This window comes from Paraburkholderia aspalathi (genome assembly GCF_905220735.1).
In the GTDB taxonomy this organism is placed as follows: Bacteria; Pseudomonadota; Gammaproteobacteria; order Burkholderiales; family Burkholderiaceae; genus Paraburkholderia; species Paraburkholderia aspalathi.
Window position 1 is genome coordinate 115,344 of record NZ_CAJNBA010000008.1, and the last position, 57,671, is coordinate 173,014.

The window sequence follows — 57,671 nt, forward strand, 5'->3', positions numbered from 1 at the left end:
AAGCAGCAATCATCGGCCCGACGGTGTGCGAGCTTGAGGGACCGATGCCGATCTTGAACAGATCGAAGACGCTGACGTTCATGACGTGCCTTATACGTTGCGATACCTTGGGTGCCGGGTTTGGCTTGAACTAGCCCCTATTGCACCGCACGTCAAATTGGACCGATAGAATAAAAACGGCATGACAGTGGGATAGTGGCGTCAAGCGGGCCGCCGGCCAAGCGCTGCGGCGGATTTGCGATGACTTCTGACGCATTTGCGACATGAGCCGCTTAAGCGTCCCTGTCCCCGGTGCTATGCTTGTTTCAACCCCTTTCCCTTGCTGGCTGCATGCATGAATTCCGCTGAACCGCTTCCCCTTCAATCGATCGACGGCACCTCGAAGCAACGCATCCGCTTCGGTATCATCCTGCTGCCGAACTTCACGCTGACGGCGTTCTCGGGTTTCGTCGACCTGTTGCGCCTGTCCGCGGACGAAGGCGACTTCAGCAAGCCCGTGCGCTGCTCGTGGAGCGTGATAGGGGAAACCCTCGCTCCGGTGCGTGCCAGTTGCGGGATCCAGATCACGCCGTGGGAAACATTCGACAACGCCGAGCCCTTCGATTACGTCGTTGTGGTGGGCGGCCTGCTGCATTCAGGGCCGGCTGCGAACGATGCGACGCTAGCCTTCATCCGCCGCGCCGCCGCCACCGATGCGACGCTCGTCGGCATGTGCACCGGCGTGTTCTCGCTGATGCGCGCGGGCGTTCTGGAAGGCCACCGTATCTGCGTGAGCTGGTTTCACTACTGGGATTTCATCGAGCGCTTTCCGGCGGTCAACGAGGAGGCGTTGGTGGCGGATCGGCTATTTGTGATCGACCGCCGGCGCATCACGTGTTCCGGTGGGCGGGCGTCGATCGACGTGGCGGCCGCGATTCTGCTGCGTCACTTTGAAACGGCCACGGTGCAGAAGGCGTTGCGGATTCTGCTGGTGGACGATATGCAGAAGGGCAACGCACCGCAGCCGCATCCACCTGGGTTGGCACCTGCCGCGCATCCAAAGGTGAAGCGCGCGATTCTGCTGATGGAACAGCATGTGGGGCGATCGCTATCGCTCGATGAACTGGCGCGCAAACTCGATCTGTCGCCGCGGCAGCTCGAAAGGCTCTTCAAGGCGCAAACCGGTAAGGCGCCTCAGGCCTACGCGAAGCAGGTGCGTTTGCGCACTGCCGCCTGGCTGTTGACGAGTTCGGATAAAACGGTAGCGGATATCGCGTCGAGTTGCGGCTTTTCCGATGCCTCGCATCTGGGCCGCGAATTCCGCAAGCAGTTCGGTTTGCCGCCGATGATGTACCGCGAGCAACGCGGTACGGCGGCTGAAGTCGATGACGGTTCAGGCTATGACGAAACCTTTCCGGGGCGGGCTCAGGCGATCTGAGCACGCTGTTTGTCGTCAGGGTTTAGCGGTCCCGCTTTCGCGCCGCCGGAATGGCGCGAAAGCTAAACCCAAACTCTCAACCTTCATTTCCCAGCAACATAAGCCTTCACCGCCGGCAACCCATCCTTCCCATCAAAGGTCTTCACACCGGCAAGCCACTTGTCGAGTACAGCCGGATTCGCCTTCAGCCAGTCCTTCGCCGCTTTGTTCGGATCCGTCTTGTTCATGATCGGCAGCATCACGTGGTTTTCGATATCCGTCGTGAACTGCAGGTTCGACACGAGCTTCGCGACGTTCGGGCAACGCGTCGAGTAATCGCTCGGCGTGACCGTCAGCACTCTGGCTTCGCCGTAGTTCGGGCCGAACACGTCGTCACCGCCGGACAGATAATCGATCTTCATCTGCACGTTCATCGGATGCGGTTCCCAACCGAGGAACACGATCGGCTTCTTGGCGCGAACTGCGCGATTCACTTCGACCAGCATGCCTGCCTCGCTCGACTCCACCAGCTTGAACTTGCCAAGACCGTACTGGTTGCTGTCGATCATCTTCTTGATCAGCGCATTGCCGTCGTTACCCGGCTCGATGCCATAGATTTTGCCGTCGAGCTTGTCGTAGTTCTTCGCAATGTCGGTGAAGGTTTTGATGCCCGCCTGATACGCGTAATCCGGCACGGCCAGCGTGTATTTCGCTCCAGTCAGGTTCGGCGTCGGCAGCACGGTAAGCTGGCCGGCCTTCTTGAACGGATCGATCATCGGGTCCATGGTCGGCGACCAGTAGCCGAGGAACACGTCGATCTGCTTGCTCTTCACACCCGCAAAGGTGATCGGCACCGAAGCGATCGTTTTGGTCGGCTTATAGCCGAGCCCTTCAAGCACGGTCGAAGCGAGACCGGTCGTCGCCGCGATATCGGTCCAGCCAACGTCGGCGAACCGGACGTCCCGGCAGGTGGCAGGTTCCGCGGCAAGGACATATGACACCGACAGCGCGCACAACGACGCAGCCCACAAACGTTTCATGGCGTTCCCTTTGGGTGATTGATGCTTTACTGGTTTTAATAATCGGATTTTCAAAGTGCGACTTCTTGCGTCGACTTCATTGACGTCAACTTACTTATGCAGACTTGTCTACGCCGACAAGCGTCGCTCCACACTCGGCGCGTGACCGAACTGCGCGCGATAGGCCTTGCTGAAATGACACGGCGAATGAAAGCCGCATACTGCCGTTACCCGCGCAATCGACGCATCAGTATTGCGCAGCAGTTCACGCGCACGACGCAAACGCAAGGTCAGGTAATAATGCGTCGGCGATACGCTCAGAAACATCTTGAACATGCGCTGCAGATGACGTTGAGACAGATGTACGAGCCGCGCGAGCTCGTCGAGCGACAACGGCTCTTCGATATTCGCTTCCATCAAGCGCACGACTTCGATTAATTCCGCTCGCGAGAAACCGACCCGTGCATCGACGGGAATATGCTGATAATCCGTCGAGCCACGAATCCGCTCGACGATGAACTGTTCGGACACTTGCGCCGCGACTGCATGGCCGAGGCGCATGCCGACCAGGTTCAGCATCAGATCGAGTGGCGCGGTGCCGCCGGTGCAGGTCATCCGGTCACGGTCGATCACGAACAGTTCGTCGGCAAAACGTACGTGCGGGTAACTCTTGTGCAACGGCGACATGTCTTCCCAATGCACGGTACAGCGATAACCGTCGAGCAGATTCGCGGCCAGCAGTGCGTACGGTCCCGTGCAAATGCCGCCAAGCGGAATGCCCTTCGACGCAACATCTTGCAGCAACGCGATGATCGTCTCGTCCACGTAGTCGCGCACATGCCAGCCGGCGCAGACGATCAGCACATCCGGCATGCCCGCTTCGGCCAGCGTCGTGGTCGGCTTCACGGTGATGCCGTTACTCGCTCGCGCCGGCTCGCCGTCCGGTGTAATCACCGACCATGTGTAGTGCTGCGCGCGGCCCACGTAGTTGGCCATGCGCAGAACCTCGACCGCGCTCGTGAACGCGATCATCGAAAAGTTCGGCAGCGTCAGAAAGCCGAAGTGCGCGAGCCCGGACAGCGGCGAATCGGATGGGGCCTCAACAACTGGAGAGATCGCGTCGCGCTTCATAGGCGGCTCAGCCGTGCTGGGCCGCCGGCGCCCGGCGCACCTTCATGACGCTGCGCAAGCCCGACAACAGAGGCGCCCGCGCCGTACCCGGCGAGCGGCCGAAACTTTCCGTGATGCGGTCGAGAATGATCGCCAGCATCACCACTGAGAGGCCGCTTTCAAAACCCAAGCCGATATCGAGCCGTTGAATACTCGCCAGCACGTCGTTGCCGAGACCGCCCGCGCCGACCATCGAGGCGATGATCACCATCGAAAGCGCCATCATGATGGTCTGGTTCACGCCGGTCATGATCGACGGCAGCGCGTTCGGAAACTGCACCTTATAGAGCAATTGCAAGGGCGTGCAGCCGAACGCCTGCCCTGCTTCGACGATCTCGCGATTCACATGCTTGATGCCGAGCGACGTGAGACGCACCGCAGGCGGCATCGCAAAGATCACCGTGGAAAGAATCCCCGGCACGCGGCCGAGACCGAACAGCATCGCCGCCGGAATCAGGTAGACGAACGCGGGCATGGTCTGCATCAGATCGAGCACAGGACGCACCATCATTTCGACGGTGCGGCTCTTCGCGGTCCAGATGCCGAGCGGCACGCCGAGCAGCAGGCTGATCAAGGTCGACGAGAGCGTGAGACCGAGCGTGATCACCATCTGATCCCAGAAGCCGGTGCCGTAGATCAGCAGCATCGCCAGCAAGGTGAACAGCGCGAAACGCCAGCCCACCCGCCACAAACCGACACCGACGAAAAACGCCATCAGCGCCCACATCGGTACCGCTTGCAGGCCGTGCTCGATCAGCGCGGCAAAACTCTCGATGACCTTGCCGATCGAGTCGAAGGTTTTAGCGTCGTGGTCGAGCAGGTAGTGAACGCCGTGATCGACCCAGGCGCCAAGTGGAATGACTTCAGACATGGGAACCTCGATGGCGCGTGAGAACGTTCAGCACGTTCGTCTTGTTGACCGAACCGCAGTAGGAGCCGTCCGCTTCGACGACCGGCAGCGGCGCACGGCTCGCCACCACGCGCTCGACGACGTCGTCCAGCGGCGTAGTGCGGCGGATGCACTCGATGTGATTGAGCTGCGGCGATGCGCTGCCCATCGCGTCGCGGCAGACGAAGCCGCGGAACTTGCGCTCGCTGTCGAGCACGAACGCGTATTCGGCGCTGCCGTTAAGCGTGGCGGCCACGCTCGAGGCGTCGATCTGCGGCGAATGCTGCATGAGCGGCACGGCGTCCGTCTGCATCAGGTCGCCGGCCGTCAGATAGCGGCTGGTGTCGATGCCTTCGAAGAACGCGCGCACGTAGTCGTCGGCGGGATTGGTGATGATTTGCTGGGGCGTGCCGACCTGGACGACCTTGCCGCCTTCCATGATCGCGATCCGGGTGCCGATGCGCATCGCCTCTTCCAGATCGTGCGACACGAACAGGATGGTGCGCTGCTGCTCGCGTTGCAGATCGAGCAGCACGTTCTGCATTTCCTTGCGTTTGAGCGGATCGAGCGCGGAGAACGCCTCGTCCATGATCATCAACGACGGGTTGACCGCCAGCGCCCGTGCCAGACCCACACGTTGCTGCATACCGCCGGACAACTGGGCCGGCAGCTTTTGCGCGAACGGCGCGAGGCCGACCTGCTCGAGCACGGTCATGGCGCGCTTCTCGCGCTCCTTCTTGCCGATGCCCGCCACTTCCAGCCCGAACGCGGCGTTGGACAGCACCGTGCGTTGCGGCATCAGCGCGAAGGACTGGAACACCATGCTCATGTCCTTGCGGCGCAGCGCCGTCAATTCCGCGCGCGGCACGCTGGCCACATCGCGGCCGTCGATCAGCACCTTGCCGGCCGTCGGCTCGACGAGACGGTTGATCAGGCGAATCAGCGTCGACTTGCCGGAGCCCGAGAGGCCCATCAGCACGAAGATCTCGCCTTCCTTGACTTCGAACGAAACGTTGTGGACACCGACTATCTGGCCGGTGCGCGCAAACACTTCCTCTTTGGTTGCGCCGCCTGCCAGCATGCCGATCGCCTGTTTCGGGTTGGTGCCGAACACCTTGCACAACCCTTCGACCACGACCTTGGGGGAATTCATTGAATGCTCTCCTCGCGTGGCGGACGTCCGTCCGCGCTGTGCATACATAGTTGCCAGAAAAAAGTACGCCTAGCCGACTATTTGCGACAAGCACATGTGGAAATGCGACACCGCCAGTGCGCGGGCGCTGGCTGGTGGCGGGCGAAGCCCTTCTGGTAAAGGGTTTGCGGGGTGTTGGAGTGGGTGGCCGTCCGTGTCGCGCCAGAGCAAGTGAGGGCCGCCTGGAGGGAAAAAAGTCTGTGCGGATGACGTGGCAGGCGCATTTTGCCGCAACGCAGCAAGCGCACCGCTCCTCAGCGGGCGTTGTTGCGCGTCCGCGAGCTGGACCCCATGATCAATGATCGAGGCCCCATGACGGGCGCGAACCACCTGCAGCAGACGGTCTCTCCGCGAAAAATACCAGATCGCAAGATTAGGGCAACCTTAAGGCTGCGCGCCGTTACTCCGTGTTACCAATCTCGCATCCCTCTTGCACCTGCAAACCGCGGCCCTGCCTAAACTGCGCACCATCTTCACTGTCATCGCCCGCCACCATCGGGCGAAAAGAAAAACATGCGCAAGAACCTATTATCAGTGATTCTCGGCGGCGCGATATTAATGGCTTCCACAGCCGCTTCCGCGCACGTCGATGTGGGCATCGGCATCGGCATTCCCGGGCCGGTTTTCGTGCCTGCCCAGCCGGCCTACATTGCGCCTCCGCCGGTCGTTTATGCGCCCCCGCCCGTGGTGGAATATGGCTACGGCTACGGCGACGACTGGCGTGCCCGTGAATGGCATGAGCGGCAGGAGTGGCGCGAACGGCGGTGGCGCCACCATGAGCATGAGGAGCACGAACGTGAATGGCGTGAACGCCATGGTTGGGATGGGGATTGAAAATGCGGAAGAAAGTTGTTTGAGCGCCCCTAAGGAGAAGTTAAGGAAAGCTTCTTATTCTGTGGGTACGCGTCGGCCGGAATGGTCGACGTGGCACCATCACACTATTGGAGAGCCTTCATGAAAGCACTCAAACACGTCATGCTCATTGCTTCGATCGTCGCCATCCCTACCCTGTCGTTTGCGCAGCAGATGAACGCACCGATGAACGATACGACACCCGCACCGACCGTCTCGATGCACGACACACAGAACAATCAGGCAGGTACGCAATATCAGCAGCCCTCGCACAAGATGTCGGGCTACGGTGACAGCTCAGGTTACGGCGCACCCCCAACAAGCTTTTCGCAATCTTCGACGATGCATTTCGCGGGTAAGGACTCGCGACTGTTCAAGCATTGAATACGCGCGATGATGCCTTGCCCTTCCGCGCTAATCATTATTCGCACCAGGTCATTGGACAACAACTGGCGCGGGAGCGAGGCACATCGTCAATCAGGAAGCCAATCAGAAACCTGGCGAGATCATTGCGGCGCAGGCGCCGCCCGATATCCTCGCCGGCCGACAGCCAACGCGAGCATGGCTGATACCGCAAGACTTGCCGCTACGACATAAAGTCCGGCCGCATATCCCCCCGTCACACTCTTCAGCCAGCCGATCGCAAACGGACCGACGAAGCCGCCGAGGTTGCCGATCGAGTTGATCATGGCGATACCGGCCGCCGCACCGGCGCCAGAGAGAAAGGTACTCGGCATGGCCCACAGCGGCGCCTTGGCCGCGCTGATGCCCACGTTCACGAGGATCAGTGCGAGCACCACCCCAAGGACGGTATCCGCAAAGCCTGCCCATGCGAGCCCGATGCTGGCAGCGACGCACGGAATCACCACATGCCACGTGCGCTCGCCAGTGCGATCCGAATGGCGCGCCCACATCACCATGCCGATCACAGCCAGCACGCTGGGAATCGCGTTCAACGCACCGGTACCTAGTGCGCTAAAGCCGAATTGACGAATGATCAACGGCGCCCACAGCCCGAGCGTATAAAGTCCCGCGGAGGTGCCGAAGTAGATCATCGACATGATCCACACCCGCGGGTCGCGCAGCGCTGCGAGTGCACCCGCAGCATGGCCTGCCTGCGATTCTCGTCCCGCGCGTTCTTCGCGCAGCGTTGCGATGAGCCACGCTTTCTCATCGGCGGCAAGCCACTTCGCCTTTTCCGGCGAATCGGTGAGCGCTTTCAGAACCACGAACCCGAGTACGACGGCTGGAATTGCTTCGATGAGGAAGAGCCATTGCCAGTCTTTCAAGCCGAACAGGGCCGGCATCTGCATGATGGCGCCTGAAATGGGCGATCCGATTGCGGTCGACAAAGGCGCGGCCGCCATGAACGCGGCCGCCGCGACTGCGCGCTGCCGTGCAGGAAACCACTGGCTGAGATAAAGAATGATGCCGGGGAAGAAACCGGCTTCGGCCACACCGAGCAAAAAGCGCAGCGTATAGAACGAATTCGGCCCGACGACAAACGCGGAGGCCGCCGACACCAGCCCCCACGTCACCATAACGCGTGCAATCCAGATGCGTGCACCGACCTTGTTCAGAATGAGGTTCGAGGGCACTTCGAACAGAAAATACCCCAGAAAGAAGATGCCGCCGCCGAGCCCGAACATGGTCGGCGAGAGGCCGAGGTCCTTGTTCATCGTGAGCGCGGCAAAGCCGACGTTCACGCGATCGAGAAAGCTCACAAAATAAAGCAGCATGACGAAGGGCAAAATGCGCCACGTCAGCTTGCGAACCACACGGGCTTGCAATTCATTGGCCATGCCAGTCTCCAGTCTTTGAATCGCCCGTGACGTAGTCGTCCGGGCGTTTTGTTTTTGTCTAATGCGGGCGTTGTGTATCGCGTACTACGTCTTGCGTGCTCAGGCGGCCTTGAACTCCGTCGCTGGTTTCGCGGCGAGGATCGCGCAAACGGCATCGGTCACCTGCACGGTCGTGGCCGTTCCGCCGAGGTCGCCCGTGTGCAACGCCGGGTCGGCCGTGATGCGTTCGATCGCGCTCATCAATTGCTGGGCAGCGGCCATCTCGCCAAGATGCTCAAGCATCATCACAACCGACCAGAACGTGCCGACCGGATTGGCGAGACCCTTACCCATGATGTCGAAAGCGGAACCGTGAATCGGCTCGAACATGGAGGGATAGCGGCGCTCGGGGTCGAGATTCGCGGTCGGTGCGATGCCGAGGCTGCCGGCCAGTGCCGCTGCCAGATCGCTGAGAATGTCCGCGTGAAGATTCGTGGCGACTATCGTGTCGAGCGTGGCGGGACGGTTGACCATGCGCGCGGTGGCAGCGTCGACGAGTTCCTTGTCCCATTTGACGTCAGGAAATTCCTTTGAGACTTCCAGGGCAATCTCGTCCCACATCACCATCGCGTGGCGTTGCGCATTGCTCTTGGTGATCACCGTCAGCAGCTTGCGCGGCCGCGACTGGGCGAGGCGGAACGCGAATCGAAGAATGCGTTCGACGCCCGCGCGGGTCATCATCGAAACATCGGTGGCGACTTCGATCGGATGGCCCTGGTGTGCACGTCCGCCTACGCCGGAATACTCACCCTCCGAGTTCTCGCGAACGATGACCCAGTCGAGATCCTTCGGCCCACAACGCTTCAACGGCGCGTCGATGCCTGGCAGGATGCGGGTGGGACGCACGTTCGCATACTGATCGAAGCCCTGACAGATCTTCAGGCGCAAACCCCAAAGCGTCACGTGATCGGGAATATGCGGGTCGCCTGCCGAGCCGAACAGAATCGCATCCTTGTTGCGGATGGCATCCAGCCCATCGGCCGGCATCATCACGCCGTGCTGGCGGTAGAAATCGCCGCCCCAGTCGAAATTCTCGAACTCGAACTGGAAGGCGTCGCTTCGCGCAGCGATGGCTTCGAGAACCTGTTGGCCCGCGGGCACGACTTCCTTGCCGATGCCGTCGCCGGGAATGGTTGCGATGCGATAGGTTTTCACGGGCGTCTCCTTGGTGTTGAACGTATGGCTGCATCCTAGAACGACAACCGCACGCGAAAACGCTGCTAGACTCAAAGCATCCTTAACCTGAAGTTAATAATGGGCTGCTCGACGGCCCGCTCGTTGGCCCACTCAACATGACTTCGTCGATACAACCGGAAGATCTCGCCTTCTTCTCCACGCTCGCTGCAAGCGGCAGCCTGACCGCGACTGCACGCGAACTCGGCTTGAGCACGGCGGCCGTGAGTAAGCATCTGGCGCAGATGGAATCGCGCGCGGGCGTGTCGCTCGTGAATCGCACAACCCGGCGGATGAGCCTTACGCCGGAGGGCGAGCTTTATCTCACCCGCGCACGGCGCATCCTGAGCGAAATGGACGACCTGGCCCAGTTGCTCGGCGGCTCGCAAGCAGCCCCGAAAGGCCTGTTGCGCGTGAACGCGACGCTCGGTTTCGGCCGCAGTCACGTGGCGCCGCTCATTTCCCGATTCGTGCGGCGTTTTCCCGAGGTGGACGTGCAGCTGCAACTCTCCGTTGACCCGCCACCGATTAGCGACGACGCCTTCGACGTGTGCGTGCGTTTCGGCGAACCATCGGATGCGCGCGTGATTGCGCGCCGGGTCGCGTCCAACCGTCGGCTGCTGTGCGCATCACCAACGTATTTCACCAAACGACGCGCACCGCGCAGTCCGGCGGAGTTATCGCAACACAATTGCATCGGCATTCGTCAAGGCGACGATGGCTACGGGTTATGGCGTTTAACCAGCGGACGCGGCGCGGCCGAAAAGACCGAGACCGTGCGAGTGCGCGGCAACCTCACCACCAATGACGGCGAGATCGCGGTGAAGTGGGCGCTCGACGGTCACGGCATCCTGATGCGGGCGGAATGGGACATCGCGGAGTACCTCGCCGATGGCCGTCTGATCCACGTATTGCCGGAATACCGCACGCCCGATGCCGATATTTACGCCGTGTACCCGCAACAATTGCAGATGACGGCACGGGTCAAGGCATTCGTCGACATGCTGATAGAAACGTTCGGTGCGCGCTGAGTCTGTTGTTTGATAGTTCTGCAATGCAGAACTACCGCATCAACCATCTCTATCGCAATTCAAACCGGATAATTCCGGCAATCCCCTTGTATTACATAGTCTTACGGCACACTTCAAGCGCACCTTCAGCGCCAGGTGTTTTCCCTATTTTGGCCTGCATTGCAGTCCAAACGAGCGATTTCCCCCGTTGACACAGAACGAACGGTCGTGCCAAATTGCGCCTGCATCCTGTGCGCAAGCATGCGATCAATGAGCTCTTAGCAGCGCCGGGCCGCCCCGCATCCCAGGAGACAAGCCAGCCGGCAACCGGACTCGAGACGCCTACTAGCAGATCCAAAATTTCGCATCCCTTATCAGATCGCGAGGGCTCTTTATCGCCTGTTGAAATCGTATCGCGCAACAGATCGCCAGAATCTTGCAGCACAAGCATTACTTCGCCAGTTCAATTGATTCCAATAAACAAGGAGACACGAAGCATGCCGGCAAGTCATCGCAATCGAATTGGAGCCATTCTTGGATTAGTGGGCGCATGCGCCCTGGGCACGGCCCAGAGCGCCCATGCGCAAAGCAGTGTCACGCTGTACGGTATCGTCGACGGCTCGATCCTCTACACCAACAAAACGCTTAACGCGACCACCGGTCAGAACGCCGGCCGTCAATACTCGTTCACCGACAGCGGCCTCTCCGGTTCGCGCTTCGGCTTGCGTGGCGCGGAAGATCTCGGAGGCAGCATGCGTGCGATCTTCGAACTCGAAAGCGGTATCAGCATCGCCAGCGGCGCGTTCAGCAATTCGAACGGCAACGCGTTCGGGCGGCAGGCGTGGGTCGGCGTGGACAGCCGCTACGGCACGGTCAAGGCCGGTTTGCAGTTCTCGCCCTTCTTCCTAGCGGTGTACGACTTCGATCCGCGTGAGATGTCGTACTTCGGCAGCGGTCTCATCACCTATCTCAACAACGTCTATGTGACCGGCCTGTTCAATCCGAACGGCATTTCGTACACGTCGCCGGAAATCGCCGGCTTGCAAGGCAGCGCGATGATGGCGCTAGGCGGCACAGCGGGAGACTTTCAGGCGGGACGGCAGTACTCGGCAAGCCTGCGCTACCACCTGGGCACGCTGACCATCGATGCCGCGCTCTATAGCGGCAACGCCGGCGGCAGCGCTGCATCGATCGCGATTCCGAGCGTGGTCGAATTCGACGGCCGTGCAATCGGCGCAAGCTACGTGTTCAACAACCTGACCGTGAAGGCGTCCTACGTGCAGTACAAGGTGGCCGGCTCGTTCAACGATCGCGTCTATTCGGGCGGCGCCAGCTATCGCATCACACCGGCGTTGAACGTCGACGCGGGCGTGTGGGTCACGCGCGACGGGAACAACTCGTCGAACAACTCGATACTGGCGTCCACCGGGATCGACTATTCCCTCTCGAAGGCCACCGTGGTGTATGGGCAAGCCGGCTTCGTGACTAACCACGGTGCCATGCACACCGGACTGTCCGTCAACAATGCACTGAACGAAGTAACCGGCACAACGGCCGGCGTGAACATCGGCATGCGGCACATGTTCTAACCGCCTCAGAACGCGAGATACCGGCGTACCGTGCAAGCGGCGCGCCGGATCATGCGAATGGGCGACTTGATGCGCGCTATCTAAGTGACTTCCCTAATAATCTGCAATGCAGAACAATCAAATGGAAAAACTTATTGACGCAAAGCGAACGCCCGTGCCAAATTTCTCTAACGCCGCCACACATCACCATTTCCAGTTTGCGCCGATGCGAGCGTGTTTTAAGCGTCGACAACCGTCGATAACGGTCGCCGGATTCGAGAAGGCGGCTGTTGTCCCGTCCGTAGTCAGGCGTGCGGCGATGCGTTCCCTGCGGCAAGGGTAACGATTGCACAGCGCGCCTCCGTTGGAGGGTGTCAAAGCGTGGACATGTTTTTGCAGCAGCTTCTCAACGGCTTGACGCTGGGCGGCATCTACAGCCTCGTCGCACTCGGACTCACGCTGGTCTACGGCATTCTCGCCGTGCCGAATTTCGCTCACGGCGCGTTCTACATGGTCGGCGCGTTCGTCTCGTTCTACCTGATGAGCCGGCTCGGCTGGAACTACTGGCTCGCAATGATCGGCTCCGGCCTCGCGGTCGCCCTACTCGCGATCCTCGCTGAACGGCTGGTGTTCCATCCGTTGCGCAAATCTTCCGAATTGCATCCCATGATCGCCGCGATCGGCCTCCTGCTATTTCTCGAAGCCGGTGCGCAGGCGATCTGGGGCGCGGACTTTCATCGTATGGCCACGCCCTACACCGGGATCGTCGACCTGGGCGGCGTGACCGCGCCGGTGCAGCGCCTTTTGATCATCGGCGCCGCGTTCGCGTTGGTGGTGCTGCTGCAACTCTTCCTCAAATACACGGTGATCGGCTCGAGCATCATCGCGATGGCGCAGGACCGCGAAGGCGCGTCGCTGATGGGCATCGACGCCAACAAGGTGACGATGCTGACTTTCGGCATCTCCGGCCTTCTCGCCGCCGTGGCCGCGACGCTGTACGCGCCGATCAACCTCGTCTATCCGGCGATGGGCCAACTGGTGATCCTGAAGGCCTTCGTGATCATCATTCTCGGCGGCATGGGCAGCGTGCCGGGTGCGATCGTCGGCGGGCTGATCATCGGCATGGCGGAGAGCTTCGGCGCCTTCTACATTTCGACCGACTACAAGGACATCATCGCCTTCGTGCTGCTGGTGGTGATTCTGTCGGTTCGTCCTCAAGGACTGTTCACCAGGGAACTGCGCGCATCGTGAAACCGGTCATGAAATTATTCGAGGGCAAGCTGGGCTGGACACTGCTGTTCGTGCTCGGTCTCGTGTTTCCGTTTCTGGCCACCAACGACTACATGCTTACCGTGATGTCCACCGCGTACGTCTTCGCGCTGGCCACCGTCGGGTTGAATCTGATCACCGGCTATACGGGGCAATTCAATCTCGCGCACGGCAGCTTCATGGCGGTGGGCGCGTACACAGTGGGCATTCTCACGGTCGATCATCAGGTGCCGTTCTGGATCGCGTTCATTGCGTCGGGCGTCGTCGTCGCGATACTGGGTGCGCTGGTCGGCCTTGTTTCGCTGCGTCTGCGCGGCCACTACTTTTCTATTTTTACGCTGTGCGTGGGCTACATCATGTTTCTCGTCATCGAGAAATGGGACAGCCTTACGCATGGTGTCTCGGACATCGTCGGTATCCCGGCGCCTTCGGGCTTCGGCATCGTCTCGTTTGAAAATCCGCGGCCGCTCTATTACCTGGTGTTCGCCTTTCTGGTGCTCGGCGTGTGGCTGATGCATCGCATCGTCGACTCGCTGCTCGGCCGAACCTTCATGGCGATCCGCAATAGCGATGGCCTCGCGCAGTCGCTCGGTATCAACCTGATGCGCAACAAGGTGCTGGCCTTCGTGCTGTCGGTCGTCTATGCCGGGCTTGCGGGTGGACTCTATGCGGGTTCTGTGCGCTTTCTCGGACCGGATCTGGCCGGCGTCGAGCATACCTTCGACATGACCATGTACATGCTGGTGGGCGGCATCGGCACCCTCGCCGGCCCGCTGCTCGGCGCGCTCGCCATACCCTGGCTCACACAGTATCTGCAGTTTTTGCAGGCGTACCGCTTCGTGGTGTTCGGCCCGATCCTCATTTTGCTGGTGATCTTTTTGCCGAATGGGATCGTCGGTTTGTATAGGGCGAGAAAGAGCCAGCGCGCGAAACTGGCAACGCCGAAGAGCGATGTTGTCTCGCATCAATCGCAGCCCACACGCGGAGACCGTCATGCTTGAAATCGACTCGCTCAGCAAACGCTTCGGCGGTCTCGTCGCGGTCGACGACGTCAGCACGCATATCGAAGCCGGCAAGATCAATGCAATCATCGGGCCGAACGGCGCGGGTAAGACCACCTTCTTCAATCTGATCAGCGGCACCCATCTGCCGAGTTCGGGACGCATCCGCTTCAAAGGCCAGGACGTGACAAAGCTGGCCGCCGATCAGATGGCGCGCCTCGGCATTGCGCGCACATTTCAATCCACTGCGCTGTTCGACCGGGCCAGCGTGCTCGACAACCTGATCGTTGGCCACCGGCTGCGTACGCGCTCGGGGCTGTGGGACGTGCTGACGCATTCAGCCCGGCTCAAGCAGGAAGAACGCATCTGCCGCGAGAAAGCGCGCGAGGCCCTGGATTTCGTCGGACTGTCGGCGATTGCGGAACGGATGGCCGGCGACATCTCGCAGGAAGAGCGCAAGCGTGCCGCCGTGGCGCTCGCGCTCGCCACCGAACCGAGCCTGATGCTGCTCGACGAACCCGCCGGCGGCGTCAATCCCGAAGAGACCGAAGGCCTCTCCGAACTGATCCGCAAGCTGGTGAAACACGGTGTGACGGTGTGCCTGGTGGAACACAAGATGAACATGATCATGAAGCTCGCCGATCGCATCATGGTGCTGAACTACGGCAAGAAAATCGCCGAGGGCACGCCTGCCGAGATTCGCGCCAACCCGGCCGTGATCGATGCCTATCTGGGGAGCGAACATGCTGAGGTTTGAGAACGTCACGCTCGATTACGGCAGTTTCCGCGCGCTGGACGGCATCACGCTGCACGCGGACGACGGCGAACTGGTCGTGCTGCTCGGCGCCAACGGCGCGGGCAAGAGCTCGATCTTTCTCGCGACGAGCGGCCTGCGCCGCGCCACGAGCGGCAGCCTGCGCCTCGGAACGCGCGAGCTGCTCGGCATGACGCCCGCACAGATCGTGCGCAACGGCGTGATTCAGTGCCCTGAGGGCCGCAAGCTGTTCCCAGGCATGTCGGTGCTGAAGAACCTCACGCTCGGCGCCTATGTGCATCGCGGCGACAAGGCCGGCAATCAACGCAATCTCGATCAGGTATTCGCGCTCTTTCCGCTTCTCGCGGAACGCAAGGATCATGCGGCCGGCTCGTTGTCCGGCGGGCAGCAGCAGATGGTGGCGATCGGCCGCGCGATGATGGCCCGCCCCAAGGTGTTGCTGCTCGACGAACCGTCGCTCGGTCTCGCGCCGCTGGTGGTCAAGCAGGTGTTCGAGGTGATCCAGCAGATCAATCGCGCGGGGACGACGGTGCTGCTCGCCGAACAGAACGCGTTTGCGGCGTTGAAGATCGCGCACCGTGCCTATGTGATCGAGAACGGCCGCATCGTGCTCGAAGGCGATCACGCGAGTCTGATGAACAACGAAGCGATCCGGCGCGCTTACGTCGGCGGCTGAACGGATTTGATGCACCGCCTGACGCATGGCCATAAATGTGACCATGAGCGTCGGGCCATATTCGAACAATCCCAAAGGAGACACGTATGACGATCAAACGCTTGTGCGGACGCGCTGGAGTAGTTGCGGCGGTCGCCACGACTGCGCTGCTGGGCACGGGCGCCGCGATGGCGCAGCAGGTGGTGCATATCGGCTACTCCGGTCCGTTGAGCGGGGGCGCGGCGAAGTACGGCCAGGAAGTGCTCGAAGGCATGCAGATGGCCGCGGCCGACGTCAATCAGGCCGGCATCGAAGTGGCCGGCAAGAAGATCAAGCTCGAAATCGTGCCGCTCGACGACAAGTACAACCCCGCCGAAACCGCCATCAACGCCCGGCGTCTTGCGCAGGAACAGCAGGCAGCTGTGGTGCTCGTGCCGCATTCGGGCGGTGGCTTCGCCGTGCAAACCAGCAATGAGCAACAGAAACTACTGCTGCTCTCATACACCAGCGTGCCGCAGATCAGCGAGCGCGGCAACAAGCTCACGGTGCGCATTCCGCCCGCGTTCACGTCGTATCTGAACGCGTTCATCAAGTACGAAATGGCGACGTACGGCAAGAAGGTCGCACTCGCCGCCACCGATACCGACTACGGCAAGGTCTGGGTCGCCGCATTCAAGCCCGCATGGGAAGCAGCCGGCGGCACGATCGTCGCGGACAATTCGATGTCGTATAACCGCGCCACCGATTTCTACAGCGGTGTGAGCCGTGTGCTGGCCGCCAAACCGGATGTGATGTTTATCGGCGGCCCGTCCGAGCCGACCGGCTTGATTGCGCAGCAGGCACGCGAACTGGGTTTCAAGGGCGGCTTCATTGTGATGGATCAGGCCAAGCTCGACGAAGTGGCCAAGGTGACCGGCGGCTATGCACCCTTGAACGGCGCGATCGGGGTGTTGCCGCTGGCCAACGACGATACGCCGAACGCTAAAGCGTTTGTGGAGCGCTTCCGCAAGACCCACGCTGGGCGTGATCCGAGCCAGGAAGTATCGCTGAACTACACCGCGGTCTACGCAACGGCACTCGCGATGAAGCTGGCCGGCAGCGTCAGTGATGCGACCGCGATCCGCAATCAGTTCGATAAAGCCGTAAAGGCGCTGCCGCCACAGGCCAATCCGCAGAGTGTGACGGGTGTCGACGACCACGGTGGCTTTGTGATCGGTAATCCGGTTGCGGCAGTGGTTCAGGGTGGACAGTTGAAGTCGGCGGTGTTGAGTTCGCTGACAGCGGCGAAGTGACGACGTGACGGTCTGATATGGGCGTAAAAAAAGCGCCGTGGTTTCCACGGCGCTTTGCGCATTTCCAGTTCGGATTACCCCTTCAACGCCTCGATAATCTGAACACGCACATCGGGCCGCTCGGCAAACGGATCGGTCGGATTGCGCGGCGTCACGATATCCTCGGCGCGCGTTTTCACTGCGGCTAGCGCATGCGGATGCGAGAAGATATAGAACTGCTCGTCGCGGATCGCATCGAACACCATGCCCGCGACGGTTTCGGCACTCACCTTCCCCGAACTCACCGCCTTCTCGCTCATTGCGCGCGATACGCGTTGCGATAAGGTCGGAGGCGTGTCGTTGTCCAGTTCGGACGGGCGGTTGCGATGCGCCTTCGCAATACCCGTCGGCACGAAGTACGGGCACAGCACCGAGCACGCCACCTGCTGCGTGACCAGCGAAAGATCCTGATACAGCGACTCGGTCAACGACACCACCGCATGTTTCGACACGTTGTATGGACCCATCATGGGCGGATTAAGCATGCCCGCCATCGACGCCGTGTTGACGATATGCCCGCGATAGCCCGGATCGCGTCTAGCGGCCTCGAGCATCAGCGGTGTGAACGCCCGCACGCCGTGAATGACGCCCCACAGGTTGACACCGAGCAGCCATTGCCAGTCGCGTTCGGTGTTCTCCCATACGAGACCGCCGCTGCCGCCTACGCCCGCATTGTTGAACACCAGATGGACGCCACCGAAGGCGTCGAGCGTAGCGCGGGCCAGCGCGTCGATTTCCTCGCCCTTCGCGACATCGACGCGACGCGCGATGGCTTGCGCGCCGGCCGCGCTCACCTCGGCGAAGGTTTCGTCGAGTGCATCCTGTTGTACGTCGGCGAGTACGAGGCGCATGCCCAGCTTCGTGCCGAGCCGTGCGAACTCACGGCCGAATCCGGAGCCCGCACCGGTGATTACCGCTACCTTGCCTTCAAAATTGTTCATGCCTTGTCCCATTGCCAGTTGGTGAGAGTGGGTCTATCCAGCCAGGTGTATTCAGATGTCTCTATACGCTGTGCTAACGCGCGGCGGGATAGTACTGCTCGCGCAATTCCCGTTTCAGCACCTTGCCGATCGGACTGCGCGGCAACGCGTCGACAAAGGTCAACGCGGAGAGCCGCTGCATCTTGCCGAGCCGCGCGTTGACCCAGGCCAGCAGCGTGTCGGCGTCGCTCGGCGCACCCGGGCGAAGCACCACGAACGCAACCGGCGTCTCGCCCCATTGCTCCGACTGCGCACCCACCACGGCCACATCCGCGACATCCGGGTGCGAGCACAGTTCAGCCTCGAGGTCACTCGGATAAACGTTGAAGCCGCCCGAAATGATCATGTCCTTCTTGCGATCGAGCAGCGTCAAGAATCCGTCTGCGTCGAAGCGGCCCATGTCACCAGTTCGGATGAAGCGCTTGCCGCTCGGGTCATACCACTCCGCCTCGGCAGTCTTCTCCGGTTGACGGTAGTAGCCGGTCATCATCGCGGGCGAATGGCCGACGATCTCGCCCACCTCGCCCGCTGCGACCTCGTTGCCGAGCTCGTCGATCAGACGGATGTCGTGACCTTCGATCGGTTTGCCGACCGTATGCAGCTTGGTGGGACATTCGTTGGCCTCCAGCTGACACGAGCCACCGCCTTCGGTCATGCCGTAGTACTCAGTGAGCTTGCCCGGCCAGCGGCGCACCACGTCCGCCTTCACGCTCGCCGCGAACGGCGCGCTGGTGCAGAACTTGGCCCGGAAGCTGGAAAGGTCGTAACGGTCGAAATCCGGATGCGCCATCAAACGTTGATACTGGACCGGCACCAGCATGGTGTGTGTGACGCGGTACTGTTGCGCCAACTCGAGATAGCGTGTGGCGTCGAATTTCGGCATCAACACGACTGTGCCGCCGAATGTCAGCGTCGGCATGAAACTTACGAGCGTCGTGTTCGAATACAACGGCGTGGAGATGAGCGTCGTGGCATCTGGGCCATAGCCGCGTTCGATGCTGCGCACCGCATAAGCCCAGCGCATGCCGTGCGACTGCACGATGCCTTTCGGCGTACCCGTGGTGCCAGACGAATAGATGATGTTGAATGGCCACGCCGGATTGATCGTGACCGCTTCAGGCGTTGCGCCCTTGGGCGCGAGCCACGCTTCAAGCGGGGTGCTGCCTGCGTGCGCATCTAGCGCGATGGGGATTGCGCTGATCTCTGCAGCCACCGGTTCGAGCAAACGCTTGACGTCGGCATCGAGAAACAACAGCCGCGCACCCGAGTTGCCGATCATGCTGACGAGACTCGCCGCGCTCGACGACGGCGCGAGCGGCGCGACCGCCGCCCCTGCCCGCAGGCCGCCGAGAAACACCACAGCGTATTCCACCGAGGCGGCCGCGCATAACGCAATCGCGTCGCAAGGCTTGATACCGTCGCGCTGCAATGCGGCGGCAAAACGATCGACTCGTGCGTCAAGCGCGGCATAAGTCACGACCTCGCCGTCGCAGATCAATGCCGCGTGCTCACCGCGTTCTTTGGCGAAGCGGCGCAGCATGTCGGTGATGCAGACGAACGGTTCGTCCACTAACGCTTCGAGCCATGTCATGACGAGGCGCCTCCTTTGCCACCGTTGTTTTCACTCGCCGCGGCCGTGCGTGCCGCGTCCTCTTCCTGCAACTTGCGCCACAGAATTTTGCCGCTGCCCGACTTGGGCAGCGACGTCACGAACTCGACAATGCGCGGCGCCTTGTAAGAGGCCATCTGATCGTGCGCCCAGTCGATAATCGCCTGCTCGGTGATCGTGCCGGCTTCCGCCGCGGCGGGCACCACCAGCGCCTTGACCGTTTCGCCGCGCTTCGCGTCCTTCACGCCGATCACGCACACCTCCTGGATCGCGGGATGCCGGTACATAAGCGCCTCGACTTCCGCTGGCCACACCTTATAGCCCGAAGCATTGATCATGCGCTTGAGGCGATCGGTCATAAAGAAATAGCCGTCCTCGTCGATATGACCGAGGTCGCCAGTACGCAGAAAGCGCTTGCCGTCGAGTTCGATAAACGCTTCTTCAGTCGCCTTGGGATTGCGCCAGTAGCCTTGCATCACCTGCGGCGCGTTCACGATGATCTCGCCGGTTTCGCCTTGCGGTAGTTCCTGCAGCGTGACCGGATCAATCACGCGCGAGTCCACGTCGAATACGGGAATGCCCAGGCACTGCGGCTTCGGCCGATGCGGGGGGTTGATGTGCGTGCCGGCAATCGTCTCCGACATGCCATAGCCTTCGACATAATCGAGCCCTGTCAGCGACTTGAGCTTTCTGGCAATCGCGTCCGGCATTGCCGCGCCGCCGCCGCGTGCGCCCGTCAGGCTCGACAGATCGTATTCGCCAAGCTTCGGGTTCGACAGAAAATCGACCATCATCGCCGTGATCGACTGCCATGCGGTCACGCGATATTTCTGCATGCATAGCGCCGCAGCTTCGCGATCCCAGCGCGGCAACACGATAATTGTTGCCCCGGAGAAGACCGCGCTGTTCATGCCGCCTTGCATGCCGGTCACGTGAAAGAACGGCAATATCGATAGATACACACCGTCCGGCGGCGCAGAGAACCAGACGCAGCCGCCGAGCAGCGTGCTCATCACGCTGCGGTGCGTATGCATGCAGCCCTTCGGCTTGCCGGTGGTGCCGGACGTGTATGGCATCACGCACAGATCGTCCGGACCGGTGGTAAGCGGACCCGGCGCGATATGCCGTTCGAGCGCCTCGCGCCAGGACGTGACGCCGGGAATATTGAAGGTCTTGCGCGGCGCGGCCACGAACTCCGGCACGGGAATCGGCGATGGCCGCTTCAGATAATCGCTATACGTCGCGACGATCACGTGCTCGATGCCCTTCCCCGGCCCCTTGCCGATCAGCGGCTCGACGTTCGCGAACAGGCATTGCGGCGCAATGATCGTGGTCGCCTCGCTGTCCTCGACGTAATGCGCCAGCTCACCGCTCATGTTCATCGGATTGACCGGCACCACGACGGCGTTCGCACGCAGGATCCCATAGTAAGCGATGATCCATTGCGGGCTGTTCTGCATGTAAAGCAGCACGCGGTCGCCCGCCTTGACGTGGCATTCCTGCTGAAGGAATCCCGCGATACGCTCGGTTTCGTCCTTGAACTCGCCGAACGTAACCGCCGTGTCGTAGAAGACGATGAACGGTTTGTTGGGAAAACGCGCCGCCGACACCTCGGCGTTATAGAAAATATTGGTCTCGGGCAGCGTCAGATGCAATGGCACTTGCGGCGGCCAATTCGGGTGATGGCGTTCGTTCATAGGCGTCTCCTGCCTTTACTGTCTGTGCGCGTTTCACACGGATGGTGCGCGCTTCGTTCACATCCGCCGCGTGAAGGACGCGGCGGGTTAATGCGTCATGGCAATCAAGGGACTCAGTTGCTTGATGAATGCCCGAGATGACGTCCAAGCTCCATCTTCGCAATGGCGTTACGGTGCACTTCGTCAGGGCCGTCCGCGAAACGCAGCGTGCGCGAACTCGCATACGCGCGAGCGAGGCCGAAGTCGTCGCTGACCGCGCCGCCACCATGCACCTGCATCGCCCAGTCGATCACCTGGCATGCCATGCTGGGCGCAGCCACCTTGATCATGGCGATCTCCTGACGCGCGTCCTTGTTGCCGACCGTGTCCATCTTGTGCGCGGCGTTCAGCACCAGAAACCGCGTCTGGTCGATCATGATGCGTGCGTTCGCGATCCGCTCGCGGGTGACGCCCTGGTCCGCGATCGGTTTGCCAAACGCTACGCGTTCCAGCGAGCGGCGGCACATCGCTTCGAGCGCGCGCTCGGCGCGTCCGATCAAACGCATGCAGTGGTGAATACGGCCGGGTCCGAGCCGCCCTTGCGCGATCTCGAAGCCGCGGCCCTCGCCGAGCAGCATGTTGCTGGCCGGCACACGTACATTTTCAAAGGAGATTTCGGCGTGACCATGCGGGGCGTCGTCATAGCCGAATACCGGCAGATGACGCAGTACTTTCACGCCCGGCGTGTCCATCGGCACCAGAATCATCGACTGCTGCTGATGCCGGTTGGTGTGGTCCGGGCTGGACTTGCCCATAAAGATGAGGACCTTGCAGCGCGGATCGTTCGCGCCCGAGGTCCACCATTTGCGGCCGTTCAGAATGTAATCGTTCCCGTCGCGTTCAATGCGCGCCTCGATATTGGTTGCGTCTGACGACGCCACTTCCGGCTCCGTCATCGCAAAGGCCGAGCGGATCGAGCCGTCGAGCAGTGGCAGCAGCCATTGTTGTTGCTGCTCCGGTGTTGCGTAACGCACCAGCGTTTCCATGTTGCCAGTGTCCGGCGCCGAGCAGTTGAACGGCTCCGCGCCGATATGCGAGCGCCCCATGATTTCGCACAGCGGTGCGTATTCGAGGTTGGTGAGCCCCGCGCCGTATTTCGACTCGGGCAGGAACAGGTTCCACAAACCCACGGCTTTCGCTTTCTGTTTCAATTCCTCGATCACCGGCGCGGGCTGCCAGCGGTTGCCGGATTCACGTGCGGCGTCCATCTGCGCTTCGAAAACCGCCTCCGCTGGACACACGTGCTCGTCCATGAAAGCGTTCAGGCGCTGCTGCAAACTCTTGACCTTGTCCGAGTGCTGAAAATTCATGCGGCGTCTCCTGTCGACCGGAGTTGGCGCTTTAGCGCTTACTCCGGTCCCATGCAAAGCTGTTTCTATACGTAGACGCAGCGCGCCCTTGCCAGCGCGCTGCGTCTGAAGACCACTCGATCAAACAATGATCGAGCCGCCATCCACCGCGAAATACTGTCCCGTGATATGACGCGACGCTTCACTCGCGAGGAACACGACCGGGCCTTTGAGATCCTCATCACCGCCGAGGCGCTGCAACGGCGTGCGCGAAATGACGGTGTCTTCGAGCTTGTCGAGCAAGCCCGCCGACATCTTCGAAGGGAAAAATCCCGGGCAGATCGCGTTGACGTTGATGTTGTACTTGCCCCATTCCGCCGCAAGCGCCCGCGTGAAATTGATCGCCGCGGCCTTGGAGGTGTTGTACGCAATCGTGTTCATGCCCGGCGGCGAACCCTTCAACCCCGCCACCGACGCGATGTTGATGATCTTGCCCGCACGACGCGGAATCATGCTGCGCTTGCCGACTTCACGAGCGACGAAAAACGGCGCATGAACATTCAGGTTCATCACCTTGTGCCACGCTTCATCGGGGTAATCTTCGGCCGGTGCGCCCCACGTCGCGCCTGCGTTGTTCACTAGAATGTCGATGCTGCCATGCAAGCCGAGCACTTCATCCACGAGACCGGGGATACCCTCGAAGCGCTGCAGATCGTTGACGATGGTCTGCACCTCGATACCCCGGCTTTGCAGATGCGTTTTCGCTTCGGCGAGCTCATTGGCCTTACGCGCGGTGATCGCCACGCGGCAGCCCATTTCTCCTAATGCCTCGGCCATTTGCAAGCCCAGCCCGCGCGAGCCCCCGGTGATCAGTGCAACCTTGCCGTCCAGTTGAAACAGGTCTTTCACAGACATTACGACGCTCCTCCAAGTTGTTCTGCAATGCAGACTTCTATTCCAGATTTGCTGACCATCATACGTGCCGAAATTCAGCCTGTAAATAAAAGCACGCTCATTCACTTTTGATTTAAACTGACACGCATCGTCGATGGGCCGGTCATCGGGACTTACCCGAATACCGCACTTTTCAATCGAGCCGCGTCTATGCGATTTCGTGGGTTTCCGCGCTTGTCGCGTAGTTGTTCTGCATAGCGGCTCACCTTTGGACGGGTCTTCTCCCATGCAAGATGCGCTGATCATCAACTCGCGTGATCTGGAATTCCAGTTGTTCGAAGTGCTCGAGGCCGAGACGCTCACGCAGCGCGCACGCCACGCCGACCACACTCGCGAGACCTTCAATGCGGCGCTCGAAACCGCTCATGCGGTCGCCGCCGACAAGTTCGCGCCGCACAACCGTCTTTCGGACGAGCAAGAACCGCAATTCGACGGTCAACGCGTCACGATCCTCACCGAGGTCAAAGACGCACTCGACGCGTTCCGCTCTGCCGGTTTTCTTGCTGCAGGCAAAGATTACGAATGGGGCGGCATGCAGTTGCCCTCGGTGATTTCCTTTGCATGCCTGTCGCTCTTCAAGAGCGCCAACATCGCCACCTCGTCTTACGCGATGCTGACCACGGCGAATGCGAACGTGATCGAGCGCTTCGGCAGCGCCGCGCAGAAGCGCAAGTATCTGCAGGCTCTATTCGAAGGCCGCGCGTTCGGCACGATGGCGCTGACCGAGCCGCAAGCGGGCTCGAGCCTCTCGGATCTCGTCACCAGTGCAACGCCTAACGAAGACGGCACCTATTCGATCCGCGGCAACAAGATTTTCATTTCGGGCGGCGATCACGAGCTGAGCGAGAACATCGTTCACCTGGTGCTGGCGCGAATTCCCGGCGGGCCCCCAGGCGTCAAAGGCATCTCGCTCTTCACGGTGCCGAAATTCCACGTGAATGACGACGGCAGCCGCGGTGCGCGCAACGACGTTGCGCTCGCGGGCTTGATTCACAAGATGGGCTGGCGTGGCACCACGTCGACGATGCTGTCGTTCGGCGAACGCGGCGAATGCATTGGTGAACTGGTGGGCGAACCGCATCACGGCCTCGCGTATATGTTCCACATGATGAACGAGGCACGCATCGGCGTCGGTCTCGGCGCGGTCATGCTCGGCTATCGCGGCTATCTGGCGTCGCTCGATTACGCACGCGAACGGCCGCAAGGACGTCGCCCGGATAACAAGAATCCGCTCGATCCGCAATTGCCGTTGATCGAACACGCCGATGTGCGCCGCATGCTGCTCGCCCAAAAGGCGTATGTGGAAGGTGCGTACGCGCTGTGCCTGTACGCGGCGCGCCTCGTCGACGAACAGAACACCGGTGAAGGCGACACTGCACGCGCCGAAGCGGGCCTGCTGCTCGATCTGCTGACGCCGGTGGTGAAGTCGTGGCCTTCACAGTGGTGCCTCGAAGCGAACAGTCTGGCGATCCAGATTCACGGCGGTTACGGCTATACGCGCGAATATCCGGTCGAGCAGTTCTACCGTGACAATCGCCTGAATATGATTCACGAAGGCACGCACGGTATCCAGGCGATCGATCTACTCGGCCGCAAAGTCGTGATGAAACAGGGTGCGGCGCTTAAGCTGTTAGGGCGTGAAATACAGCGCAGCGTCGAATCGGCTCGCGCTCATCCGGCACTGCAAGCGTATGCCGATTCACTCGTCCAGGCATGGAGCGAATTGACCGGCACGGTTGAAGCGTTATTGCCTACGCTCGCCAGCGAAAGCGAACGTGCGCTCGCCAACGCGAATGCTTTTCTCGAAGCGTTCGGGCATATCGTGATTGCATGGACGTGGTTGCGGCAGGCGATCGTTGCGAGCGCCGCGTTACCTGAAGCGAAGAGTGAAGCCGACCGTGACTTCTATCGCGGCAAGCTGCATGCGTGCCAGTGGTTCTTCCATTGGGAATTGCCGCGCGTCTCGCTGATGCTTGCCACGCTGCGCAGTCTCGACGATACGACGCTCAGCATGGCGCCTCAGTGGTTCTAAACGCTGCCGCTCAGTGCGGCTTCAACGCGGCGTTCGATGCGGCTATCGACGCCGCTTGATACCGCCTGACTCCGCTCAATGCGACAACGCGACTTCCAGCTGCGTCACCACGTCGATCAGACGCGGCCGCACTTCTTCGAGCAGGAACTCTTTGGAGAGTTTGAACGAAGGTCCGCCGACATTGATCGCCATGATCGGCAGCTCGCCACCCGGCTGGAAAGCACGCGCGATGCCGTTCACCTCTTTCTGCCAGTCCCCGAACGAAGTCGTCACGCCGAGCGTGCGGTAATCTTCGAGCGCATTCTCGATGCCGCGGCGTGTTTTCGGCCACTGGACGTGATCGAGCTCACGCACCTGCTCCATAAAGCTGAGACGGTCGTGTTCAGGGATCGCCGCGAGCCACGCGCGGCCAATCGCCGACGTGGCGACCGGAATACGCGAACCGACTTCCAGCGTCAGCGTGAGCGCCACCGAGGCCCGGCAATTTTCCACGTAGATCATCGAGAGCCGGTCGCGCGTACCCAACGACACAGTTGCGCCGACGATATCGGCCAATTCCTGCATCACCGGCCGGGCAATCTTGCGGACATCGAGCCGCGCCAGCATCGCGCTGCCCAGCGCGAGCGAAGCCGTGCCGAGCCGGTACTTGCCGCTCTCTTTCAAATGAATCAGATAGCCGAGCAGCGTCAGCGTGTGAGTCAGACGCGATACGGTCGATTTCGGCAGCTTGCAGCGCAATGCGAGTTCCTGATTGCTCAGCGATTTGTCGCCTGAGCGAAAACACGCCAGCACCTCGAGCCCGCGCGCGAGTGCCGTGACGAAATGCCGGTCGTCCTTATGCGCCTCGTGCGCCGTCCGGCTCGCGAGAACCGAATTCGCGCCGGCGGATGCAGCGGGTGTCTGCTCACCGTCTCCCGCGCTCGGGTCCTCGACCGGATGATCGATCGGACTGTGATTGGTTTTGCTCAAAATGAAACACGCTCCCGCGAAACGGCACCATCTGAAGGACAAACCATAGTCCGGAACGGGGTGATCCGGGCTGCGGAATTATAGACAAATGCAAAAAACCGCTCAGACTTCTTCTTTCGGCGCAGCAACCACCGGGCTGAAGAAATAAATGACGGCGCCGATTGCAAGCGGCACGACGGTCACGGAGAACAGCGCCGAATAGATCCCCGCGTTCGATAGATGCGCCTGTTTTGCGACACCCGCGATCCAGCCGAAACAACTGCTGGTCAGCGCCACGCCGAGAAAAACGAGGCTATTGAGCAAGCCCAGACCGAGCCCGAGCCGGCGCGGTGCAATGATGGCGCGCGCTTGCGACATCACGAGCGGATGGATCGAGCCGACCGAGAACAACACGCAGATCAACGCGACACTGACGCCCCAGTTGCCGTCCGGGCTGACCGCGAGCACCAGTGCCGCCAGCACGCCGGCAATCAGCCACAGCAACGAGATAAGCTTGGGCGCGCAGAACCGCACGACCACCGGAATACAGAAAGATGCGGCGATCCCGATCACGCTGGTGACGGTCATCGCATTGCCGCGCGCGATGACGTCGAAGCCGTACACGTCGGCGAGATACGGCCCACCCCATGACGTACGGAACGTGCTGCCGACCGAAAGCGCGAGGCAGGCCGGCATCAAGGTCCAGAAACCGGTGCGCCGTTTCACTCCGCCTGCCGCGTGTTGCGATGCAGCGAGGCTTTGCTCATGCGCGGCCGCATCGCGCCGGCGCACGAAACATACGACGCCAAGCGTCGCGCATAGCATAGCCAGCGCAGCGGTAACCATGACCGGCCGCCAGCCGAAGCTGGCCGTCGCTCGGCTCAGCGGAAACGCGGCCAGCAATGCGCCCGCCATGCCGATCGCACTCGCCGTCGTGACAGCACGCACATTGCGCGTGCCGTGGCCGGAATGCAGCACGTAGTTGAGCAACCCCATAAAGATCGGCGCGCAACCCAGTCCGATGCCGGCTTGCGCGACGAGCGCCACGGTTGCGTTCGTCGTCATCGAAAGAATGCCGGCGCATGCAGCGCCGATGCCCATCAACAACGCGGTCGGGCCGCGCACGCCGTAGCGGTCGAACATGACACCGACCGGCAGTTGCGCGATGGCGAACACGAGGAAGAACGAGCCCGCGAACCAGCCGAACATCTGCGGCGAGAAATGAAAATCGCCGATCAGCTGGGTGGAAATCACAGCGATATAACTACGGAAAAACTGACTCAGTACATAGCTGAAGGTCAGTGCCCACAGGCCATAATCGATCGACGATGCAGCGGCTTCCGTGCGTGTTTCGTGTAGTTGTTCCTGTACGCCATCAGACATCTGCGGTACGCCCTGGATGATCGAAGCCGTCATGATAGGCGAATCGGGCGACGGGCGGCCAGGTCAGTTTTTTCAACGCTCGCGCGTTTGCTGGAGTATTGTTTAAGCGCGCCGGGAGCTTCACGACGTCACTCTTCTACAAGACCGGAGGCCCCACGCGGGCGGAAAAGTGCTTGCAGGCGCATGTTTTTTGCATGCAACGATGCGAAATCAACTTTTCGAGGAATGGAGAAAACGTGAAAACAGTCAATCTATTGAAGGCGCTCGGCATCGCATTGTGTGTGGCGACTGCGTCCAGCGCCTATGCCCAATCGAGCGACGCGATGGCGTCTGGCACCATGGCGGCGCCGGCTCCGAATTCGAAAGCGATGAAGAGCACGGACCGCAAGTTGGGTCTGGCCGTGCGCAAGGCTTTGGGAAAGGCACAGGGTTTTGATGTGTCGAACGTGTTTGTCCGGGCGCGCGGCGGCGCGGTGACGTTGACTGGCACGGTGCCCGATGGCGCGCAAATCCCACAAGCTGAGGAAATAGCCAAGGGTGTTTCAGGCGTGACCTCGGTGAACAACAAGCTGACGCTCGGCACGCAGGGCGGCGGCGGGGGTTGATCGCGTCTGACGATTGACGATTAACGAAAGCCGGGTAGTGACGATGGATAGCGCCGCAAGAGCCAATTTGCGGCGCTGTCTGTCGTTCTGGCGGTTTTCAGCTTATGCGCGCACGAGTCCTGTCATAGGGTGCATGCCTGCGGTCTGGCCAAACAATCTAGCGGCGGTACGCTGCGGATCGAGTCCGAGGCTTTCGCTTGCGGCGCCGGCGAGCAACGCATCCAGCGACATCGTCGGCTTGAGGTCGCGCGCTTCGTAAAGGTCGCCCGGTTTCAGGCCAGGCCAGTCGGCGAGCACACGTCCGCCCGCCACCGCGCCACCCAGCATCATCGCCACCGAGCCGGTGCCATGATCGGTGCCGCCCGTGCCATTGGCGGCGGCGGTTCTGCCGAACTCGGTTGCCACTACCACGGTAGTCTTGCTCCACAACGGCCCCATGCCGTCACGCAACGCGGCCAGCATCGTGTCAAGCGCTTTCAGCTGATTGGCGAGGCGTGCGTTTTGCGCCGTGTGGGTGTCCCAGCCACCGGTTTCGATCATCGCAATTCGCGGACCATCGTCGCGTGACAGAAAACCGGCGGCGAGCTTGCCGAGGCTCGCCGGGTCCTGACGCGCTCCGGCGTCGCCCGCGAGTCCGCGCGCGGTCATGGCCGACTCCCATAGCGGGCGCAATTGCGCATCCTGGTCGTACAACTGCGAGACCCGCATGAGCAGATCGTCAGGCGCCTGCGGCAACCCCGAGGGCGCGTACGAGGTCACCGCCGCGCTGCCACGCAGCGCTATCGGCACGGTCGGCGCGAAGGCGATCGCGTTCTCGCGCGTGGCGGGCATCGATGCAACGAGCCGGTTCAGCCAGCCGTCCTTCATCTGATACGGCGAGGTGCCGCCGGTCTCCAGCACGTTCTGCCCGTCGAAGTGCGAGCGGTCGCGATACGGCGATGCCACTGCGTGCACGAACAGCGCCTGGCGATCCCCATACATCGCGGCGGTCTGCACCATTGAAGGATGCAGCGCGAACGTGCCGTCGAGACGGGTCGCCTTGGACGCATCGATCGCAAGCGCACCGCGCAATGTCGCGTAGGCGGGTTCGGCGTACGGCACGACGATGTTCAGGCCATCGGCTGCGCCGCGCTGGATCACGAACACGAAGCGGCGATCCGTTGCGACGCTGGCAAACGCAATTCGCGGCGATACGAGAATCGCGCCCGCGCCGGCAGCGGCAACGCTCAAAAATTTGCGGCGTGAAAACATGGCGTTCATCTCCGTTGAAAATCCGGCGAGACCAGCAGCAGCGCGATCGCGGTCGATGCGCTTTCGGCACGCGATACGGCGGTGGCAGTCGGCGCACTGAGCGAGCCGGCCAGCAAGGTCTGGCCGAGCGAGCGCGCATCGAGCCGGTCGCCGACCCGCGACGCGAAACGCTGCGCCACTTCGACCCGGCGCACGAGCGCATCAGGCGCGGCCCAGCTTGCGGCAATGTCGTCGTAGCCCGCAGGCGAACCTGGGCGCCACACTGGTTGACCGAGTTGCGTCAGGATGGGCGCGGTCTGCATGTTGCCGATGTCCTGCCAGCCGAGCCCGCGCATCGAAGAAATGGTCCATTCCCACGGAGTCTTGAACTTCACCGCGGCCGGCGACCACGCCTGCGGCATGTCGAGCAGCGTCCGGTACACGGTCGGCAGATCGCCGCCGCTGCGCGCGAATGCACTCGCCAATCGCTCGCTCACCGCCGGTGGCGGATTATCCGCGACGAAGTGACGGGCGAGCTTGCCGCCAATGTGCTGCGCCGTCGCGGGCGAGCTTGCGAGGTCGTGCAGTATCGCCAGCGCCTGCTCTTCTCCCGGCTGGTCGTAGCGGCGGCCCATGATGGTGCGCGAACCCGGCTCGTGCAGCGCGACGCGAAACACGAAAGTGCCTGGCGCGGCGTTCGTCTGCAGACCCTGCCCGCGCGGGTTACCCGAATTGCCGGGGTTGCCGGCGAGGCTCCAGCCGGTCAGCGCACGGGCGAATTCGGTGACGTCGTCCTGGGTATAGCCGCTGCGCACGCCGAGCGTGTGCAGCTCCATGATTTCGCGCGCCAGGTTCTCATTCAGACCGCGTTTGACATTCGGATTGCGCTCCGCTGCGCGCATGGCTGCCATGCTGTCCGGTCCAACCGAACGCGTCTGATCGAGAAATAACTGCATGGCCGGATGACGTTCGACGGCGACCAGCATGTCCTCGAAACGGCCAAGCACGTGCGGGCGGATCGCTTCCGCTTCGAATGAACCGGCCAGCGCCGCGACGCCGGGTTTTTCCGTCGACACCGCGAAGTGGTTCGCCCAGAAATGAACCAGCCGCTCGACGAAAGGCGTCTGCGTAGTCAGCGCGCTTGCGACCCGCGCGTTCACCGCGGAACGGTACATGTCGAGAATTTCGCCTCGCAGCGCTTTTCGTTCGGCTTGCTTAGCAGTTTGTGCAGCGGGTTCTGATGCGCCCTGCCCGATGGTTTGCGGGTTGGCCGGCCCATTGGTTTGCATGCTGACCTGCGCGTTCGTCTGACTGGCGGCTGCGCTTTCATTGACGTTCTGCTGGGTCTGCCGATTCAGTTGATTCAGCTGCATGCGCTGTTGTACGAGCTCGCCCGACAGCGCCACCGAATCAGGCTGGCTCGCCCACGCGGCAGGCCGCGGCTGATATTGCTCGAACTGCGCGAGCAGCCATCCCTTCGGGTCGGCGGGCGGCGTATCGTCGGCCCGCGCGCCGAGGCCGAAACGATTCAGCGCAATCGCCGCGGCATTCAGGTTCGGTGATGTGGCCATACCATCCTCTTCGGCGTTGGATATTCTTTAAACGACCGCCACGCTCAAATCCGTCGCGGCCGTTCAGAATTTTTTATTCGCCCGACGCTTCACTCGAAGGTTCACTTGCGGCCGGCTTCGGTGGCTTGTTCGCATTGGCGGCCGGCTGCGGTTCACGCCATTGTCCGCGCAGCTTCAGGCTGTCGGCGAATGCGACGCGCTCTTCGGGCGACAGCGTCGCCGCAAAATCCGCCACACTGCCCTCCACTTGCGCGCGCAAGCTGCTGTCGGCCGCACGCGTGCGGGCCAACGCTGCGTCCAGTGCCGCGCGATCGAACTGCGGCGCGGCGAGCAGGCGCAATACTTCATGACGCCCTTCGCGGCCATCGCGGGCATATTGCCGGCCCTCGCGGCGCGCATTCTTCAGGCCGTCGATGAAAGCCTTCTGACGCTCGGCCGGCAGCGTTTCGGCGGCAAAGCGCAGCGCAGTGCGCTGCTGCGCCAGCACCGTGGTGGTCGCGCCATGCGCCGCAAACCATTGATAAGCACCTCCGACAATCGCGCCCAGCAGAAACACGTTGAGCACCAGCGAAGCCACCAGCACGATTTTCCATGACCGGCCGTTCATTCGCCGCTCCAATCGGCGGATGAACCACCGAAGCTCGAAGTTAAATAAGAGGACTCATGCACTTGCGGAACCGTCCCCGTCAAAACGAAGAACGAGACCGCAAAGGCGCCGGCCACGCCGCCCAGCACGCCGACGCCTGCCACCGCCGCACCCGACCACCACAATTTCCGGCGTGGTGCGCTCGGCCGCCGTCCGGGTGCGCTGCCGATGATGCGCTGCTGCAAGGCCGCGCGAGGCGGATCGACCTTGTCGGCGGCCAGCAAGGCATCGATGCCGGCCGCGTCGGCCAGCAACACGTCGGCCTCGGCACGATGCGTAGCGGCCCAGACCTCTGCCGCTGCGCGTTCCTGTTGCGGCCAGCGGCGCGGATCGGCGCCGTAGGCTTCGACGATCTGATGGAATCTTTCGGGCGTCATGACTTGTCCTTGCTAAGGCCGCTGCCGGCCAGTTGGGCGCGCAGATTGCGGCGCGCACGTGCCAGCAGACTTTCCAGCGCATCGACCGTGATGCCCATCAGGGCGGCAGCGCCGATGTTCGACATTTCCTGGTAGTAATTCAGCACCAGCGCCTCGCGCTGTCGTGCCGGCAATGCGGCGAGCGCCTCGCGAACGCGCTCGTCCTGGGCGCGCGCTTCGAGCGCGGCGTCGGGCAGCGCAGCGGGGTCGATCTCGTCAGGCATGTCGTCTTGCGGGACTTCGCGGCGGCCGCGCAGACGGTCGTAGCAAAGATTGAGCGCGACACGATGGACCCAGGTATCGACCTTCGCCTCGCCTTCGCGCCAGCGCGAAGCCTGTTTCCAGATTCGCACGAAGACCTCCTGCGCCACGTCTTCCGCTTCCATGCGGTCTCCCAGCATGCGCGTGGCGAGCGCGAGCAGACGCGGCAGCTTGCGCGCGACGAGCGAGCGGACGGCGGCCGGGTCTTGCCGGGCCACCCCCTCGAGCAATTCCGCATCGGGATCGCGTTCGCTCAAGGCATGCGGCTCCAAAGCGAGCCAAAGAGCACCATGGCGCTCAACGTTCAGGCCCAATGCCCTTCGACCCAACGCCAGTTTGGTCCGCGCTGCACCCAATGCCCCGGCACCCAGCGATAGCCGACACGCACCGGCTGCCAGTGGCCGGGCACCCACACATAACGGCCGTGCTCCCAACGCCAGCGGCCCTGATCCCAGACGTAACCCGAACGCGGCGCTGGCATCACTTCGACGCGCGGCGGTGGCGGCGCCATCGGCGCGACGATCACCGCCTGCGCAAAGGCAGGCGCCGCCGTCAAAGCGGCAGCGCACGTAATCGCCGCAGCGAGCACGGAAGTCAGAGGGCGGACCGGTTTGGTCGATGTCATGTTGGATTTCTCCCATAAGAGCCGAAGCCAGAAGCGGCTGCGTTTCTTCTTGAACGCCGCAGCCGCGAAAATCCGTCGTTCTCCGTCGCTCTGAATGGCGCTGAAAGAAACGCGCCGCTGCACGCGAATCATGGAGACCGCAACAGCCTTCCCATCCAGGGCCCGCGCAAGCGGAACGACAGCAAAAGTTATAGAAATGAATGGCAACCGATAGGTGGCGTAATGTTCGCGCCCTCAAATCTTAATCAGCGGGTGTTTCAATGCGGCCAGTTTCTAGCGGTAAGACCCTCAGCTGTATTTCTAACAATATCCCCAGCGAACATCCACACGTGCATTACCTGGAAACGCTGAACGGCGAAGTCGAATCTGGAGCCAGTCACATGTTCCGTAGAACCCTCTTACCCATCCCGTTGGCCGCGATGCTTACGCTCGCTGCTTGCGGCAACAATAGCGTGAGTTCGACGGCGTCCGCGCCGCCGGCTGCATCGACACCGACAGTCACGGTGTCCGCGCAGGATGCCGTCACGACAGCCACGCCGATCAAACACGTGGTGGTGATCTTCGGCGAGAACGTCTCGTTCGACCACTACTTCGCAACCTACCCGCAGGCCAACAACCCGGTCGGCGAGCCGCAATTCACCGCAGCCGCAGGCACGCCGTCGGTCAACAACCTCAGCACCAACAACCTGATCACCGCGAACCCGAACGCGCTGTCGACCTCGCCGAACACGGCGGGCCGCACGGTGGGTTCCGTGACGGTCGCGGGTCTCGGCCTGCCGGCCGCCGACCTGCTGCCGTTCCGTCTCGATCGTTCGCAAGCCAATACGTCGAGCCAGAACCACGCGTATGCCGCGGAACAGCTCGCGTATAACAACGGTGCGATGGACTCGTTCCCGCTGTTCACGGCGGCAGGTTCGACGATCGCCGGCAGCACCGGCGCGTTCGCCACGAAGGGCCAGGTGCTCGGTTACTTCGACGGCAACACGGTCACGGCGATGTGGAACTACGCGCAGAACTTTGCGATGAACCAGAATGCGTACACGGACACGTACGGTCCGTCGACGCCTGGCGCACTCGAAGTCATCTCCGGCCAGAACAACGGCGTCGTAGTGACGGGCGGAACCTCGGCCAATGCGATTCCTGACTCGGCCGGCGGCTTCACGATGATCGGTGACCTGGATCCGACCGGCGACGTCTGCACGATCGCGGCAGGCAGCACGGTGACGGGTGCGATGACGTCCAAGAACATCGGCGACCTGCTTAACGCGAAGGGCCTGACGTGGGGCGGCTTCATGGGCGGCTTCAACCTGACGACCACCAATGCCAACGGCACGACCGGTTGCGCACGCTCGACGTTCTCGCAAGTCCTGAACGCGACCAAGACCGACTACGTGCAGCATCACGCGTGGTTCCAGTACTACGCCAGCACGGCCAACCTGAAGCACACGCGTCCGACGTCGACGGCGCTGATCGGCGCGACCGACCCGCTCGACAACACGGCAACGCCGGTTCACCACCAGTACGACACCGACGACTTCTTCACTGCGGTGAAGGCGGGCAACTATCCGTCGGTGAGCTTCCTGAAGGCGCCGGCAGTCGGCGACGGCCACCCGGGCAACTCGGATCCGATCGACGAGCAGGCTTTCGTCACGAAGGTGATCAACTTCCTGCAGCAACAGCCTGACTGGAAGAACACCGCCGTGATCATCGCCTACGACGATTCGGACGGTTGGTACGACCACCGCTACAAGGCGCCGACGAGCGCGTCGTTCGACTCGACCACGGCGCAATCCGCTGGCGGCGCAACGATCGCCGGCAGCGACAACCTGAGCGGCACGGGTCAGTGCACGGCAACGGGCGCGGTGCAACCGCAGGGCGTGAATGGCGGCGCAGTGAACGGCCGTTGCGGCCCGGGTACGCGTACGCCGTTTATCGTGGTGTCGCCGTGGGCGAAGGTCAACTTCGTCGACGATACGCCGATCACCCAGGCGTCTGTGGTCAGGTTCATCGAAGACAACTGGCTCGGCGGTCAACGCATTGGCAGTGGTTCGTTTGATGCAACGGCAGGCAGCATCATGAACATGTTCAACTTCTCGGGCTCGGGCAACAATCCGACAGTGTTCCTGGACGAGAACCTGGGCACGAAGCTGTCGGCGGCGCCGGCTAGCTGACCCGCAAACGTGCGGACTGCCCTTCCGGTGCGACTGCCGTCACGTCATGTACGAGCGCGGCTCGTGCATGACGACGCGACACGCAGCACGAGGAAGAGCACGAAACACATCAAGCTGTAGTTGGGCGTCGAGCCAGTGCAAACGTGCTGGCTCGATTTGCTTTTTGGTCGCACCTGATCGAATCACTTGTCACTACCGCCATGAATCATCCTTCAGACGCCGTGCTGCCCCCGCATCTGCCTGCCGGCGGTGAGCCGGGTCCCGTCATTACCCGTCGCGCCTGGCTCAGGCTGCTCGTGTGGAGCGCCGTCGGCATCGTGCTCGCGCTCGCCGTGGTTTGCGCGTACGCGCTCGTCTACCCGGAACGGATGCCGCCCGCAGTGGGTTCGATCGTCGAGGAAATCACCGGCGCGAATCCCAATCCGGTTCATTTGATGGGTCCGCAAGACGCGCCGCTAAGCGCGGTTGCGCTGCTCGGCAAACAGATTTTCTACGACCAGACGTTGTCGGCCTCGGGTACGCAGTCGTGTGCGTCGTGCCACTCGGCACAGCATTCGTACGCGCCGGATAACGCGTTTCCGGTTCAACTCGGCGGCGCGCACATGAATCAGGCCGGCTATCGGCCGCCGCCGTCGCTGACGTATCTGTACCGTCAGGCGCCATTCAGCATCGGGCCGGATCAGGGCGATACGGACGTGCCCGTCGATATGACCCAACTGGCCTCACAGGCCGCCGGCGTGCAGCGCGCACAGAAGACGGCGCTTGCCGCACCCGCCGCGCCGGCGATGGTGCCGCAGGGCGGCCTGTTCTGGGACGGCCGCGCCGATACGCTGCAAATCCAGGCAATCGGTCCGCTGATGAATCCAGTGGAGATGGCCAACGCGACGCAAGAGGATGTCGCGCGCAAGCTGCTGCAAACCAAATATCTGGACCAGTTCAAACAGATCTTCGGAGCGGGCATCGTCAACAATCCGAGCCTGCTGATCTCGGAAGCCATGTTCGCAGTGGGACGGTATCAAACCGAAGATCAGTCGTTTCATGCTTTTACCAGCAAGTACGATTACTGGCTCGAAGGTAAAGCGCGGCTGACCCACGCCGAATTGCATGGCTTGCAGTTGTTCAACGATAAGGACAAGGCTAATTGCGCGGGTTGCCACTTGAGCCAGCCCAGCAAGGATGGCTTGCCGCCGGTGTTCACCGACACGCAGTACGAGGCGCTTGGCGTGCCGCGGAATCCGGCCATTCCGGCCAACAAGGATCCGAAGTTCTTCGATATGGGCGTGTGCGGGCCGTTCCGTGACGACATGAAGAAGGAGACGCAGTACTGCGGGATGTTCCTGACGCCAACCCTGCGCAATGTTGCCGAGCGCAAGGTGTACTTCCACAACGGCGTGTATCACGACCTCAAGCAGGTCATGGACTTCTACAACCTGCGCAACACGGCGCCCGAGAAAATCTATCCGCGCGATGCTTCGGGCAAGGTACAGAAGTACAACGATCTGCCGGCGCAGTATCACGCCAATGTCGACGTTGCCGATGCGCCGTTCGATCGCAAGTTCGGGGATCAGCCGGCCATGACGGATCAGGACATTCAGGACATCATCTCGTTCATGAAAACGCTGAGTGACGGGTATAAGGCTGCAGGGTCCTGATTCCATTGGGGCCGTTGCGCAGCGTCGCGCGAGCCGGTGAGGTATCCTTGCCGGTTCCGCGACCACTTTCCGTACCCTGCCCGATGGCCGATTTCCCTTTCGACGCCGTACTTTTCGACTGCGACGGCGTGCTCGTCGACTCCGAACCCATCACTAGCCGCGTGCTCACCGAAATGCTCGGCGAGTTAGGCTGGCAATTGAGCGTTGAAGAGGCGATGCAAATTTTTGTCGGCAAGGCCGTCAGGGATGAAGCCGCACTCATCGAAGCGCGCACCGGTTTCGCGATTACAACGGAATGGCTCATGCAATTTCGTGCGCGCCGCAATGAGGCGCTCGATCGCGAACTGGTGGCGATTGACGGCGCGGCGTCGGCAGTGCGCGCGCTTTATGCGTCGCTCAATGGACGCATTGCTGTCGCGTCCGGCGCGGATCGCATCAAAGTGGAATTGCAACTGGTGAAGGCCGGTATTCTCGACTGCTTCGAAGGGCGCATCTCCAGCGGTCATGAAACGCCGCGCAACAAGCCGTATCCCGATGTCTATCTCGCCGCGGCCGCAAGCCTCGGCGTAGAACCGCAACGTTGCGCCGTGGTTGACGATACCGTCACGGGCGTCACGGCGGGCGTAGCCGCCGGCGCCACAGTGTTCGGCTACTGTCCGAAAGAACTGAGCCACAGCAGCGCTACCGCCTTGCATGGCGCGGGCGCGGTTCACGTCTTCCGCGACATGGCCGACCTGCCCGCGCTGCTCGCCGGATGGCGCGGCGTACAGAGTTAAGCGCGGGGTTAAGCGCGCTCGCCCTTACTCGACGACCTTACTCGAAGGCGGGGTCGATCGGCACGCGATACCCCACCGCGAGGCGGTTGGTCTCATTCGCCATACCGACCACCGCCAGCAGTTCGCCAAACATCTCATCGGTCATACCCGCGCGGCGGGCCGCAGCCGTATGGCTCGCGACGCAGTACCCGCAGTTGTTCGTCACGCTCACCGCGACGTAAAGCAATTCCTTGATCAGCGGATCGAGCGCCCCCGGCGCCATCACGTCCTTCAGGCTGTCCCAGGTGCGCGCGAGCGTAGGCGGATGCTGGGCGATGTATTTCCAGAAGTTATTGACGTCGTCGACCTGGCGGGTCTGCTTGATGTCGTCATAGACGGCTTTGACTTCAGGCGAAGCTGCGGAATATTCGATGGCTTTCTGCTGGCTCATACATCCTCCTTTGCTTGCTAATGGAAATCGGCGATTCGTGCGCGAGTGGCGCGAGGTTACTTATTGTGCCCGCAATTCCGGCGGGCGTAGCTGTTGGTAGTGCACCAACACCATAGCGTCACGAGTCGGTGTATCTCAACCATCTTGCGCGCGCGAGATCGGTTGATGTGGACGCCATGCCGCTTTGCGGCGGATGGCATGGTGTGTGCAAAGGGAATCAATGAGCGCGGCGATACCCGGGCTCACTGTTAATCCAACCCTACCGGAGATCCACCATGAAAACGCTAGTTCTCAAAGATTTGCCCCGCGCCGATGAACTCGACCGCGCGGCTTCGCAATCCGTCCGCGGCGGCATCGCCTACCTCACGCGGGAAGCACCGTCTGCTTGCCCCGGCGGGATGATGCCGCCCATTGTCGTTCGGCGCGGCTGGGAGTGTCCGCCGATTCATTGGGGTTGTGGGCCTGTCCATGTCCCATACGGCAAGCCGCCTTGCCACTCCGAGCCTGTCGTGGTGCCGCTTTAGGCATCGCGAGAAACCGCGTGAAGCGTGAGGATAGACGGGCCAGCATGGCGGCCCGTCTACTTTTCATTGCCACGCCAGGATATCGTTACTTCCCTGTATCGCGCGGACGCAGCACCTGCCCACCCGGACCGTCGTCCACGAGCCAGCCCTCGGCTCTTAATTGCTCACGCAGACGATCAGCCTCGGTCCAGTCCTTGGCCGCGCGGGCCTTGTCACGCGCATCGAAGATAAGCGCGATATCGGCGGGAACATCAGGCACATCTTCCTTCCAGTCGGCGAGCCGGAGTCCTAGCACGGCGTCGAATCGATCGACCGTCGCCCGTCGCGTCGCCGCCGGGAGATCGCTTCTCACCACATCCCACAGCACGGCGAGCGCGCGCGGCAGATTCAGATCCTGGTCGACCTCGGCCTTGAAACGTTCGACGCTGTTCGCATCGGGCGCGCCTCCTTCGGGCCATTGCACATAGGCTCGACGCAAACGGTCCAACGCAGATTGCGCGGCATCGAGCGCTTCGAGATTGAAGCGCAGCGTGCTCCGATAATGCGCGCTGAGGCACAAGTAGCGATACGCGAGCGGATCGACGCCTCGATCGATCAACGTCTGCAACCGCACGAAATCGCCGCCCGACTTCGACATCTTGCCGGCGTCCAGCGTGAGGAAATGGCCGTGCATCCAGAAGTTCGCGAGGCGGGTTCCATGGCGTGCCTGAGTCTGCGCGATTTCATTGCTGTGATGCACGGCGATGTGATCCTCTCCGCCGCAATGAATGTCGAACCACGAGCCGAGGTATTTCGCCGACATCGCCGAGCACTCGATATGCCAACCGGGGAAACCCCGGCCCCACCGGCTATCCCACTCCATTTGCCGCATGGTGTCCGGCGGACTGAATTTCCATAGCGCGAAATCCGTTGCGTGCTGTTTCTCTCCTAACGCCACACGCTTGCCGGCCTGCAGGCCGGCGACATCGAGACGTGCGAGAAAGCCGTAATCGTCCTGTTTGCTCGTGTCGAAGTAGACGCCGTCGGCCGTGCGGTACGTATAGCCGTTGCGTTCGAGGTCGGCAATGAAATCGATCTGCTCGACGATGTGATCGGTTGCGCGGCACCAGAGGGCAGGCTCGAGCAGGTTCAACGCGTGCCAGTCGCTCATGAAGGCTTCGGTATATCGCTCGGCGATCGCCCACGCCGATTCGCCGGTGCGGCGGCTGCCCTTCTCCATTTTGTCTTCGCCTTCGTCGGCATCGGAAACCAGATGGCCGACGTCGGTGATATTGACGACGTGCCGCACGGTGTAGCCGTTCAATGTCATCACGCGGCGCAGCACGTCTTCGAATACGTAGGTGCGAAGGTTGCCGATATGCGCGTGGTCGTACACGGTTGGACCGCAGCAATACAGCCCCACATGGTCCGCTTGAATCGGCGTAAAAGCGCGTAAGGTGCGCGACCATGTGTCGTACAGGACGAGTGGCATGTGAATTCCTGTGGTGTTGAGCGCGTTAGTGAACGTAAGTGCGTGAGAGCGAAAACGAAAAGATCAAAACAAAAAGCCACCGGTCTTGTGACGGGTGGCCTCAGGAATACGGACGTGTACAGATCGACTCTCTAGACGCAAGCTCCCCTTGGCAGGCTGCAACAGCATGCGTGCAAAGAATGCGAACGGGAATGGATAGATGCGATCATGGAAACGATGCTAACGTGTGTTTCGAGGCCCGTCAATCTCGAACACGCCCATAGGTGTCTTCGAAACGCACGATGTCGTCCTCGCCGAGATAGGCGCCGGACTGCACCTCGATCAACTCGAGCGGAATCTTGCCCGGATTCAGCAACCGGTGCGTCACCCCAAGCGGAATGTACGTCGATTGGTTTTCGGTCAGGATGATCTCTTTGTCGCCGTTGGTAACGAGCGCGGTGCCCTTGACGACGATCCAATGCTCCGCACGATGGTGATGCATCTGCAAACTCAATTGCGCGCCGGGGCTGACGACGATGCGCTTGACCTGGAACCGGTCGCCGCTATCGATGCCTTCGTACGATCCCCATGGCCGCACCACGCGACGGTGCGTGACCGACTCGTGACGTCCCATGGCATTCAACTGCGCGACGATCTTTTTGACGTCCTGCGCCTGGTCGCGATGCGCCACGAGCACGGCATCAGCGGTCTCGACGATCACGACGTTATCCAGCCCGATCGCAGCCACCAGCCGGTGTTCAGCGCGGATGTACGAATTGGTCACGGCGTCGGTCAGCACATCGCCGATCAGCGCGTTGTACTGTGCATCGCGCTCCGCAATGTCGGCGAGCGCCGTCCACGAGCCGATGTCGTTCCAGCCGAGATCCGCCACCGCGACCACGGCGGCGCGCTTCGTTTTTTCCATTACGGCATGGTCGACCGAGATGTTGGGACAGGCCGAGAAGCTTTGTGCTTCGAGACGGACGAAATCGTTGTCGCGCTGCGCACTCTCGAGCGAAAGCTCCGCCTGCTTCGCGATTTCAGGCTCGTAGCGCCGCAGCTCCTCCATGTAGGTGGACGCTTTCAGCATGAACATGCCGCTATTCCAGTAGTAGCTGCCATCCTCAAGAAAACGTTGCGCCGTCGCGGCGTCCGGCTTCTCGACGAAGGAATCTACCGCGAAGGTTGGCTCGCCTTCGACAAGGCTCGCGCCTGAACGGATGTAGCCGTAGCCAGTGTGCGGTTCGGTTGGCGTAATACCGAACGTGACCAGATAGCCGTCTTTGGCAATCTGCGCTGCGGCTTCGGCCGCTTTAATGAAAGCCGCTTCGCCTTTAATCACGTGATCGGACGGCAGAACGAGCAGCAGCGCGTCCGGGCTTTCACGCATGGCCAGCAACGCCGCTACCGCGATAGCAGGCGCCGTGTTGCGGCTGGCCGGCTCGAGCACGATCGCCGACGAGACGACATCGACCTGGCGCAACTGCTCGGCCACAAGAAAGCGCTGCTCATTGTTTGTGACGACGATCGGCGATGCGACGTCGGCGATACCTCGCAGGCGCAGGGCGGTTTGCTGAACCAGGGTGTTTTCGCCCGTCAACTTGAGGTACTGCTTCGGATATCCACCGCGCGACATTGGCCACAGCCGCGTGCCGCTTCCACCGCAAAGAATGACTGGATAAATATGCATGGTCTTTTTCTCTTTTCTCTCTAGATATTGTTTGAATGTGCGCGCCCTGCTCCCCCGGCCCCCATTCAAGCCCGGCGCATAAGCTGCATTCGTACCGATTCCAGTTCCTGCGGCAAACGGCGCGAGATTGGCGCCCGGCGTGGCAGTTCGACAAAGCCCAGGCGTTGATACAGATCGTACGCACGCCGATTGCTGACCAATACGTCCAGTACGATCTGCCGATCGGGCTCGACGTGTATCAGGTCCGCGCGCAATACGCTGGTAAATAGCGCACTGAACACACCCATACCCCGCATCTGTTCATCCGTCGCGCAATGTGCAATCAGCGTTTGTGACGACTTCGGTGCGGGCAATTCACTCTCCAGCACGAGCCCACGCAACAGCATGCCCACGGTGCTGCGCACGCCAAAAAACACCGTCAGCATCAGCGCAACATGAGGATCGTCAAACCAGATGGTCCTGCCGTCATGCATGGCAAGCACAGCCAATACGTTATCGTCGCCCGTCACGGCGACGCGGTGCCGCCGGTAGGAGAAACGGCCGTGTTTCGACGTGAACGCGAATTGCAGAAACTCGATGCACCGATGGTCGGGTTCGCCGAGAAAGAACCCGAACTCACGCACACCCGAGGCGAAGATCAACCGCGCGCACGCCTCTGCGTCTTCTGCTCGCGCCGGGCGGAACTGCAAAGCACCCGCTTCCTGCCCCTGCTTTGATGTGCGAGCGCGCTCTGATTCAACGGCGTACATGGCGAGTGTCCCTCTTTAACGCGGCAGGCGCTTGAGCGCCGCGATGGTTCGACTGATCTGTTCCGGCTCATGCGTCGAACAGATAAAAAACCGCAGACGCGCCGCCTTTTCTTCGACGGCGGGATAGAAAATCGGCTGTACGTTGATGCCTTCAGCAAACATCGCGTTGGCCCACTGCGCGGCTTTCAAGGTGCTGCCGGTAATGATCGGCACGACTGCATAACCGGCGCTCTTGCCCGTGTCGAGACCCGCGGCGCGCGCTTCGTCGAGAAACTGCTTGCCGCGCGCACGCAGCAGCGCCACCCGCGCCGGTTCAGCAATCAGCCGTTCGAGCGCTGCAAGCGACGCTGCCGCCAGTGCAGGCGCAAGGCCCACGCTATACAGGAAGCCGGGCGCGAGATGCCGCAAGATATCGATCAGTGCCTGCGAGCCGGCGATAAACCCGCCGCATCCCGCAAGTGTTTTGCTGAGCGTGCCCATCCAGATATCGACGTCGCCGCTCGCCACGCCGCAATGCTCGCGAACGCCCCGGCCTCGCTCGCCCAGCACGCCGAGCGAGTGCGCCTCGTCAACCATCAGAAACGCGGCATGCCGGCGCTTGATGTCGACGAATTGAGCCAGATCGGGTATGTCCCCATCCATGCTGTACAGGCCTTCGATCGCGATCAGCACACGCCGGTAATCGTGCCGTACGCGTGCGAGCAGCGCATCAAGCGCCTGCCAGTCGTTGTGCGGAAAACTCAGCCGTTTCGCACCGCTCAATTGCGCGCCCTGCACGATACTGTTGTGCGCGAGTGAGTCATGCACGATCAGATCGCCGGGACCGAACAGCGAGCCGATCACTGTCACGTTGGTGGCATGGCCGCTCACGAACACGACGCAATCGTCCACCTCGTACAACGAGGCAAGCGCCGCTTCGAGTTCGCGCTGCACGGGCCGCTCGCCCGCCACCATCCGGCTCGCCGATGCCGACGTACCGTAGCGATCAATCGCTTCTTTCGCTCGCGCGGATACGAGCGGATCGCCGGCAAGGCCGAGATAGTTGTAGTTCGCGTAGTTCAGATATTGCGCGCCGCCAATTTGGGTGGTCGCGCCCGCAATACCTTCATGCACGCGAAAAAACGGCGACTCCACCTGCAGCTTCTCGCCCATCTGCCGCAATATTTCGACCTGCTGATAACCCGGCATGGTCTTGAAGCTGCACAGAGCAGCGCGCGAAACGTCTTGCGCCGCGCGTGTGCCACCGGCGGGCAACGGCGCGCCAGGGGTCTGCGCCTCTTCGGAGACGCGCTCCAATTGCCGCATCAACGCCTTCGCGGCGAGTTGCTGACGGATATGATCACCCAATCCCATGCTGTTCAGATAACCCTGTGAGGTGCCGGCCTGATGTCGATATCAAGCCGGAAATTCAGCCCATTCCCATGCGTCACGCGTGGCGAGCAGTTCGGCAACCAGCCGGTAGTTCATTTCATGACTCGGCCGCAATGCGGTGACGCGACCGAGCAGCGGCGCGCCGGCCATCGCCATGTCGCCGACCAGATCCAGCACGCGGTGCCGCACGAACTCATCCGGCACACGCATTCCACCCAGCACGCGGTTGCCGACGATCGCAGCAGTACACGACAGGCGTGCGCCGCGCAGAATCGGCATGCCGCGCACATAACCGGCGAGAATTGCGGGGATGGCCCATTTGACGCGTCCGTATGAACGCGAGGGTGCGATCTCCTCGGCAAAACTCTTAGGCGTCACCGCGCCGTCCCAACGCAATGCACCGAAGCCTTTGAGGTCGTTGCGCACGGCCATTTCATAAGCGGCCGACGGTTCGATGGAGATACTGCGCTCATCGCGTGTGCCCTCGCCGTCGGCTATCTTCACTGGACGCAGCACGCGAATAAAACGCTTGGCGTGCGGCAATTCGCTTCGTCCGCACGCATGGATCGCCTCGATCCACGGCTGGGCGCTGCCATCGAGAATCGGTACTTCTTCGGCATCCAGTTCGACAGTCGCACGATCAATTTCGCAGGTCAGCAGCGACGCCAGCAGGTGCTCGATGGTGCGCACACGAACGCCATTGGCGCTTTCGAGCATCGTGCAAAGCGGCTGGCCGCGTCGTAACGACGGGCTCACCGCGAGCTCAGCCAGCACACCTGCGCCCTGCATGCGGCGAAACACGATGCCACGCGGACCATCGGCATCGACGGGAAGAATCCGCACATTCACGCGCCGTCCGGTATGCAGACCGTGACCGCTTAACGCCAGCGGCCGCGCGAGCGTCCCTTCACGGCGGCGCCAGCCTGTGGGTGCGTTCATCAGACGAGCTCCGTCGCGGCTGGTGTCGGGACAGGTGTTGCCGTATCCGCTTGCCCCGACAACGCATCGGCGACATCGGCCAGCGCATGAGCGCCGACATCGAGCGCATGTTGCGCGGCGACCGCCGCCACCTGCGCCGCGACACCGTTTGGCTCCGCCACATCGTCCTGCGTCTGGATCGATTCGACGATCCGCTGCGCCAATGAACGCACCGTTGCGCCTTCGGCCATCGTCATGATCGACAGCTTGACCTGGAAACTCTCTTCGACCGCCATGCCGAGCTCCATCCCCATCAGCGAATCCATGCCCATATCGAGGATCGAGCGGCCGGCTTCGATTTTTTCCGGCGACATGTGCAGGATGCGTGCGATCTGTGCCTGCAAGGTTTCTTCGACCATCTGCAAGGCATCCGCGAATGCCAGGCCGAGAATCTGGTCGCGCATCTGCGCGCCGCCCTGGCGTGCCGGTTCGTGACTGCCGCGTGCATGCAGCTCCGTGTAGCGGCGAGCGCGCGCGGCCGGCATGCCGAGCGAAAGCGCCTGCCAGTCGAGCCGAACTATCGCTTCGCCGGCGTTCATATCGACGATCGCACGCTCCAGCGCCGCGAGCGCTTCGGCCGACGTAATCGACAAGCCGCCGATGCGCGCCTGCAGCGCCTCACGGGTCTCTGCGTTGCGCGCGAGGAAGCCAACGTCGTCCAGCGGGCCCCATGCCATGTACGTGCCCGGCAAGCCGGCCGCGCGGCGCTGGGCGATCAGCGCCTCGAGGAAGCTGTTGGCCGCGACGTAACTCGACTGCCCTGGATTGCCAAGGAAAGTCGTCGCCGATGAATAGACCACGAAGAAATCGAGTTTCGCAGCGCGCGTGGCACGGTGCAGGTTCCATGCGCCGGCCAGCTTCGGCGCGAGCACTGCGGCGAAACGTGCGTCGTCGAGATTGCGTACGAGACTGTCGTCAATCACCATCGCCGAATGGAGCACACCCTTGAGCGGCGTTCCGCGCGCGGCGATATCGGAGAGCAGCGCGTCGAGCGCGGCTGCGTTCGTGACGTCGCAGGCCGCCGTGTGCACCTGTGTGCCGTTTTCTTCGCGCCAACGCGCAGCCTCTGCGGTCAGCTCCGGTACGAGCACGCCTGAACGGCTCGCGAGCGTCAGATGTCGTGCGCCGCGCGACATCATCCAGCGGGCAGTGGCAAAACCAAGCCCGCCCGTGCCGCCGACGATCAAATACGCTGCTGCCGGATCGAGTTGCAGCGCTTCAGCGCCGGCCGTCGCGCGCGACGGACTCGGCGTACCCGCCGGATACGTCACGAGGATCTTGCCAATCTGACGTGCCTGCTGCATGTGACGGAATGCTTCCTCGACGCGTTCCGCCGGAAACGCGCGATAAGGCAGCGGATGCAACACGCCGCGCGTGAACAGTTGCATGACCTCTTCGAACAGACACGAGGTCAGATCCGGCAATGCGTTCATCAACTGGTCGGCATCGATGCCGAAATAGCTGATGTTGTTGCGGAACGGCCGCAAGCCGATACGGCTGTTTTCGTAGAAGTCGCGCTTGCCGAGTTCGAGGAAACGGCCGAACGGACGCAGCGTGTCGATGCTGCGCACCATCGCTTCACCGGCAAGCGAATTGAGCACGATATCGACGCCTGCACCTCGCGTGCGCTCACGGATTTCATCGGCAAACGCCAGGCTGCGCGAATCGAACACGTGATCAGCGCCGAGCAGACGCACGAATTCGCGCTTCTCGCGGCTGCCCGCCGTTGCAAACACTTCCGCACCCAGGTGGCGCGCGAGCTGGATCGCCGCGATCCCTACTCCGCCCGCCGCACCGTGCACCAGCACGCGCTCGCCGCGGCGCAGTCGCGCCAACTCGCTCAGCGCGTAGTACGCCGTGAAAAAGGTGGTCGGTACCGTCGCTGCTTCTTCAAAAGTGAGACGTTCGGGCTTGCGGGCGATGGCCTCGGCCTTCGTACGCACGTGGCTCGCGAAGGACGCCGGTGCGAAACCGAGTACCGCATCGCCCGGTGCGAATCGCTGCACGTCCCGACCGACGCGTGAGACGCGCCCCGACAGTTCCATACCGATCGTCGCGCCGGCAAAACCGTTTTCAACGGCTTCGTCGGACAGCAAGCCCATCGCGTACATCACGTCACGGAAATTCAGACCCGTTGCAACCGGTTCGATTTCGACTTCATCCGCCGCGAGTTCGCGTTGCGGCAGTGCGAACCATTCCAGGTTGCGCAACGAGCCAGGCGACGCAAAACCGAGCACCGCCGCTTCGCTCTGCGGACGTACCGAGGCAGTCGATTTGCTGCGCAATGCAGCGCTCGCCGCAGACAGCATGCGCGGCACATAGCGGCCGTGTGCGGTGAGCAGCACTTCTTCTTCACCGTCGGACGCGAGCAGCTCACGCGCCAACTGGACGCCAGCATCGCGGCACGCCGGCGATACGTCGATCAAACGGCACGACAGTTCCGGATGCTCGTTGGCCAGCACACGGCCGAGCCCCCACATCGCCGCCTGCTCGGGACGCAACGTCGTGGCACCGGCAAACGGTGTGGCGACAGGCGCACCGCCGCGCGTCACGATCCACAATTGCGGCTGTATGACGCCAGTAACCGCGGTGAGATCGCGCACAAGTTGCACTAGCGCGAGCGTGGTCTGCTGCTGGACGTGCATCACTTCTGCGCCATCCGCATCGGCGGACAGCGTGTGATTCGGCGCGATAAATACGATGTGATGCGCACGCTCTGCCGGCACGGCCAGCTTGCTCATGTCGTGACGCAACGCCTTGAGCGTGTTGCTCGACGTCGTGTGGCCGGCTGCCCGCAAGGCAGCAGCCAGGGTCTCGTCGACGCCGGTTTCCGCTGCGTACAGCAGGGACCAATGCGCCGACGGCGTCTGTGCTTCGCTCTCGTTGCCAGGAGTAGTGCCGCTATGCGGCTCGCGTGCGACGATCAGCGTCGGTGCGCCTTCGAGATCCAGACCCTGCTCTGTATGCCGTGTGACCTGTTCGAAGCCCGCTTCTTCAAGGTGTTTCGTCAAGGCTACCGGCGACAACCATGCCGCACGGCGCGCGTTGGCGTGCGCGGCATCCGCATCGAGATCGAACACGATATCGGCGAAGCGGCTATTGCGCGGCTCCGCGATCACGACCAGCGCGCCCGGCGCGAGCCAGCCGCGCAGCGCGTTGAGTAGTGCACGTGGTTCCGTCTGTGCGGCAAGCACGTGGCTCGCCACAACGATGTCATAACGCTCGCCGGCTTCGATGCCTGACAGGCGCGGTGCATCACCGAACTCAATGTTGGCGATCCGCACGGACGGATGCTCGCTCGCGTCGAAGCCACTCAACTGCTCATGCGTGCCTGCAATCGTGTAGTCGCAGCGCGACACTGGCACGTGAATCGCGAGCGGCTGCAGCACATCGCTCGATGGCGAATCGAGTTCGAGCACGCGCAAGCGGCGCGATTCGCTCCACCCTTCGATCGCCCGATGCAGGCAGGCGCCGGTCAGCGCATTGACGTGGGCCCACGTCGGCGAAGCTTCGAAGAAGTGCTCGACCAGACTGCTGCGCGACGGCGGCAGAATCTGCGCGCCGCTAACTTCGCCGCGCAACACGGCAGGCAGCGCTGCGCCGCAATGCGCAAGCAGCGTCAGTTCGGCCACGTGCGCGGGCGACTGCGCAAGCAGGTCGCGCCACAGTTCATCGATGCCCGGCAGATTCTCGCAGGCCACGGCGTCTCGCACGAGACGTGTACCGTCGCGCTGCGCGAGGCCGTCTTCAACGACGATCTGCACGAGACGCGCTAGCAGGGCCGGATGCGCACAGTCCGGCAACGACGGTTGCGCAAACACGTCAATCGCATCGAGGGCATTCAATGCGTAAGCGCTAGCGAGCACGTCGAGCAGCGGCAGCATTTCAGTCAGATGTGCCTGTCTGCGCGGCTGATCTTCATGCGAGGCCAATGCTGCAGCGGCAGCTTCCAGCAACGCGGCTGGCTCCGGCAACATGCGTGCATCGAGGTCAGCGGCAAGCGGTTTGGCCTCGACGATATAGGCGTAACGTGCAGGCGCATGCTGACGGCGCCCCATCAGATCGACGCGGCGGAAGCGGCATGCGCCGAGCCGCGCGACGATCGCGCCATGCGCGTCGGCGAATTCGAACGACGCCACGACCGAATGCGGACTGCGCCGTTCGATCCGTGCGACCACGTAGCGGATCGCGTCGCCGCGCAGATAGTCGATGCGTCCGATTTGCACCGGCACATAGGCCGCGTGTTCGATCTCAGCTTGATCCGCCGATGCGAGCAAGGCGAACAGCGGATGGAACCCGCTGTCCATCAGGGCCGGATGAAGCGCATAGGCACTCGGTTCCGAGCCGGACTCGGCTTGCGCGAGGACAGCGGGGACTTCCACTTCCGCGAGCGCCATGCCGGCATTCGCGTCGACGTGCACCGCGCGCACCCATTGAAACGCCGGACCGTAGCTCAAGCCGATCGCGGTGGTGTTCGCATACAGCGTTGTGCCGGACATGGCCGGTTGCGCGAACAGCTCGGTGAGCGTGGTGGCCGGCAGCGCGTCCGCCTCGCCTTCCGTACTCAGCGCACAGCCGCTCGCCAGCAAGCGGCCGGTGACGTTGAGCGACCACGCTTCGTCTGACATGCGATCGCGTGTTTCGATCGTGAAACTCGCGGTACGCACGTCGACGGTGAAGCGGAACAGCTTCGAATGCTGCGGCTGGAACACCACTGGCAGACGGATTTCGAGGTTCTCGACAGCGCAGCTTTGCGTGCCGAAATGCGCACGCGCGGCGGCGAGCGCCATTTCGACGTAGCCTGCGCCGGGGAACGCCACGCCGCCATCGACCACGTGGTCGGCCAGCATCGGCAGACCGGCCGGATCGAGCTGATTTTCCCAGGCGAGCGCGTGCTCGCGCAGACGGTAACCGAGCAGCGGATGTTCGCGGCGGCGATTGACCAGGTTGTAAGCCTCAGCGGTCGGGCCAAGCCAATAGCGTTCGTGTTGCCAAGGGTAGGACGGTAGCGCCACGCGTGCGCTCGTCGGCGCGAACCGTTCGACGTCGACACGCGCGCCATTCGCAAGCATCGCGTAGATCGCGTGGTGCAGCATCTGCGCGCTGTCGTGGTTGCGCTTGAGCGTCGGCAACGAGCGGCCGGTGATCCGAGCATCGTCTAGCGTCTGCGTCACATAGGTGCGCAGAATCGAATGCGGGCCGACTTCGAGGAACAGGCGCACGCCCGTCTGGGCGACCTGAGCCACGGCATCGCCGAAACGCACCGGCTCGTGGATATTGCGCCACCAGTATTGCGCGTCGAGTTCGTTGCCCGCGAGCTCGGTACCCGTCACCGTCGAGACGAAGCTACGCGATGCAGCATTCGGCACGAGATCCGCGAGGCCCTGCAGCACGCTCGGCTCGATCGGATCCATCTGACGGCTGTGGAATGCATAGTCCAGATCCAGCATCTGGAAGAAACGACCACTTTCCTTCATCGCGGCTTCGAGCACCTGCAACGCACCGAGTGGGCCGGCCAGCGTGACCGCATGCGGGCTGTTAACCCCCGCGACTTCCACCGCGGTGTCCACGCCGAGTTGCACCATCAGCGCACGCATGGCCGCTTCGCCAAGCCCGGCAGCAGCCATTCGACCCGTGCCGCGCGTGCTTGCCTGAGCGCGACTGCGAATCTTGATCACGTGTACGGCTTGTGCCAGCGTCAGCGCACCCGACGCCCACGCCGCAGCGACTTCGCCGACGCTGTGGCCGAGGCACACGTCATAGCCGACGCCACGCGCTTCGATGACGCGCACGACCCCCACCTGAATCGCAAATAGCAGCGGTTGCGCGTGCTCGGTTGCTTCCAGCGTGTTGGCGGTGACACCTTCGCGCAGCACCTCGACCAGCGAGGCACTGCCGTCGGCACGCCACAACGCGTCGAGCTCGTCGAGCGCGGCGCGGAACACCGGCTCCTGTTCGAGCAATTGCTTGCCCATGCCGGCCCACTGCGAACCGTTGCCGGAAAACACCAGCGCAAGACGTGTATCGTCGCCCGGGGTTTCGCCCTGCACGAGCGCCGCTTCTGTCTGATCCGACGTCGGCGTGGCTAGCGCGGCGAGCGCCGCACGCGCTTCGGCTGGGGTCGACGGTGCGATGATTGCGCGATGCTTGAGCCACTGGCGATGATGCGCCGCGTTCGATGCCAGTGTGCTCCAGGGCGCGCCGTTATCCAGCATCGACATATAGCGTGCCGCCAGCGCCGGCAGTGCGGCTGCGGTGCGAGTCGAGAGGATCAAAGGCGACGGGGCCTTTGAGTCGTATTCGACTCTTACGGTGGTATCCGCCACAGGTGCTGCCGGTGCTTTCGGTGCTTCCCGCAGAACGATGTGTGCGTTGGTGCCGCCGAACCCGAACGAATTGACGCCGATCACCAGCGGTTCCGCACCACTACCGAGCGGTGTCAAACGATCCACGACGCGCAACCGGCCGCCGACAAAATCAATCGCCGGATTCGGCGTTTCGAAGTGCAGCGTCTTCGGCACCGCACGGTGCTTCAGGCACAGAATTGCCTTCATCAAACCGGCCATCCCCGAAGCTGTTTCGAGGTGGCCAACGTTGGTCTTCACGGAGCCGATCAACAAGGGCCGATCGACCGGCCGTCCCGCCGACGCGACTTCGATCAGGGCGCGCGCTTCAATCGGATCGCCGACCGCCGTTCCCGTGCCGTGCGCCTCGACATAGGCAAGCGAGCGCGGATCGACACCCGCGCGTTCGTAGACTGTGCGTAGCAATGCCGCTTGCGTCGCGGCGCCCGGCACGCTGATACCGCCTTGCGAATAGCCGTCCGAGTTGACGCCCGAACCGGCGATCACCGCGTGGATCGTGTCGCCGTCGGCCAGCGCACGGTCGAGCGTCTTGAGCATCACCAGCGCGCCGCCTTCCGAGCGCACGTAACCGTCGCCGGTCGCGTCGAATGCGCGGCAGCGTCCGCGGGGCGACAACATCGACGCTTTCGAGAACGTCACAAAGCCGAACGGATGCAGCAGAAGATTGACGCCGCCCGCGAGCGCCATCTCGGCGTCGCCCGATTGCAATGCCTGACATGCCTGATGCAAGGCGACCAGCGAAGACGAACACGCCGTATCGACCGACACGCTCGGCCCGCGCAGATCGAACAGATAGGACAGACGGTTGGACGCAATGCTGAGTGTATTGCCGGTCGCCGAATACGGATCGACCGCGTTCAGGTCGTCGACGAAACGATTGCCATAGTCCGGACTCGCCACGCCGATGTAGACCGCGCAGTTGCTGCCCTCCATGTCGCGCGGACGCACGCCCGCATCCTCGAAGGTTTCCCATGCGAGTTCGAGCAACAGGCGTTGCTGCGGATCCATCTGCTGCGCTTCGCGCGGCGAGATGCCGAAGAAGGCTGCGTCGAAACCGGCGACATCGTCGAGCACGCCGGCTGAGAACGTGTAGCTCTTGCCCGCTTCGCGCTTGGACGGGTGCTGATAGAACTCCGTGCCGAAACGGTCTGCCGGTACTTGCGTGACCGCGTCTTTTTCATCGCGCAGCAGCGCCCAGAAATCATCGGGGCTCTCGACATGGCCGGGGAAACGGCAGGCCATCCCCACAATTGCAATCTGTTTGGTCATTGTTCCGTCATTGGGTGCAACGTGCGCGCCGGCGCCCCGCCCGGCAGGCCTGGTTCGAGTGCTCGAATCAGGGTGAGGCCGAGTTGTTCGGCGCGCAAAGCTTCATTCGTGGCAGGCGCTTCGCCGTAATTGCGCCAGATAAAGTAGTCGCTTCGAACCGGTTCGCAACCGAGTTCGCCAAATACGTGGGGCAGCGCGGGCACGTGATCGCCGTAAAAGCACAGCACCGTGTCGCGGCGCCGCGCGCGTAGCGCTGAAAGCAGGCGGCCAAGCATCGCATCGGCGTTGGCGAGGTGGCGCAGATAGGCGGTCAGATCTCGCCAGCGCGCATCGTCGCCGAGCGTGTGGAAGGCTGCGCCCTCGCCTGCGTGTACCGGTTCGAGATGCAGCGGCCCGTGGTTTTCCATCGTCATCGCGAAGATGAAGGCAGGCTTGTCGCGCGGTTCGTCGAGCGCGCTGAGAATCGATTCGGCAACCGCCATATCACCGACGTACGGGCCGGCACGCGGCGCATCCTTGAACGATGCGATGTCCAGAAAGCGGTCGATCTGGAGATGTTTGAAGGCGCGTTCGCGGCCGAAAAAATCCGCGTAGTACGGGTGAATCGCCCTGGTTTGATAGCCGCCCCGCTTGAACCACGAGGCGAGCGATGCGCAGGCCCTGCGCACGAATGCGTACGGATAGAAACGCGCATAGCCGAGTTGCGCGCCCTCGACACCGGTCAGGACCGCGAACTCCGTGCGCATTGTGTTGGCGCCCCACGCCGGGACCGTCAATTCACCGCACTGGACCGACTCGCGGCGTGCGGTGTCGAAGTGATCCAGGATGGCTGGTGCGATCGACTCAGTGAGGCGGCGCGCGTCGAAGAACGACTCGCTCTGGATCAGGATCACGTCGGGCGTCGACCGAGGCGCGCCCGTGGCAAATGGACCCGTGGCCAGCGCGTCGCGCAACTGGCGTGCCGTGGCCGGCTTCATGCCGTTCAGCAGATAGGCGATGAAAACGGCGAAGAAACCGTGACGCTTCTGGTCGTCGGACGGATTCAATGTGAGGGGCAAGCGTGCGGCGAGCAGATAGGCCGCGGCGAGGCAGACGGCAGCAGCGATCACAATTGCACCGAACGGCCTGTTGCCCATTGGCGTGTCTGCTACGAAACCACCGATCACCACTGCGATGCCAACGATGATCGCTGCCACCGTCCCTGCGCTGAGAAACGGCAAGTACAAACGCGGATGCGCAAACAGCTGACTGAAGAGACTGAGATCGGTAAAGACAAACGGCTCGCGCAGGGACGCATATTTTGCGTTGCTCACGCCGGCAAGCAATGCGACTAGCGCGATTGCGACAAACGCGGAAAACCTCACGCGCCCTGTGATCAGCAACAGGCACAGGCAAATAAAAACAATTGCGACGACATGCAAAGCAAAGGCGATCGGCGAGCGGCGCAGCGACGCGCGCGGCACCGCGATCGCTTCGGGCAGAAACGCGAGACCGGCGGCCGCCGCAAAGCTGAGCACGAACGTCGTATCCACTCAGCGCTCCTCACGTGGCAAATAGGACAACCCACCCAGAATCGCATCGGCCATTACCGCGGGCAGCAATGGCAAAAGGCGCATGCCGAACGCGAGCAGACCGGGAAAAGCGATTTCGGCGCGCCCTGCTTTCAGTTTGTGCTGGATATGCTGGGCGGCTTTGTCGGCCGACCAGAGGAACCGCTTGTCTCCAGGGAAGACGTCGCTCATTGCCGTCTTTACGAAACCGGGCAAGACGATCGACATGCGGACGCCGTCACGCGACAGGATCGGGCGGACTGAATCACCGTAGGCTTTGATTGCTGCCTTGCTGGCGCAGTAGGCCGGTGAGATTGCCATGCCGCGCAATGCGGCAAGCGAGCTGATCAGCGCGATCTGGCCGCTGCGACGCGGACGCATGCGGGCGATGACCGGCAAAACCGCGTGCATCACGCCGTAGAAGTTAGTGTCGACGATAGCGGCCGTGCGTTCGAGTTCTTCCCAGTCATGCACGGAAGCAAGCGTGCTGGCCGCGCCGGCGTTGGCGATTAGCAGGTCGATGGGGTGAGCGTCGTCGAATTGGCGCAGCCAGGCTTGCATTGCGGCGGAGTCGCGGACGTCGATCTGGCCGGTTTCCACTTTTGCGCCATTTGCGCGGCAGACGCTGGCCGCTTCTTCAAGTCTTTTCTCGTCACGGCCAATGAGACCGAGAACGACGCCTGGCGCCGCATATGCCTGAGCGAGCGCGCGGCCGAGCCCTGCGCTCGCGCCGGTGATCACGATGTGGCGAACAGGCAGGTCAAGCATCATGCGCAAGGCTCCAGCCGATCAATCACACCCGTAACTGCCATGGCTATACCACTTCGCGTATAGAAATCACCATTAATCTGAGTCTGATCAATTACATAGTTCAGGAAAGTCTGGTAGACCTCCCGGTCCGGCGAGGATGCGCTACACCAGAAATCGTCAAGTGTGCCTTGCCAAGTCATTCCCGGCATGTCATAGACTGCCGTACCCAAAGCGATCAATGCCCGGCCATGGTGAAGTGCCGAAAGCCCGACGGTACTATTGATCACGGCTACACCTCGGGCATAGCTCAACAAGGTTGGTAAATGACCACCCTTGATAAAATAAACGCGGTTATCAACGCCTAGATCGCGTGCAAGATCCAACAGATTCCGTCGATGATCGATCAGTCCCGTATCGAGAGGGTGACTCTTGAATACCAGCGACGCGTCTTGCGGCGCATTCAATGCGAAGGATCTCAGAATCGCTTGAGCGAAGTCGCTGATGCCGCCGAAAGGCGAATGGTGCACCACCTGCGCGTCGGAATTCAATTGAAGCGGGACTAGGTAATAGTCGTTCCCGCCGCCTAACAACCTCGCGGTAACCTCAGCAGCATATCGCTCGCGTTTCTTTGTCAGTGCAAGGCCAATCGCCAAGCCAGCGTATTCCACTGCGCCGTTACGCGGACGGTGACTGACGTAGTGTGGAAAACGGCGCGCGTAAAGAGTGTTTGCCAGTCGATAGCGAATGTCGTGGTAGGCACGCTCACGCAAATTGTATCCAGTGTGCCGACTCTCTGGAACCGGAGGGATAATGTGACGATGCTCTTTCAGCCAATCTGCATCACAACGCAGTTGGGAACGCCCGTTGACACCGAAACGCTCCAGAGTGATCCAATTCGGCCGAACGTATCCTTCCTCGAAAACGTGCACGCGAGCGCCGTGCGAGGCAGCGATCGAATGAATTGGCATATGGACCGGACGGCAATCACCGAAGAGCACGATATCGGTTGCACCGCTTTGCGTGAGAAGCTGTGAATACCACGACTCAAGTTCTTCCGCGGTTCCTGCGTAGTTATACTGGTCGCGCAATCCAGAGTAGACCAAATCTCCGCCGCAAAAATTTACCTTCTGAACCACGTGCCCGCGCGTCTGCAAAGCCCGAGCTAGTTCTGGGAAGAAGAACGATGCGGTGCCTTGGAGCAATATAAAGGATGATGACATAGGCGCGTTGCGAAGGTAAATCGAAACAAAAAGCAAAGCACACCTTATGAGGTGCACTGAATCTATAAATATGAGTTCAATTTCTGCATATATCGGTACTTCATATCCTCCAACCGCTCAGAATAGAAGGATCGATCTAGTGACGCGCGCGCGTCCGCTTCGCGTATCAGTCGCCACGGCTGATCGAGAGCGTCTGCCAAAGAAAACAACGGCAGGTGAAGGTCGTCGCAGATAGTCACGATTTTCAATTGCCACGGTATCCGTGGTGTCTCGATGTATGCGACAGGTCTTCCTAGCGCTGCCCCAAAAATTAGCGGGTGATAACGCCCAACCGACAGCACAAGGCGACTTTTTGCCAAAACAGCTTTGGTGGCTTGCGGATTCCACCAACACTCGCACATCTGCGCAATCCGTTCGCTTGACGCATACGCCCTCATTTCGCGCGCATCTTCCGGAGAAAAAGGCAAAAACAGGCATTGAAATCCCAAGCTTTCAAGCTTGCGCGCAAGCAGTTCAATGCGCCCACCGTCGGGTGCGAACTCTGCGCCGTTTTCTTCCCGCACAACGATCGTGACTGTGTTTTCCGCGACATTCCAATCTTCCGGAACATCACCGGTTGGTAAATCCCAAGCCCAATCGGCTCCTAGATGTGCTTTGCTCGACATCATCGAGTAGCGCTCAAAGCTCCACCGAGTTCGGAAGCTCACAAACGCCAGATGGCGGGTCAGCAATTCCGCTCGTGATCGATCACGCAAATACGCGTCTCCAGCTGCTGAAGGAAAATCAACACCTGCGATCAAAACCGGCACATTGCCGAGGATTGCATGAAGTAACTGCGCGCCATTAAAGCTGAAACTTAATCCTCCACCTCCAATATGCAAAGCCGCTGCGCGATCGGGCTCTACCGGCCCAACATCAAGTTGATGCACGCTTTCGCAGCAATGATATGGGTACCAGTTCCAAAAGCCATCATGAGCCCCGTGCTTGTCTAGCGACAGCTTGACCGGAAACTTAGGCGAAAGGAACCGGTAGAGCTGCTGCAGCATCGCTTCGTCACCAGTATTCCCTCTACCCCAAAAACCGGAAACGACAATGGATTTTGTGGGTGTCATTAGTATCCAAGCGCTCGACGATAGACGCCGGCATTGCTCTCAGTATCATAGGTAGTCGCGTCACATTTGTGCCCTCCTGACGCGACGGCTGAGACAACTTGAGATAGTTCCAGAAAATTTCCGACCTCGAACAGAGATATGCGGTCAGGGTGATAGCGCTCAATTTGCATAAAGGCCCTAGTTCGAGA

The 57,671-nt window shown here is 61.8% G+C and carries 48 protein-coding genes (2 of these 48 cut by a window edge); 16 read left to right on the forward strand and 32 right to left on the reverse strand.

The genetic code is table 11. From position 1 onward, the window contains the following. Positions 1 to 82 carry the start of an L-serine ammonia-lyase gene (locus KHO30_RS32965; protein ID WP_211703435.1) on the reverse strand. The gene continues 1,313 nt to the left of window position 1, outside the view, so only the first 82 of its 1,395 coding nucleotides appear in the window; the start codon lies at positions 80 to 82; its stop codon lies off the left edge, out of view. 252 nt (positions 83 to 334) lie between these two features. Between KHO30_RS32965 and KHO30_RS32970 the strand changes: the two genes are divergently transcribed. Further along, a complete protein-coding gene (locus KHO30_RS32970) occupies positions 335 to 1,417 on the forward strand; it encodes a GlxA family transcriptional regulator (protein WP_093644465.1) in 1,083 nt (360 codons plus the stop codon). Between the two features lie 83 nt (positions 1,418 to 1,500). Here KHO30_RS32970 and KHO30_RS32975 read toward each other — a convergent pair whose 3' ends face one another. The 4 genes from KHO30_RS32975 to KHO30_RS32990 all read right to left on the reverse strand — a co-directional run bounded on the left by KHO30_RS32975 (position 1,501) and on the right by KHO30_RS32990 (position 5,627). Then, entirely contained in the window at positions 1,501 to 2,436 is a 936-nt protein-coding gene (locus KHO30_RS32975) for a choline ABC transporter substrate-binding protein (protein ID WP_211703436.1), read from the reverse strand. Between the two features lie 108 nt (positions 2,437 to 2,544). Then, on the reverse strand, positions 2,545 to 3,546 hold the full coding sequence (locus KHO30_RS32980) for a GlxA family transcriptional regulator (RefSeq protein WP_054038684.1): 1,002 nt from the start codon (positions 3,544 to 3,546) through the stop codon (positions 2,545 to 2,547). A 7-nt stretch (positions 3,547 to 3,553) separates the two neighbouring features. Beyond that, positions 3,554 to 4,456, reverse strand: a complete 903-nt coding sequence (gene choW / locus KHO30_RS32985) for a choline ABC transporter permease subunit (protein WP_093644471.1) — start codon at positions 4,454 to 4,456, stop codon at positions 3,554 to 3,556. Beyond that, positions 4,449 to 5,627 (reverse strand): quaternary amine ABC transporter ATP-binding protein, encoded by a 1,179-nt coding sequence (locus KHO30_RS32990; protein WP_093644473.1) that lies wholly within the window; start codon positions 5,625 to 5,627, stop codon positions 4,449 to 4,451. Before KHO30_RS32990 ends, choW begins: the two co-directional genes overlap by 8 nt. A 552-nt stretch (positions 5,628 to 6,179) precedes the next feature. Here KHO30_RS32990 and KHO30_RS32995 point away from each other — a divergent pair. Both KHO30_RS32995 and KHO30_RS33000 read left to right on the forward strand, forming a co-directional pair. Beyond that, on the forward strand, positions 6,180 to 6,500 hold the full coding sequence (locus tag KHO30_RS32995) for a hypothetical protein (protein WP_093644475.1): 321 nt from the start codon (positions 6,180 to 6,182) through the stop codon (positions 6,498 to 6,500). A gap of 120 nt (positions 6,501 to 6,620) precedes the next feature. After that, positions 6,621 to 6,902, forward strand: coding sequence for a hypothetical protein (locus tag KHO30_RS33000; protein ID WP_093644477.1), 282 nt, complete (start codon positions 6,621 to 6,623; stop codon positions 6,900 to 6,902). 122 nt (positions 6,903 to 7,024) lie between these two features. Here KHO30_RS33000 and KHO30_RS33005 read toward each other — a convergent pair whose 3' ends face one another. Beyond that, positions 7,025 to 8,320: an MFS transporter gene (locus KHO30_RS33005; protein ID WP_211703437.1), complete on the reverse strand. Its 1,296-nt coding sequence runs from the start codon at positions 8,318 to 8,320 to the stop codon at positions 7,025 to 7,027. A gap of 99 nt (positions 8,321 to 8,419) precedes the next feature. Next, positions 8,420 to 9,514: a tartrate dehydrogenase gene (locus tag KHO30_RS33010; protein WP_200620516.1), complete on the reverse strand. Its 1,095-nt coding sequence runs from the start codon at positions 9,512 to 9,514 to the stop codon at positions 8,420 to 8,422. 137 nt (positions 9,515 to 9,651) lie between these two features. Between KHO30_RS33010 and KHO30_RS33015 the strand changes: the two genes are divergently transcribed. From KHO30_RS33015 to KHO30_RS33045, 7 genes are all read left to right on the forward strand, one after another. Further along, positions 9,652 to 10,563, forward strand: a complete 912-nt coding sequence (locus KHO30_RS33015) for a LysR family transcriptional regulator (protein ID WP_211703438.1) — start codon at positions 9,652 to 9,654, stop codon at positions 10,561 to 10,563. Between the two features lie 476 nt (positions 10,564 to 11,039). Further along, positions 11,040 to 12,131, forward strand: a complete 1,092-nt coding sequence (locus KHO30_RS33020; RefSeq protein WP_211703439.1) for a porin — start codon at positions 11,040 to 11,042, stop codon at positions 12,129 to 12,131. A 366-nt stretch (positions 12,132 to 12,497) separates the two neighbouring features. Continuing rightward, a complete protein-coding gene (locus KHO30_RS33025) occupies positions 12,498 to 13,361 on the forward strand; it encodes a branched-chain amino acid ABC transporter permease (protein WP_408313746.1) in 864 nt (287 codons plus the stop codon). Positions 13,362 to 13,369: 8 nt separating this feature from the next. Continuing rightward, the gene (locus KHO30_RS33030; protein ID WP_211703441.1) at positions 13,370 to 14,380 is read left to right on the forward strand and encodes a branched-chain amino acid ABC transporter permease; all 1,011 of its coding nucleotides are present in this window, start codon (positions 13,370 to 13,372) and stop codon (positions 14,378 to 14,380) included. Then, a complete protein-coding gene (locus tag KHO30_RS33035) occupies positions 14,373 to 15,137 on the forward strand; it encodes an ABC transporter ATP-binding protein (protein ID WP_093644572.1) in 765 nt (254 codons plus the stop codon). Before KHO30_RS33030 ends, KHO30_RS33035 begins: the two co-directional genes overlap by 8 nt. Next, positions 15,124 to 15,831 carry an ABC transporter ATP-binding protein gene (locus KHO30_RS33040; RefSeq protein WP_211703442.1) on the forward strand — a complete coding sequence of 236 codons (708 nt, stop codon included), beginning with the start codon at positions 15,124 to 15,126 and terminating at the stop codon, positions 15,829 to 15,831. Before KHO30_RS33035 ends, KHO30_RS33040 begins: the two co-directional genes overlap by 14 nt. 86 nt (positions 15,832 to 15,917) lie before the next feature. Beyond that, entirely contained in the window at positions 15,918 to 17,102 is a 1,185-nt protein-coding gene (locus tag KHO30_RS33045) for an ABC transporter substrate-binding protein (protein ID WP_211703443.1), read from the forward strand. Positions 17,103 to 17,176: 74 nt separating this feature from the next. On the opposite strand, the gene KHO30_RS33050 is transcribed toward KHO30_RS33045, so the two are convergent. The 5 genes from KHO30_RS33050 to KHO30_RS33070 all read right to left on the reverse strand — a co-directional run bounded on the left by KHO30_RS33050 (position 17,177) and on the right by KHO30_RS33070 (position 23,670). Further along, the gene (locus KHO30_RS33050; RefSeq protein ID WP_211703444.1) at positions 17,177 to 18,082 is read right to left on the reverse strand and encodes an SDR family oxidoreductase; all 906 of its coding nucleotides are present in this window, start codon (positions 18,080 to 18,082) and stop codon (positions 17,177 to 17,179) included. Positions 18,083 to 18,155: 73 nt separating this feature from the next. Continuing rightward, entirely contained in the window at positions 18,156 to 19,712 is a 1,557-nt protein-coding gene (locus tag KHO30_RS33055) for a class I adenylate-forming enzyme family protein (RefSeq protein WP_211703445.1), read from the reverse strand. Next, positions 19,709 to 21,427, reverse strand: a complete 1,719-nt coding sequence (locus KHO30_RS33060) for a long-chain fatty acid--CoA ligase (RefSeq protein WP_093644493.1) — start codon at positions 21,425 to 21,427, stop codon at positions 19,709 to 19,711. Before KHO30_RS33060 ends, KHO30_RS33055 begins: the two co-directional genes overlap by 4 nt. A gap of 113 nt (positions 21,428 to 21,540) precedes the next feature. Beyond that, positions 21,541 to 22,776: an acyl-CoA dehydrogenase family protein gene (locus KHO30_RS33065; RefSeq protein ID WP_211703446.1), complete on the reverse strand. Its 1,236-nt coding sequence runs from the start codon at positions 22,774 to 22,776 to the stop codon at positions 21,541 to 21,543. A gap of 120 nt (positions 22,777 to 22,896) precedes the next feature. Beyond that, positions 22,897 to 23,670, reverse strand: coding sequence for an SDR family oxidoreductase (locus tag KHO30_RS33070; protein WP_200621103.1), 774 nt, complete (start codon positions 23,668 to 23,670; stop codon positions 22,897 to 22,899). A gap of 265 nt (positions 23,671 to 23,935) precedes the next feature. Between KHO30_RS33070 and KHO30_RS33075 the strand changes: the two genes are divergently transcribed. Beyond that, complete coding sequence (locus tag KHO30_RS33075) at positions 23,936 to 25,741, forward strand: acyl-CoA dehydrogenase (RefSeq protein ID WP_211703447.1); 1,806 nt, start codon at positions 23,936 to 23,938, stop codon at positions 25,739 to 25,741. 75 nt (positions 25,742 to 25,816) lie between these two features. Here the strand turns inward: KHO30_RS33075 and KHO30_RS33080 are convergent, their stop codons facing one another. Next, positions 25,817 to 26,710, reverse strand: a complete 894-nt coding sequence (locus KHO30_RS33080; RefSeq protein WP_244864192.1) for an IclR family transcriptional regulator — start codon at positions 26,708 to 26,710, stop codon at positions 25,817 to 25,819. 102 nt (positions 26,711 to 26,812) lie between these two features. Continuing rightward, positions 26,813 to 28,105 carry an MFS transporter gene (locus KHO30_RS33085; protein ID WP_211703448.1) on the reverse strand — a complete coding sequence of 431 codons (1,293 nt, stop codon included), beginning with the start codon at positions 28,103 to 28,105 and terminating at the stop codon, positions 26,813 to 26,815. Positions 28,106 to 28,308: 203 nt separating this feature from the next. Between KHO30_RS33085 and KHO30_RS33090 the strand changes: the two genes are divergently transcribed. Next, positions 28,309 to 28,677: a BON domain-containing protein gene (locus KHO30_RS33090; RefSeq protein WP_093644505.1), complete on the forward strand. Its 369-nt coding sequence runs from the start codon at positions 28,309 to 28,311 to the stop codon at positions 28,675 to 28,677. A gap of 102 nt (positions 28,678 to 28,779) precedes the next feature. Here the strand turns inward: KHO30_RS33090 and KHO30_RS33095 are convergent, their stop codons facing one another. The 6 genes from KHO30_RS33095 to KHO30_RS33120 form a co-directional block, all read right to left on the reverse strand. Beyond that, complete coding sequence (locus tag KHO30_RS33095; protein ID WP_211703449.1) at positions 28,780 to 29,928, reverse strand: DUF1501 domain-containing protein; 1,149 nt, start codon at positions 29,926 to 29,928, stop codon at positions 28,780 to 28,782. Between the two features lie 5 nt (positions 29,929 to 29,933). Continuing rightward, complete coding sequence (locus KHO30_RS33100) at positions 29,934 to 31,478, reverse strand: DUF1800 domain-containing protein (protein ID WP_211703450.1); 1,545 nt, start codon at positions 31,476 to 31,478, stop codon at positions 29,934 to 29,936. Between the two features lie 73 nt (positions 31,479 to 31,551). After that, the gene (locus tag KHO30_RS33105; RefSeq protein WP_200621109.1) at positions 31,552 to 32,085 is read right to left on the reverse strand and encodes a periplasmic heavy metal sensor; all 534 of its coding nucleotides are present in this window, start codon (positions 32,083 to 32,085) and stop codon (positions 31,552 to 31,554) included. Then, positions 32,082 to 32,501: a hypothetical protein gene (locus KHO30_RS33110; RefSeq protein ID WP_211703451.1), complete on the reverse strand. Its 420-nt coding sequence runs from the start codon at positions 32,499 to 32,501 to the stop codon at positions 32,082 to 32,084. Before KHO30_RS33110 ends, KHO30_RS33105 begins: the two co-directional genes overlap by 4 nt. Continuing rightward, positions 32,498 to 33,058, reverse strand: coding sequence for an RNA polymerase sigma factor (locus KHO30_RS33115; protein WP_211703452.1), 561 nt, complete (start codon positions 33,056 to 33,058; stop codon positions 32,498 to 32,500). The genes KHO30_RS33110 and KHO30_RS33115 overlap by 4 nt, the downstream gene beginning before the upstream one ends. 47 nt (positions 33,059 to 33,105) lie before the next feature. Beyond that, the gene (locus tag KHO30_RS33120; RefSeq protein ID WP_093644580.1) at positions 33,106 to 33,426 is read right to left on the reverse strand and encodes a YXWGXW repeat-containing protein; all 321 of its coding nucleotides are present in this window, start codon (positions 33,424 to 33,426) and stop codon (positions 33,106 to 33,108) included. A 380-nt stretch (positions 33,427 to 33,806) separates the two neighbouring features. Here KHO30_RS33120 and KHO30_RS33125 point away from each other — a divergent pair, with 380 nt between their 5' ends. From KHO30_RS33125 to KHO30_RS33135, 3 genes are all read left to right on the forward strand, one after another. After that, positions 33,807 to 35,597 (forward strand): phospholipase C, encoded by a 1,791-nt coding sequence (locus KHO30_RS33125; protein ID WP_200652801.1) that lies wholly within the window; start codon positions 33,807 to 33,809, stop codon positions 35,595 to 35,597. A 200-nt stretch (positions 35,598 to 35,797) separates the two neighbouring features. Next, positions 35,798 to 37,249, forward strand: a complete 1,452-nt coding sequence (locus tag KHO30_RS33130; protein ID WP_211703453.1) for a cytochrome-c peroxidase — start codon at positions 35,798 to 35,800, stop codon at positions 37,247 to 37,249. 83 nt (positions 37,250 to 37,332) lie between these two features. Further along, positions 37,333 to 38,025 carry an HAD family hydrolase gene (locus KHO30_RS33135; RefSeq protein ID WP_211703454.1) on the forward strand — a complete coding sequence of 231 codons (693 nt, stop codon included), beginning with the start codon at positions 37,333 to 37,335 and terminating at the stop codon, positions 38,023 to 38,025. 37 nt (positions 38,026 to 38,062) lie between these two features. Here KHO30_RS33135 and KHO30_RS33140 read toward each other — a convergent pair whose 3' ends face one another. Further along, positions 38,063 to 38,455 (reverse strand): carboxymuconolactone decarboxylase family protein, encoded by a 393-nt coding sequence (locus KHO30_RS33140; protein WP_093644519.1) that lies wholly within the window; start codon positions 38,453 to 38,455, stop codon positions 38,063 to 38,065. A 275-nt stretch (positions 38,456 to 38,730) separates the two neighbouring features. On the opposite strand from KHO30_RS33140, the gene KHO30_RS33145 reads away from it, so the two are divergent. Then, positions 38,731 to 38,979 (forward strand): hypothetical protein, encoded by a 249-nt coding sequence (locus KHO30_RS33145; protein ID WP_093644521.1) that lies wholly within the window; start codon positions 38,731 to 38,733, stop codon positions 38,977 to 38,979. Positions 38,980 to 39,064: 85 nt separating this feature from the next. On the opposite strand, the gene cysS is transcribed toward KHO30_RS33145, so the two are convergent. From cysS to KHO30_RS33200, 11 genes are all read right to left on the reverse strand, one after another. After that, entirely contained in the window at positions 39,065 to 40,450 is a 1,386-nt protein-coding gene (gene cysS, locus KHO30_RS33150) for a cysteine--tRNA ligase (RefSeq protein WP_211703455.1), read from the reverse strand. Positions 40,451 to 40,691: 241 nt separating this feature from the next. Beyond that, the gene (locus KHO30_RS33155) at positions 40,692 to 42,119 is read right to left on the reverse strand and encodes a mannose-1-phosphate guanylyltransferase/mannose-6-phosphate isomerase (RefSeq protein WP_093644525.1); all 1,428 of its coding nucleotides are present in this window, start codon (positions 42,117 to 42,119) and stop codon (positions 40,692 to 40,694) included. 65 nt (positions 42,120 to 42,184) lie between these two features. Then, positions 42,185 to 42,868: a GNAT family N-acetyltransferase gene (locus KHO30_RS33160; RefSeq protein ID WP_211703456.1), complete on the reverse strand. Its 684-nt coding sequence runs from the start codon at positions 42,866 to 42,868 to the stop codon at positions 42,185 to 42,187. A 15-nt stretch (positions 42,869 to 42,883) separates the two neighbouring features. Further along, the gene (locus tag KHO30_RS33165; protein WP_211703457.1) at positions 42,884 to 44,221 is read right to left on the reverse strand and encodes an aminotransferase class I/II-fold pyridoxal phosphate-dependent enzyme; all 1,338 of its coding nucleotides are present in this window, start codon (positions 44,219 to 44,221) and stop codon (positions 42,884 to 42,886) included. A 42-nt stretch (positions 44,222 to 44,263) separates the two neighbouring features. Continuing rightward, the gene (locus KHO30_RS33170) at positions 44,264 to 45,178 is read right to left on the reverse strand and encodes a UDP-3-O-acyl N-acetylglycosamine deacetylase (protein ID WP_093644531.1); all 915 of its coding nucleotides are present in this window, start codon (positions 45,176 to 45,178) and stop codon (positions 44,264 to 44,266) included. Beyond that, positions 45,178 to 52,851: a type I polyketide synthase gene (locus tag KHO30_RS33175; protein WP_211703458.1), complete on the reverse strand. Its 7,674-nt coding sequence runs from the start codon at positions 52,849 to 52,851 to the stop codon at positions 45,178 to 45,180. The genes KHO30_RS33170 and KHO30_RS33175 overlap by 1 nt, the downstream gene beginning before the upstream one ends. Next, the gene (locus tag KHO30_RS33180; RefSeq protein ID WP_211703459.1) at positions 52,848 to 54,383 is read right to left on the reverse strand and encodes an LTA synthase family protein; all 1,536 of its coding nucleotides are present in this window, start codon (positions 54,381 to 54,383) and stop codon (positions 52,848 to 52,850) included. Before KHO30_RS33180 ends, KHO30_RS33175 begins: the two co-directional genes overlap by 4 nt. Next, positions 54,384 to 55,169 carry an SDR family NAD(P)-dependent oxidoreductase gene (locus KHO30_RS33185; protein ID WP_425312933.1) on the reverse strand — a complete coding sequence of 262 codons (786 nt, stop codon included), beginning with the start codon at positions 55,167 to 55,169 and terminating at the stop codon, positions 54,384 to 54,386. Next, on the reverse strand, positions 55,169 to 56,371 hold the full coding sequence (locus tag KHO30_RS33190; RefSeq protein ID WP_093644539.1) for a capsule biosynthesis protein: 1,203 nt from the start codon (positions 56,369 to 56,371) through the stop codon (positions 55,169 to 55,171). The genes KHO30_RS33185 and KHO30_RS33190 overlap by 1 nt, the downstream gene beginning before the upstream one ends. A 62-nt stretch (positions 56,372 to 56,433) precedes the next feature. Then, a complete protein-coding gene (locus KHO30_RS33195) occupies positions 56,434 to 57,483 on the reverse strand; it encodes a polysaccharide pyruvyl transferase family protein (protein ID WP_093644541.1) in 1,050 nt (349 codons plus the stop codon). Then, positions 57,483 to 57,671, reverse strand: partial view of a glycosyltransferase gene (locus tag KHO30_RS33200; RefSeq protein ID WP_167378511.1) — the 3' portion only. 1,116 nt of this gene lie beyond the right edge of the window; 189 of the gene's 1,305 nt are visible here — the last part of the coding sequence; its start codon lies beyond the right edge, outside the window; the stop codon is at positions 57,483 to 57,485. The genes KHO30_RS33195 and KHO30_RS33200 overlap by 1 nt, the downstream gene beginning before the upstream one ends.

Excerpts from the sequence above, each read along its gene's own strand:
- KHO30_RS33075 (WP_211703447.1), top strand. The coding sequence starts at position 23,936 with ATGCAAGATGCGCTGATCATCAACTCGCGTGATCTGGAATTCCAGTTG.
- KHO30_RS32970 (WP_093644465.1), top strand. The coding sequence starts at position 335 with ATGAATTCCGCTGAACCGCTTCCCCTTCAATCGATCGACGGCACCTCG.
- KHO30_RS33065 (WP_211703446.1), bottom strand. The coding sequence starts at position 22,776 with ATGAATTTTCAGCACTCGGACAAGGTCAAGAGTTTGCAGCAGCGCCTG.
- KHO30_RS33035 (WP_093644572.1), top strand. The coding sequence starts at position 14,373 with ATGCTTGAAATCGACTCGCTCAGCAAACGCTTCGGCGGTCTCGTCGCG.
- KHO30_RS33130 (WP_211703453.1), top strand. The coding sequence starts at position 35,798 with ATGAATCATCCTTCAGACGCCGTGCTGCCCCCGCATCTGCCTGCCGGC.
- cysS (WP_211703455.1), bottom strand. The coding sequence starts at position 40,450 with ATGCCACTCGTCCTGTACGACACATGGTCGCGCACCTTACGCGCTTTT.
- KHO30_RS33190 (WP_093644539.1), bottom strand. The coding sequence starts at position 56,371 with ATGTCATCATCCTTTATATTGCTCCAAGGCACCGCATCGTTCTTCTTC.
- KHO30_RS33015 (WP_211703438.1), top strand. The coding sequence starts at position 9,652 with ATGACTTCGTCGATACAACCGGAAGATCTCGCCTTCTTCTCCACGCTC.
- KHO30_RS33145 (WP_093644521.1), top strand. The coding sequence starts at position 38,731 with ATGAAAACGCTAGTTCTCAAAGATTTGCCCCGCGCCGATGAACTCGAC.
- KHO30_RS33110 (WP_211703451.1), bottom strand. The coding sequence starts at position 32,501 with ATGACGCCCGAAAGATTCCATCAGATCGTCGAAGCCTACGGCGCCGAT.
- KHO30_RS32990 (WP_093644473.1), bottom strand. The coding sequence starts at position 5,627 with ATGAATTCCCCCAAGGTCGTGGTCGAAGGGTTGTGCAAGGTGTTCGGC.
- KHO30_RS33085 (WP_211703448.1), bottom strand. The coding sequence starts at position 28,105 with ATGACGGCTTCGATCATCCAGGGCGTACCGCAGATGTCTGATGGCGTA.
- KHO30_RS33140 (WP_093644519.1), bottom strand. The coding sequence starts at position 38,455 with ATGAGCCAGCAGAAAGCCATCGAATATTCCGCAGCTTCGCCTGAAGTC.
- KHO30_RS33050 (WP_211703444.1), bottom strand. The coding sequence starts at position 18,082 with ATGAACAATTTTGAAGGCAAGGTAGCGGTAATCACCGGTGCGGGCTCC.
- KHO30_RS33195 (WP_093644541.1), bottom strand. The coding sequence starts at position 57,483 with ATGACACCCACAAAATCCATTGTCGTTTCCGGTTTTTGGGGTAGAGGG.
- KHO30_RS33165 (WP_211703457.1), bottom strand. The coding sequence starts at position 44,221 with ATGGGATTGGGTGATCATATCCGTCAGCAACTCGCCGCGAAGGCGTTG.
- KHO30_RS33000 (WP_093644477.1), top strand. The coding sequence starts at position 6,621 with ATGAAAGCACTCAAACACGTCATGCTCATTGCTTCGATCGTCGCCATC.
- KHO30_RS33060 (WP_093644493.1), bottom strand. The coding sequence starts at position 21,427 with ATGAACGAACGCCATCACCCGAATTGGCCGCCGCAAGTGCCATTGCAT.
- KHO30_RS32975 (WP_211703436.1), bottom strand. The coding sequence starts at position 2,436 with ATGAAACGTTTGTGGGCTGCGTCGTTGTGCGCGCTGTCGGTGTCATAT.
- KHO30_RS33170 (WP_093644531.1), bottom strand. The coding sequence starts at position 45,178 with ATGAACGCACCCACAGGCTGGCGCCGCCGTGAAGGGACGCTCGCGCGG.
- KHO30_RS33120 (WP_093644580.1), bottom strand. The coding sequence starts at position 33,426 with ATGACATCGACCAAACCGGTCCGCCCTCTGACTTCCGTGCTCGCTGCG.
- KHO30_RS33155 (WP_093644525.1), bottom strand. The coding sequence starts at position 42,119 with ATGCATATTTATCCAGTCATTCTTTGCGGTGGAAGCGGCACGCGGCTG.
- KHO30_RS33030 (WP_211703441.1), top strand. The coding sequence starts at position 13,370 with ATGAAATTATTCGAGGGCAAGCTGGGCTGGACACTGCTGTTCGTGCTC.
- KHO30_RS33175 (WP_211703458.1), bottom strand. The coding sequence starts at position 52,851 with ATGACCAAACAGATTGCAATTGTGGGGATGGCCTGCCGTTTCCCCGGC.
- KHO30_RS33125 (WP_200652801.1), top strand. The coding sequence starts at position 33,807 with ATGTTCCGTAGAACCCTCTTACCCATCCCGTTGGCCGCGATGCTTACG.
- KHO30_RS33040 (WP_211703442.1), top strand. The coding sequence starts at position 15,124 with ATGCTGAGGTTTGAGAACGTCACGCTCGATTACGGCAGTTTCCGCGCG.
- KHO30_RS33005 (WP_211703437.1), bottom strand. The coding sequence starts at position 8,320 with ATGGCCAATGAATTGCAAGCCCGTGTGGTTCGCAAGCTGACGTGGCGC.
- KHO30_RS33185 (WP_425312933.1), bottom strand. The coding sequence starts at position 55,169 with ATGCTTGACCTGCCTGTTCGCCACATCGTGATCACCGGCGCGAGCGCA.
- KHO30_RS32980 (WP_054038684.1), bottom strand. The coding sequence starts at position 3,546 with ATGAAGCGCGACGCGATCTCTCCAGTTGTTGAGGCCCCATCCGATTCG.
- KHO30_RS33055 (WP_211703445.1), bottom strand. The coding sequence starts at position 19,712 with ATGACATGGCTCGAAGCGTTAGTGGACGAACCGTTCGTCTGCATCACC.
- KHO30_RS33020 (WP_211703439.1), top strand. The coding sequence starts at position 11,040 with ATGCCGGCAAGTCATCGCAATCGAATTGGAGCCATTCTTGGATTAGTG.
- KHO30_RS33100 (WP_211703450.1), bottom strand. The coding sequence starts at position 31,478 with ATGGCCACATCACCGAACCTGAATGCCGCGGCGATTGCGCTGAATCGT.
- KHO30_RS33025 (WP_408313746.1), top strand. The coding sequence starts at position 12,498 with ATGTTTTTGCAGCAGCTTCTCAACGGCTTGACGCTGGGCGGCATCTAC.
- KHO30_RS33070 (WP_200621103.1), bottom strand. The coding sequence starts at position 23,670 with ATGTCTGTGAAAGACCTGTTTCAACTGGACGGCAAGGTTGCACTGATC.
- KHO30_RS33105 (WP_200621109.1), bottom strand. The coding sequence starts at position 32,085 with ATGAACGGCCGGTCATGGAAAATCGTGCTGGTGGCTTCGCTGGTGCTC.
- KHO30_RS32995 (WP_093644475.1), top strand. The coding sequence starts at position 6,180 with ATGCGCAAGAACCTATTATCAGTGATTCTCGGCGGCGCGATATTAATG.
- KHO30_RS33045 (WP_211703443.1), top strand. The coding sequence starts at position 15,918 with ATGACGATCAAACGCTTGTGCGGACGCGCTGGAGTAGTTGCGGCGGTC.
- KHO30_RS33095 (WP_211703449.1), bottom strand. The coding sequence starts at position 29,928 with ATGTTTTCACGCCGCAAATTTTTGAGCGTTGCCGCTGCCGGCGCGGGC.
- choW (WP_093644471.1), bottom strand. The coding sequence starts at position 4,456 with ATGTCTGAAGTCATTCCACTTGGCGCCTGGGTCGATCACGGCGTTCAC.
- KHO30_RS33135 (WP_211703454.1), top strand. The coding sequence starts at position 37,333 with ATGGCCGATTTCCCTTTCGACGCCGTACTTTTCGACTGCGACGGCGTG.
- KHO30_RS33160 (WP_211703456.1), bottom strand. The coding sequence starts at position 42,868 with ATGTACGCCGTTGAATCAGAGCGCGCTCGCACATCAAAGCAGGGGCAG.